This is a genomic window from Methanosarcina sp. (assembly GCF_049706645.1).
Lineage (GTDB): Archaea > Halobacteriota > Methanosarcinia > Methanosarcinales > Methanosarcinaceae > Methanosarcina.
In genome coordinates this window covers 115,344-170,363 of sequence record NZ_JBNAKP010000005.1, presented here as the reverse complement: position 1 = coordinate 170,363, position 55,020 = coordinate 115,344, and the positions used below count along the sequence as shown (strand labels likewise).

Sequence of the window (55,020 nt, the reverse complement as noted above, 5' to 3'; positions counted from 1 at the left end):
TTCTTTTTAGATTTGAACTTAGGAAAGCCGTTCTTCTCTCTGAAAAATCTGACAAAAGCAGCATCTACATGTTTTGTCATACCTTGAAGGGATTGAGAATTAGTTTCTTTCAGAAAAGGTTTTTCAGTTTTCAGTGCTGGAAGAAGCTTATCTAAGCCCATATGATTTATAGATCTACCAGTCTGCTCATAAGTCTTAATTTTCTGTTCCAAAGCCCAATTATAGACAAGTCTACAGCTGCCGATATGTTTATTGATTAAGGACTCTTGTTTATTAGTAGGTTTAAGTCTATACTTATAGGCTTTTAACATTAGTAGTTATATTAACTTTACCCGCATTATAAGTAACGAATAAACTTTAAAAACGTAATACGGTTAAGTTGACGGCATTCATCCCAACCCTAAAGGGAGAGGGCTTTCTGCCTTCTTACTGTAAAGCCACTTTCACGAAGGTAAATATTTTCATTTACTCGTGCCTGAGCGAGTCCACAGGTTTCATTCTTGCGGCTTTTCTTGCCGGGTAGACTCCTGAGACAAAGCCTACGAATACAGCCACAAAGAATCCGGCTGCTATGAGGCTGGAAGGAAATACTACAGGCAGTTTAAGGAGGGTTTCAACGCTGTAGGCGCCTGCAATTCCTACTGTACTTCCGAGAATGCCTCCGAAAACTCCGAGCAGGATTGACTCGATCATGAAAAGGAAAAGAATATCAAAGCCTGTGAATCCGAGGGATTTGAGCACTCCGATCTCTCTTGTCCTTTCAGTCACGCTTACGAGCATAATATTCATTATCCCGATCGAGCCGACCAGCAGGGAGATCAGCGCAACGGTCGTCAGGAAAGAGCTGAGAGCTGCCGCCATCATATCCGTTTGTTTTAAAATCTCAGCCTGATTGATGAGGACATAAGGGCGGGCCTCTTTATCTGCAAGCGCCCTCTCGGAAATTCCGAAGCTTCGGGCAAGGCGCTCGTCTACTTCATCCGAGGTCTTCTGAATTGCTGCGGGGTCTTCAGCCATTGCAAAAACCCCGCCGTAGTCTTTTTCGCCGAGAATCTCGTTCATAACGTCGATCGGGATAAGCACGGCCTCGTTATCATCGTACGCCTGGACAACAGTATTTTCCGGGTTCTGGATTATTGACTTGACTTTAAAGGTCTTTGTAATTTTTTCGTCTTCCCCTACCCTGAAGGTTATGTTTATGGAGTTCCGGGCCGAAATATTCCGGTCGAACTTCTCGTTTGCGACTTTGTGCCCGATAATTGCCACGTACCCGTCATTGTCATTGATAAAGGTCCCCTTTTGAAGCTTTGTATTTGCCACCTCATCATAAGATTTCCCGACGCCGCTAACCATGATATTTTTGGTTTCGGACATGTACGTGACTTCCGCCGTTTGTGACTTCAAAGGTGAAACTCCCGAGATTCCGGGAGTGTTCTCAACGAGCTTCAGCTCATTGTCGTAAAAAAGTTTGGGCTGCATTCCCTGAATGAAGATGAAGTTCGACCCCAAATTGGTCACTTCATTCGTAAAATGCTGGTTGAAACTTGCCCCGAGGGATACATTTGCGATTACGGCTGCAACTCCTATGACGATTCCAAGTATGGTAAGGGTTGAACGCAGCTTTGCACTTCTAATGCTTCCAAGCGCGATTTTTCCTGCACTGAAAAGGGGGATCATAACTGGGCTCCGTTTTACAGATTTTATAGGGAAAGGCTGGGGGAAGGATAGAATTAAGAATTAAGAGAATTGATTTTTCTTAAACTTTCTTTAAATGAATACATTAGACATATAAATTCTGCGAGGAGGAGAATATCGCTCCCTAACTAGACAAAAGATTTTCAGAATTGTTTAGAGTTTTTTAGAGTCTTAGATTAAGATACTTCTTGCTGTAGAACAAAAAATATCCGTTTTTTTAGATAGATAAAAATATCCATATTTTTTAGGTAGATAAAAGGAATAAATAAATGGTTGATCATAAGAAATTACAGGAAGAAAAGCTTGCTTAAAAAATACGCAGGAAGATATATAGATGGTCCTTAAAATTCGCCCCGAAAACCCTTCAGACTACCTGGCCATAACCGAAGTAAATGACCTTGCCTTCGGGCAGCCTGCCGAAGGAAAACTTGTTGAAAGCCTCAGGAAAAACCCGAAGTTTATTCCCGAACTTTCGCTTGTGGCTGAACTTGACGGGAGAATAGCTGGCCATATTCTCTTTTTCCCTGTAGTAATCAAATCAGGAAATGGAGAAGAAAAAGAAACGATTTCACTTGCCCCGGTTGCAGTTTTGCCTGAGTTCCAGAAGCAGGGTATAGGAGGCGAACTTATAAAGGAAGGGCTCAAAGCCTGCCAGCAGCTGGGATACGATTCTGTTATTGTCCTCGGGCACCCTGAATATTATCCGAAATTCGGGTTTAAGCCGGCAAATAAGTGGGGAATAAGAGATCCTTTCGGCGCACCTGTTGAAGCGTTTATGGCGCTGGAGTTAAAGAAAGGGGCGCTTGAGGGAACAGGCGGAATTGTAGAATACCCGGATGAATTTAATGACGTGTAAATTCAAGATGGTCGTGATCCCTGGATTCGAAAAAGATTAGAGTTTTTTCCCGAGCTCTTTTGCTCTTTCGAATATTTCGGAATGATGGTAGATATCATCGAGGGCTGTTGTGCCCGAAACCCAGATGCTTTCCTGAACATCGAAGCCTAAGAAGCTGAAGAGGCCTTCCATATACTTGAAGTAATGGTCAAAGTTGTTGGGGTTTGGGTTCCCGTATGTGTAAGCAAGGACGAGTTTAGTCTTTACTTTCAGGAGACGGGAAAATTCGGGCTTTGCACAGGGCTGCCAGCAGGTTAATGCTATAAGGCGGTCAACAATTGTTTTAGTCTGGGCAGTCATCTGCCACATGTAGATCGGAGAGCCTATTACAATGGCATCAGAGGACATTATTTCCTTATAGAGTTCCTGCATATCGTCATCAATGATGCATTTTCCGTCAAGACTGCAGGACATGCAGCCTTTACAGGGTTTCAAGTCCATTCTGGCAAGATGATAGACTTTTGTCTTAGCACCGTTTTCAGCGGCACCTTCAAGGATTGTATTCACAAGTGTAGCAGTATTCCCGTTTTCACGCGGGCTTCCGATCAGTCCGAGTATTTTCATGCAAAGACCTTCCTGGTAATAAATATCTCATCGTCGAAATATAATAGCTTATTAAAAAATGAGCATAAAGCTAATAAGTATTTGTAAGAATAAAATATGTGTTTTTATATATTTTTGATGTTAATAAATATAATTTAGATTTAGTATTTTTCATCGAACATCTCCTATTTCTCGAATAATAAGTAAAAAAGGTAACTTCTCAGCCTGGGGAAACAGTATCAATAGCTGTTTTTGGTAAGAATTAACGAGCAAATTTCATTTAATTTATTATCTCTAATTGTTAGCTATTCATCATGTTTTTTCTTTTCTCATCAGCTAATATTCAGAAGTATCTATTAAGTCAAAAGTAAGTCAATATTAGAAGTAAGTCAATATTAGAAGTCAATATTAAGGCAAGAGAAAAACAGGAAAAATGTTTAGAAAAACTATAAGTGTTAAAAAATTAGAAGATGAAAGAAAAAGATGAAAGGAAAAAAAGAAAATTTAGAGCGATGGCGTCAGGCTTGACTCGGCTCTTCCGAACTCAGGGCTAGACAGATTAGGAGTCGAGACCAATTTTCCGAGCTCTCTTGCTTTTTCAAGCAGACTGGGCCTGAAGGAAACTTCAAGCTTATCCGTGCCTGCCGCAATGACGGTTTCCAGAACATCAAAGCCGAGATAGTAGAGAAGGCCGGCTGTATATTCAAAGTACGGCTTGAAGGCATCCCTGTCCGAACTGCCCTGGGAAAAGACAAGGATCAGTTTCTTATTATCAAGCCTGCTCGAAAAATCAGGTTTTAAGAAGGCTGTCAGGCGGTCAATTAAGAGTTTAGTCTGGGCAGTCATCTGCCACATATAAACAGGAGAGCCGAGTACAACAGTGTCTGCAGCCTGGATTTCCTCGTAAAGTTCCTGCATATCATCGTCTATAAGACAGCAGCCTGATTCCTGGCATCTGCAGCATGCATCGCAGCCTTTAATATTTAAAGAATCCAGATTATAAATTACGTTTTCTGCGCCGTTTTCGGCAGCTCCGTCAAGAATTGCATTTACAAGCTTTGCAGTATTTCCATCGATATTAGGACTACCCACCAATCCAAGAATTTTAATGCTAGAACCCCCGTTAAAACGTTTAAAAATTTAGAATTTCAAACAAAAGTAAACAAAAGTATAAACGAGCAATCAGCATAAAAATGTTTCTCTTATTCAAGAAATTAACCAAGTTTGCCCAAGAAGTTCGAACGTGAAAGGAAAAAACAGGAAGAAAAAAGAGAAAGGGAGAGGGGAGGGAAAAAAGAAAAGGGAAAGAAAAGGAAAAGGGAAATAGAGGATTATTCTTTTTTCAGCTTTCCCACGTTCTTTTTCTCAGCTTTGATTTATTCCTATTCAATTTATTTCTCTTTTTTCTTTCTGTTAATTCAATTTCTTTCTAATTTAATTTCTATTTAATTTCTTTCTAATTTGATTTCTATTTAATTTACTTCTTTTCTAATTTAATTTTTCTTTACTTTCAAAAGGGCGAAGGCTCCAAGCCCTACAAGAAGTACCGGGAGAGCCTTGAATCCGGAGATCGGAGATCCCTTCTCGTCGGGCTCTGTTCGAGGCAATGCCATATAAGTATCGTAATTGAAAATCGAGACTCCCAGGAAAGCCGAATCACCTGAATAATAATCTGCAAGGCCGGCAAAAAGTTCCTGTACTGAAAATTTATCTTTAAAACCCTCTTCCACAGAGATTTCGATTATTCCTTTTGAACCTGCGCCTCTTATCTCCCCCATCTCAAGGGCAACGGCATCAACAATGCCTGGCACAGAGTTAAGCCCTTCAGTTCCCGATGGGTAAGCCCTGATAATGAAGGAATCGATAAAAGGAGCAATTTCTTCGATTTCCGATGCGGTATAATTAAGTGGGAGGCTTGCTGAGACGGATACGTTTTCTTCGGCCTCTTTATTAGCCGTTTCAAACAACGTTCTGTAATCGATTGCACTTTTCTCAGAGCCTTCCCTGGCAGAGGAGTTTACGTAGATAGCGATGCCGTCAAAGGGGGCAAGAGATTTTTCGTTATAACCAAGTACCGTATTGAGGGAATCCTGGCAGGTGTCTTCAGCTCCTTTTTCTGTGCAGTTTACGTCTTCCAGGAGCACGGCATGCACCGAAATTCCTTCTTCATGGGCCATTTTTACAAAACGCTCGTATTGCCATACGTCCCTGCTGTCCACTGTGAGGAAAATCGTATCCGTACCAGAGGATTTAAGCTCCTTTACAATGTCAGGGAAATCAAAGTTGTATGGGGAAGAAAGCCTGATTCCGGAAATCCCGACATCGTACTCAGGGAATGAGATTTCCGGGGCACCTGTGTCATTCTGGCTAAGGTTTTCCTGCGCCTGTGCAGCTTCCTCTGGGGTGGAAGTTTCGGAACTCAGCTCCGATCCGGGCATAGTTTGAGGCTCAGAAAGAGCTCCCGATTGAGAATTAGTCCCGGACCCGGAAAGATTTCCAGAATTATTTTCAGAGACGCTTTCTGGAGAAACTTTATTTTCCCCCTGAGCCGAAACAATCCTGACCGTGGGTTCGGTTCCGACAAACTTCCGAACCAGTACGTAATCGACTGACATATAGCCTGTATTCTTCGAGGAGTCCTTATAGGAAGCGGCATAGAGATAAACATGCATTGGGAAATTGGTAATGTAATCATTTGAGGCGAAATCCATTTTCAAGTCCTTCACACCGTTTTTAAACCAGGACACTTTGCGAGTATCGTTCTCCTCATACCAGGCAATTCCTGAGACATACCATTCCCCTTCAGGAACATTAACGTCAGTGAGATCATAGAGATTATTCTTTTGCTTCCTGTAAGTTGTTTCCAGGCCTACACGGCTTTCATTGGCAAGCTCGGTCTCATGCTTGATTTCGTTTTTTCTGCTGTCTATCTGGTCTACGAAACCCTGCCGCAGCACAGGCCCTCTGCTGTCCGCACCTGTGGTTACTTTCATCCTTTTGACCACAAACATAGAATTGATTTCAAAACGGTCTTTGCTGTAGATCGTAGAGGAGTCGTAAGCATGAACCTTTGGAGCTGCAACATTACAGATCCCGTTTTTAACCTCAACCAGTCCTCCTCCTGCACTCTCAGCATTCCAATCAAGCTCGTTGAGGTTACTGCCCTCGAAGTTATCGAAAAAGTCAAATGTTCTTTCTCCACTGCTCACGGCTTCAACCCCGGGGTTCCCGTACCTCATGAGGATTTTGCCGGTCTTGTTCGCAGGGAGGGCTGGAAGCCTGACCCAGATAAGGGCTTCCTCATTTTCAGGGTCCCAGGTCTCAATCCAGTAATTGAGGGTTCTATCGCCTGAGGAGAATCGAATGTCTGAGCCATCACTTTTTGCTTCTGAAAAATTAAAATTAGAAGAGTTCAGACCCACAGGGACAGGGTATCCTTGCAGGGTCTTGCCGGCGTTCTCAGTAACTAAGATTTCCTGGGAGCAATTCCATGAATTCTCTTTTGTGGATAGATCCCACGTGTTGCCCGTGGCAGCCAGGGCACAGCCTGTTAACAGAAATATGAAAAACACAGAGACAATCCCGCATACGGTAGATCTTTTTGCCATCATTAGAAGCCTCTCGTAAGCCCTTTATTAAATACAATTGAGAATTAATACGAAAATCTTGACAGGTAATGGTTACTTACCTGAAAACAATAAACCTTTTCATAAATACTTGTCTAAAATAATAAAGATAATGATATTAGAAGTTGTAATAAAAAGGAAGGTCAAAAAATGATTAAGTCCGGGGAATGGAATCCGAAACTGTAATAAAGAATCTTTGCAATTACAGTTTCAATGACGCTTTTATCCAGCACTGAACTGAGAAAACTTATACAGGCAAAGCCTCCTTTGCTTGAAAATGCCGTTGATATAGAAACCCAGATCCAGCCTAACGGGCTTGAACTCACCCTGAAAGAGATAAAAACAATAGAAGGTCCTGGAGCTGTGGATTTTGATAATTCGGAGAGAAAGCTCCCGAACGGGAAAAATCTTGAATTCGGGAGTGATGGCTGGATACACCTGCCAGAGGGAATTTATAAGGTACTTTTCAATGAGATCGTAAATATTCCGATGAACCTGGCTGCAATCGCAAAGCCGCGGTCAACCCTTATTCGTTGTGGAGCTACCCTTGAAACCGCAGTATGGGATGCCGGATACAGGGGACGCAGCGAGTCAATGCTGGTAGTTTACAATGCGTCAGGCTTTAGACTGAAAAAAGATGCACGAATTATGCAGCTTTTGTTTTACACCCTGGACGCAGAAGTAGAAAAAGGGTATTCAGGGGTATATCAGAATGAAAATACAAAGTGAGTTCTTAAAAAAGCTTTTTTAAGCTTTTTCTAAATTCTTTTAAATTATTTAAATTTTTCTAACTGTTTTAAACTCTTTTTAAGCTTTTTAGCTGCCGGTTCACGAAAACCGGATTCCTTCGGAACAAATAAAACACTGATCAGGTGTCCTCAGGAAAATATACCGATAAAGTATATATCATCTAATTTGCAATATGACAGCCTATGAACACTATAGGTAAATCCATAAGGATGGAGCGGATTTTCAATCGAAATACAGGTAATGCGATTATTATTCCTATGGACCACGGAGTTGGTGCAGGTCCGATTGATGGGCTTAAAAACCTTCAGGAGGCTGTAAACAGGGTCGCGGAAGGTGGGGCAAACGCTGTGCTCGGACATATGGGGCTTGCCAAACACGGACACCGGGGATACGGGCATGATGTGGGTCTTATAATCCACCTGTCAGCTTCAACTTCCCTTTCCGTTGATCCGAATCATAAAGTTCTGGTAACAACCGTGGAAGAAGCTATAAAAGTCGGAGCCGATGCAGTATCAGTTCATATAAATATCGGGGCTGAAGACGAGTACGAGATGTTGCAGGGGCTGGGCTATGTTGCAGGAAAGTGCGACGAATGGGGAATGCCACTTCTTGCCATGATGTACCCGCGAGGAAAAAAAGTTCGCTCTGAATATGACGTGGATGTTGTAAAACATGCAGCCCGAATCGGAGCCGAACTTGGGGCCGATATAATCAAGACAAACTATACCGGAAGCCCTGAAACATTTAAAGAAGTAGTTGACGGATGCCCTGTTCCTGTAATCATAGCAGGCGGCCCGAAAATGGAGTCCGAACAGGAACTGCTGGAAATGATCGAAGGATCTCTCGAATGCGGAGGACGGGGCGTTGCCATAGGAAGAAATGTTTTCCAGGCTCAAGATCCCATAGGCCTTGTCCGGAGAATTTCAAAGGTAGTTCACGAAGGCATAAGTGCGGAAGAATTGTTGAAATTAGGCAGGTAAGCTTTAAGGTTAAAAAGCCTGATATGAAAAATTAAAAACGAAATTTGAAATCGGGCGAAAAAAGCCGGGTTTAAAGCCGGATAGAAAAAATAAGGCCAGAGATAGTCGATTTAAGTTTTTCCAGTGGAAACGAAATGGTTGGAATTTTTTTAGATTGACAGGATATTTAATAAATATAAAGAAGGAATAAGAAGCATAAAGAATAAGATACTGGCCTGAGTAAATCTTAAGTTTCAGAAAAAAGAAACAGCTTCAGGCCAAAAGCCTTAAATTCAAGGTTCCGAATTCGCTCAGATTCATTTAAAATCTCTTATTCTGTCAATATTTTTCAGAATTCTACTTTCATCTCTGATTTGTTTTCCTTATTATTTTTTACTGAATTTTTTTCTTTATATTCTTTACTGAATTTTTTTCTTTATATTTTTTATTATCTTATTTCTTTATATTCTTTATTTTCTTTTTTTTCTTTGTTTCCTTGTTTTGAAACTGTTAACCTTGGAGTATCTCATAATTTATTCTTCTTTTCTAAAATCAATATCTTTACAGTTTCCGTTTAAAGTCTTTAAGGATCAGTCTTACTTTTGGAGTTATCTTTCTTAATTCGCAGTTCATATTTTATTCTTTAATCATACGGCTTTAAAAGCCGTAATTTCAATAAAGAGCCTTCAAAAAGCATTACTTTAAGGGGAAGTCACTTCAAAAACCCTTGAGGCACGATATGCAGATGTATGAGAGAAAGAAGATAAAAGAATAAGAGAATAAAATAAAGAAAATGAAGAAAATGAAGAAAACAGAGAGAATAAAAAAATATAGAAAATGAAGAAAACAAAGAAAATATAGAAAACATAGAATCGGAGTAAGTGTTTTCTTAAACAACATGAACCTTTTTTGAAATATTTTCGGTATTTGCTGGAAAAACCTTGGGTAAAACTGAGATTTATGTATATATTCCATGGAAAACAGACTGTTAACCCGTAGATTCCAGTGGAAATAAGGGGGTACTGAAGCTCTCAGGGAAGAAAATAAAAAGATGAGAGTGAAATGCGACTAAGAGAACAAATATTGAGTACAGTTAGAGGGTTATAAGCAAACAATAAACAGATTATAAGCAGACAATGAACAATTTAGAAGTAGATTGCAGAACGTATAATTGGTGTGAAAAAATACTTGAGAAACTATAACAATAGCATCAAAACGGGAAAGAGAAAACTCCTGGCATAAAGATAAAAATTTAAGAAATAAATTGAAGGATAATTGAAGAATAGTTGATCAATTGCTGATCGGCAATTGATAAAGAGTTAAAGGTTAGATGAAGATTAAGTGAAGAGTATATAGAAAGGAAGCAAAGAAAAGAGAAAGGAAAGAAACACCAATAGTAAAAAAAATTAATCCGAAGAAGTTTCCAGTGGAAATAAAGGGGTCCCTCTTCGGGGAAAATCAAACGGATTCAAAAAATGAAAAGAAATATTAGAAGCTTCTGAGAAAGATGATGTACGTAAAATAGTCCCACATAAATAATTCTATACAATAATTTAGTATGAACAAACCAACTTTTTGAATTAAAGTTAAAAATCAAAAATTAAAAAGTACCCTCGAAATAGCGAAAACTGAAGCTAAAAATGGGGAAATCTTTAAAGAAAATAAAGTTTTATAAGAAAAATAAGATGAAAGTTCGGAGTTAGAAGTCAATAAAGGGAACAAGATCACAGCCCGTACATTTTATGCACATGGTTTTTGCAAGCCCCGGATCGAGCCCGTACTCCTTGAGGATACTGGCTTCAAGCTTTGCGAGCTTCAAGAGGCGCTCAGGAGACGGACGTTCCGTAAAACAGTCTCCAGCCCTGAGAGGGTGCGGGTTTACCGGCCGCAGGACAGGAATTACCCCTATTTTTGCAAGAGTTTCGATTCCATCCCTGACAGAATCGTCACTTTCTCCAAGCCCTATTATAAAATTACTGAAAACCCGGTTTTTTCCGAAAACATCCACAGCTTCCTTCAGTCTATCCAGAATAAAGTCAATAGAAAGATCCCCGCAAACTTTTTTGAAGATTTCCCTGTCCATAGTTTCGACATTGTACTTGACTTCGGAAACCCCGGCTTCATAAAATATTCTGGAACAGCCTTCGGTAGGATAAACCGAAACTCCAACAGGAACATCGTACTTTTTGAGAGCGGGAAGCAATTTGAGCACACGCTCCACCTCTCCTTCGATTGAGGTTTCAACACCTGAGGTAAGAGAAATAGCTTTTAGATTTCCTGTCCGCAAAACCTCATCAATTATTTCCAGGACTTCCTCCTCACTCTTAACGTGCCCCTGCAATTTGGGCACAGGACAGTATTTGCAGTCGAATATGCACCTCTCGCAAAGAGTTATAAAAGCCTGGTCAGGGCAGTGGGCAGGGGCAGGCTCAAGTTTCCCCCGCACAAGTTCTTCTCCCTCATAGAAAAGCGCAACATTTCCTTCGCCTTCAACCTTCAGAACTGAAAGCGGAGAGTCTTTTTTTATGCTGAGCCTTACCCGCCTTTCTCCCGACCTGAAGAAAACCGAACCTGTACCTGCCCCAGGACCCGCAGTGGAACCCCGAGCCTGCGGGATAAGTGAAGGATCTATGGAAACTGAACCTATGGAAATAAGGAAAGCTTTCATTTCCGGCGTTATTGGTTTACTTTGCATGCAAATGCTCCTGAGAGTGATTACAAAGTGACTATCACTTGACTATTAAGGGATATATAAATTATTCTGTTGATATAATTTAGGTTGTTCACCAATTCAGAACCGGAAGAAAAAGTTTCCCTGCCTCGCCTTAAATTTGTCCCCTCAAGCCTGGAAAGATAAAAAGGGAGCAAGAGCCCGGCTTATACAGGTATGAGATAATGTTATAGCAATGATATAATGTTAAAATAGTGGACTAATGTTGTAATGATATGTTAACATACTGAAGATAAAATAACATTAGCTGTTGAAAATATTATATACTGTGAGTGCGTAGTATGAATTGCGTTCTCATCCCTTTAACACCCCACTAGTTAATATCTACTCCATAATAAAGGGATAAAACGGAAAGAGAAAAATCAAAACTCGCAACCCGTGAGTCCTGTACCTCAGTATCTCTTCCCAGATAAATAAAATCTCTTAAAGCCGTTCGGAACTTCCAGGTTCTTGGATGAGAACGCAATCTATTTTCAGAAGTTTTACCGAAAAAAAGAGTTTTTTTTGGTCGCGTTCTGGCTAATTATCAGTATTTTTCAAAATTACTGCAAAAGTTATTTTCCTTTTTTCCATACCCGGAGCTACACTTGAACGTACCTGCTTATAGTAGAATAAAAAATGAAATCTCCAAAGGCAAAAATTATTTCCCTGATTACCGATTAAAAGGATCGCCTTTAAAAAATTCCGTGTATTTAAACCGGGAGTTCTAAAACAAAAACAAAATAATTATATATTTACCCCTCCGAATTTCAAAGAATAGTTTTTACGGCACAGGAAGTTACTAACGATGGAAGAAATAGATGAAATTGACCTTTTTCTGGATTCACAGGTAAAAACCGAAAAAGAACTGATGCAGAAAAAATGTGAAAAGACTTACTATGCAGCATCCAGTCAGATTCGCAGGGATATAATGCGAACGGTTTGCTTTCTCGGAAAAAGGAAAGAAGAACTTCTCAAAGAGACCGACCTTGAGGAAGCTACTTTAAAGTTCCACACTGAAATTCTGACAGATGCTGATTTTCTTTTCCAGGATGAAAACGGTGTTTACAGGCTGACTGAAATCGGGCTACAGGTGCTTCCCAAACTGTGAAAGTTTTCAGCCTGCATATAAATTACTTCAGGATTTATTCTGGATGTTATCGGTTTTCACCTTTTCAAGAAAAATCTCTGTTCAGAGCTTCCTTTTCAGCACTGGAAATACATTTTTCCCTGCTGCAGTTCCCTGGAAAGCCTTGTAAGAAATATCGAAGCTTCCCCCCATAAGGGAAAATTTTTTCAGGAAAGCCCCATAAAGTAATACCCGGATAGATGGCTTTGCCAATTTTATATATATAAGTAGATATATTATATTTATCAGCCCTACTGAGAATCTTTTTTCAGGACAATGAGGACAGGAAAAAACATGAAAGTGATGATCATAGGAGGTTTTCTCGGAAGCGGGAAAACAACCACTATACTGAGAATCAGCAGGCGGCTCAGTAATGCAGGAAAAAGGACTGCGATTATCGTAAATGAGATAGGGGAAATCGGGCTTGATGGGGATATTCTTACAAGCCCTGGCATTGTAACTGAGGAACTTACAAGCGGCTGCATCTGCTGCACACTCAGGATAAGCATGCAATATACCCTTCAGACTCTTGAGGAAGAGTTTGCACCTGATATTGTTATTATCGAGCCGACAGGAATCGCCTTCCCGGGGCAGATACGGGAAGAAATAGAAACAATGGGACTCTCCGAGCTATCCTTTGCCCCTGTAGTAACGCTTGTAGATCCTGGCCGTTTCGGGACCGAAGCAAAAGAGATTCCAAGGTTTATTGAGAATCAGATCAAGGAAGCCGAAATCCTCTGCATAAACAAAATCGACATAACGCCTGCAGAAACTGTTCTGGCCGCTGAGAAAATGCTCCATGAGATAAATCCTGAAGCCCGGATCCTGAAATTCTCGGCAAAACATGAAGATGAACAGTTTGAAAGGCTGCTTCTGCATCTCGCTGTGCCAGGGTTTAAAAAGCCTTCCAAAGAAAAGAAAAATTCCATTGAACTTTCTGAAGTTTCGGCTTACTCAGCTCTCTATACCCTCGGACTGCGGAATCTCAGTCCTGAAGAAAGCGTACACTTTGTAGAAGAGAGCCTCCAGACCATTCAGGGCAGGGTTCGGGAAATTAATCCTGAATTTATAGGGCACGTGAAGCTTTCCATAAAACTCCCGGAATTTACGGTCAAAGGCAGTGTGACTTCTTCTAAAGAAATGCCTCAGGCAGAGCTTATTCCGGGCCGCAACAGTGAGAAAGCCGAACTCAGGCTGCTTTCCGCAATTACAAAGGTTCCGAAAAATAAGCTTATAGAAATCGTTGAGAGTACTGTTGAAGAGAACCTCTGGAACTCAGGAATAACTTTTGAAAAAGAAGTTCACGAGCATGGGCATGATACTGAAAATCATAGTGAACACGAAAACGAGCAAATATGCAGGGTTAATATATACAGGGAAAACGAATGAAAATAACATAAAATTCGATCTAAAGTAAGTCAAAGAGCATTTGCGCGGATCAAACGAGCGAACGTTTGCAGTGTAAAACTTAACTTAAAGCTGAAACGAAAACCTGAGACTTAACTGAAAGAGTTACAATCACACTTATCCTTTTCGGAACTATATAAAAAAGGGTAGATTTCAACCAATAAAAAAGGAAAGGAGTTTTGATATGAACGAGGAAATAGATGAACTTGATGCTTACTTCGACAAAAAAGGTGAACCTACCGAAGGCGAAGCTGTCAAACTGGAACATATGATGATGGAAAAAGTTTCCATAAATCCTGCAAGAAGAAAGCTTCTCCGGACTGTTGGAATCTTTGGGAAGACTGAAAACCAGCTAAAGGAAGATTCCGGATTAAGCGATTTCTTCTTTAAGTTCAATATGGATTTCCTCCTAAAGGAAGGCTTCCTGAAATTTGAAGAAGGAATGTACCGCTTGACGGATGCCGGAATTGCTATGCATGACTCGGTGTGTTGAATAAACTTTTTTAATAAACTTTTTTAATTTCCCTTTTATTTATAAATTTTAATATAATATTTAGTCACCGGCTGGTTAACTCCATCCTGATTTTTGGAGGCTGCCTTTTGCTAAAAAGCGATAAGTTTTTATGGTTATCTTGTTAATGGCGTTATGACCAAACTTTTCGATAACCTATGGAAGTTTCAAAAACGCCCTATCTAATTTCCAGGTATATATCGAGCAATAAAAAGGAGTGTGAAAAAATATGCCAGCAATAGTTAATGTAGATGAATGTTCAGGATGCGGAAGCTGTGTCGATGAGTGCCCCTCTGAAGCAATTACCCTTGACGAAGAAAAGGGTTGCGCAGTAGTCGACCAGGACGAATGCGTAGAGTGCGGCGCATGTGAAGAAGCATGCCCGAACCAGGCAATTAAAGTAGAAGAGTAAAACAGCAATCAGTTGGAATAATTTCTTTATTCCACTTTTCTTTTTCCTTTTTATCAATCATTTTTTCTCTCCGGAGGTAGCTTTTTAGATGGTAGCAATTAAAGCGGGTATTTTAGGCGCCACAGGCGCTGTAGGGCAGAGATTTGTAGAAGCACTTGCAAACCACCCCTGGTTTGAGATTACAGCCCTTGCAGCATCCGAGAGAAGCGCCGGCAAAACGTATAAAGAAGCCGCAGGCTGGAGATTAGACACAGCTATGCCGGAAAGCGTCGAAAACATCGAAGTTGTCCCGGTAGACCCAAAAGCCGTAGATGCTGACGTGGTTTTCTCAGCCCTTCCTGCAGACCTTGCCCTGACAGTAGAACCCGAATTTGCGAAAGCCGGATTTGCAGTGGCAAGCAATGCCTCATCTTACAGGATGGAAAAGGATATTCCTCTCGTAATCCCCGAGGTAAATCCAGAACATCTCGGGCTTCTCGAAGTCCAGCAGGATGCAAGGGGATGGGGCGGATATATCATTACAAACCCCAATTGCTCCACAATTGTCATGACCCTTACCTTAAAGCCTCTTATGCAGTTTGGGCTCGAAACCATACAGGTAGCTACAATGCAGGCGATCTCAGGGGCAGGATTTTCCGGAGTTGCCGCAATGGCAATCTATGACAATGTAATTCCGTACATCGGAAGCGAAGAAAAGAAGATGGAGACTGAAACTTTAAAGCTCCTTGGAGAGTTCAACGGCTCTGAAATCGTACCTGCGGATATGAGAGTCAGTGCTTCCTGCCACAGAGTGCCTGTTATCGACGGGCATACCGAAGCCATCTGGGCCGGAATGAGGGATAAGCCGACGCCTGAAGAAGTAAGGGAAGCCTTTCTGAAATTCGACCCCAAGCTGGGAGAACTTCCTTCCGAACCTGCGAGAGCCCTGATAGTAAGAGACGAAATCGACAGGCCCCAGCCACGCCTTGACCGCAATATGGGGAAAGGCATGAGCGTCTCAGTGGGACGTATAAGAGAAGGAATCCGCTACATCGCAATGGGACATAACACCATTCGTGGGGCAGCCGGGGCAAGTGTACTGAATGCAGAACTCCTGCATTCCATGGGTAAACTCTGATCTGAATACAGAATAATGGAAAATAGAAGTAAAAGCCTCAGAGATTCAGGCTTTTGCTTTCCAGCTTTATTCTCAATTTTACTTCTCCAATTTGCGTTTTGACTCTACATTCCCGTTTCATTTTTACTATCACTTTTGTTTTTCAGTTTTACTGTCCTTCTCAATAGAATCCTTTTCAATTCTCCGGCACTTTACAGGGATATAAAGCCGTGCAATTCTTCGGTTTCTACTTATCTCACGTTCTTTTGAGAATTTCAGGAGAAAAGCTTTCTTGCGGCTTCCTCTGCCCTTCTCATAACCTCCTTTACAGGAATGCCGCTCGTTTTTGCGATTTTTTTGCAGTCCTCAAACTCGGCAGAGATATTGAGCAGAACACCTTCAGAGTCCCTGGCAATCTTGACCGCAGTTTCATATACCTGCCCTTCGACCTCAAATTTAACTGGCTCAATTCGCCTGGCAGCCATTAATCTGTGTCGGGTAGGAATAACTCTTACTCCCAGGGACCCGGTCTCGATAATTATTTTTCGGGCGAGCTTTGCGGTGTCTTCGGGTTTTGCAATTACTTTGATAATATGAGCCGGACGGCCTTTTTTCATTGTTGCCGGGAGAATTGCAACATCCCTTGCCCCCATAGCAAGCAATTCCTCGAACAGGTTGCCCAGGACTTCTCCGCTCACGTCGTCAGCGTTCGTTTCGAGCACCTCAATAATATCAGGAATGAGGCAGGAATCAAGTTCGGACAACACCCCCTGGAGCACATTGGGCCCGGCAAGCTCGGAATCTCCGGCCCCGTAACCTATCGAAATTACCCTCCCTTGAGGAAAAGTTTCCAGAGGTCTTGCAAAATGGGCAAGAATAGCAGCCCCTGTAGGAGTAAGAAGCTCCTTTTGTTCAGTACCTCCCCTGAAATAGAATTTTCCTTTCCTGAGAAGCTCAAGGGTAGCAGGCGCTGGCACAGGCAGAACTCCATGTGCGCATGCTATTGTTCCACTGCCCACGTTTACAGGAGTACAGTAAACGGAATCACAGTTAAGGGAATGGATAGCTGCTGAAGAACCGATTATGTCGGCAAGGGCATCACTCTGCCCAACCTCATGGAAATGCAGTTTCTCAAGGTCAGACTGCCCATGAACTGAAGCTTCGGCCTCAGCCAGCTTCAAAAAAATATCAAGAACACTTGCTTTCACATTGTGAGGCAATCCTGCAGCTTTTACCACATCCACAAGTTCCGGATATGTGCGGACTGGCTCTTTTTCAGGCACATTTATCCGGACGTCCAGGGCTTTTATTCCCTTTTTTATAACTTCTTTTATCTCCACGGATACGTTGACAGAAGCTTCTATTAATTCTTTAACCGTTTTCCGATCAGCCCCGAGATCAAGAGTGCATCCAAGGATCATATCTCCTGCTGCGCCTGAAAAAGGATTGAATACAAGTGCTTTCATAAAACTCCTTCCTCCATTTCGGTTTATTCCCTTTTTATTCCCCTGTTACTCCCCTTCCGGGTCTGTCCTTTCTTCCTTGCCGAAGGTGTAGGCAGCAGCAATCATATTTGCGATCCTGGCCGCATACGCTCCCGCAACAAAACCTGCGTCAATATTTACAACTGCGAGTGTAGAACAGGATTGGAGCATTGCCAGCAGGGCAGCTTTTCCTCCGCCGCCTGCTCCGTAGCCTGTCGAAACCGGAAGCCCGATTACGGGCACGTCAACTAATCCTGAGACTATTGTGGGAAGCGTTCCTTCCCTCCCGGCTGCAACTACGATTGCTCCGGGCTTTGTAGCTTTTAATTTATGCAGGGCCGGAATCAGCCTGTGAATACCTGCAACCCCCACATCATAAACCGTAACCGTTTCACAGCCCATTTCGGAGGCTACAACCCTGGCTTCTTCCGCAGCCGGAATGTCGGCCGTGCCTGCCGAAACGATTCCCACGACCCCGCCGGTTCTGGGGGCAGGCGTGCCGTCATGGATAACAACTGTACGGGCCCTGCTGTTCCATTCAAGTTTATCCTGGCCGAAAGCCTGCTTTAAGGCTTCAACATGCCGTGGCGAGACCCGCGTAATAAGGGCTCTTTTGCTCTCCGCAACCATGACCCTGGCAATCTCCACAACGTCTTCAGGGTCCTTACAATCGGCAAGAACAGCTTCGATTACTCCTGTCCTGCTTTTCCTGTGAGAATCAAGTTTTGCTATATCCGTATAGGAGACAAAACCCAGGCCTCGGGCCTGCTGCTCCGCAGTCTCAAGATCCATTTTTCCGTCTTTGACAGCCCTAAGTATATCAGTAAGATCCATGTACCACCCTTCGCCTAGAAGAATTAGATACTTTATCAATAAACAGTTTAAATACCAAGTTGTTGGATAACAATTTATTCGTTTGGAGGCTCTTTAGAGTTTCGCGCATACTCATACAGTTTGATTTTCAGAATTATTTGGTTATTGCTTTTCAATTTGGGGTAAAAATTCAAAATTCTAAAGCTGGATGAGTATAGTCTGAACTTGAGGATAAGCAGTGGAAGAATGGAGATATTGTTTAATCTTTCAATAAAGTCAGCTTAAACAATATCTTCATTTGTCTTTTCGGGAATAAAAATAATTCTCGCTTTTAAGTCCGCTTGAACATCTCCCTTGCCATGGCAACTCTCTGCTCAAAGTCGGGTCCTTCAAGTTCTTCCACAACGGATTCGAGAACCGCAGGTATGTCAATGTGCTGGGGACATTTCTCAACGCACTGTCCGCACTTGACGCACAGGGATGCAAACTCGGGTTCCCCGAGAGCGACAGCCCCACCCAGCCGTGCCGCATACATGAACCGTTCCTCGTCGGGATTGTCGACCAGGTACAGGTTGTTATACTCCTCGAAACAGAGTGGAATATTCACACCCGCAGGGCAGGGCATGCAGTACTGGCAGCCGGTACAGCCCACTTTCATCAGTTCACGATACTTGCTCTCCACTCTTTTTACCAGCTGCAGTTCCGCTTCTGTCAGCGAATCCGGGTATGCCTGCTCTGCAATCCTGAGGTTTTCCTGAATATGCTCCTCCTCATTCATGCCGGAAAGGACGACCGTGACCTCGGGGTGGTTCCATACCCAGCGGAGTGCCCATTCCGCAGAGGACCTCTTTATCGGGGCTTCCTCCCAGATCTCTTTCACGGCTTGAGGCACGGTTTTTGTCAGGTTCCCTCCGCGAAGGGGCTCCATGATGATAACGCCAAGCCCTCTGGAGGCAGCGTATTTTAGACCGGCGGTACCTGCCTGATTCTTTTCGTCCAGGAAGTTATACTGGATCTGGCAAAAGTCCCAGTCATAAGCGTCCACTATCCGGTTGAAATCCTCCCCCGAACCGTGGAAGGAAAAACCTGCGTTAATTATGCGGCCGTCAGCTTTGGCTTTGTCAAGGAAATCAGCTACACCCAGCTTTTCAATATTGTCCCACAGATCACCAACGAGAGCGTGGATGAGGTAATAATCGATGTGGCCTGTTTTGAGTTTCTCCAGCTGAGCATTCAGAAACTTATCCATATCCTCCCGGCTCTCTATAAGCCAGGAAGGAAGTTTTGTTGCGAGTTTCACTTTTTCGCGGTACCCGTCGGCAAGGGCACGACCTAAGAAAGGCTCGCTCTGTCCCATGTGATAGGGCCAGGCCGTATCAACATAGTTTACTCCCTGGTCAATTGCATAGCGTACCTGCCTGGTGGCTCTTTCTTCATCTATACTACCGTCTTCTTTTACCGGAAGGCGCATGCATCCGAATCCAAGTATCGAAAGCTCGTCTCCGTTCTTTGGAACTTTTCTGTACAGCATTTTTCTTTCTCCTGATTTTTTGAATTATTTAGCCGCATTGTGATTGACTAATCACTCGAGAGAGGGGTCAAAAATAAGTCTCCTGCCTGCAATCTCCATAATTGTTCAAATTTCGGTTCGTAGAATACTGCTCTGATCATTTTTTTAACTTAAATATTTTGCAAAGAATGATTCTAATTTGTCAAACGGGATCATGTCGGTCCTGTCGTACAGATCAATATGTCTTGCTCCCGGAACAATGTAGAGTTCTTTAGGTTGAGCAGCCATTTCATAGGCCTCTTCACTGAAATACCTGGAGTGAGCATTTTCACCTATGATGAACAAAACTGGTCGTGGTGAAATGGTATCAATATAGTTCATCAATGGGAAATTCATAAATGGCATGTCACTTGTTATTGTAAATGCGCCTATGGAATTTGGGTGGTGTCCGCGCGGAGCTACGTAATATTCCATGAATTCACTTGAGACGGGGTCAATATCTTCTTCGGGGATTTCATCAGGGAAAGAAGGAGTCATCTCTGGATAGCCGTCTTCAAAATCTTTCCAGCGCTGCTCGCCAAGATGGTCGAGGTATTCGTTACGCTGTTCATCGGTCATTCCATCTTCCCATCCTTTGCGTTTTACACGGCTCATATCGTACATACTTACAGTGGCAACGGCTTTGATACGGCGGTCTACCTGTGCTGCAGTAACGGCAAATCCACCACTCCCACAGATGCCGATAGCGCCGATTCTATTTCTGTCCACAAAAGGGCGTGTTCCCAAAAAGTCTACTCCTGCACTAAAATCTTCAACAAATATGTCTGGAGAAGAAACATGTCTTGGTTCACCACTGCTTTCGCCATTAAAAGATTCATCGAACGCAATGGCAACGAATCCTCGTTCTGCCATATTCTGTGCGTAAATACCAGCACCTTGCTCTTTTACACCTCCATAAGGTGTTCCTATAACAATTGCTGGATATTTTTTGGACTTATCTATGTCCTTTGACAGGTACATGTCTGCTACAACGGTAATTCCGTACCTGTTATTATAGGATACTTTTTCTACAGTTACTTTTTCACTGAGTTCAAAAGTTTTCATACTTGATTCATTTTTAGATTCCATATTTCCCGACATTTTTAGTTCTCCTTTTATATTATAACTCATATCAAATTCTCAATTTTCCTTTTCTGAAAAGATTATATAGTCAACAGGCACACCTGGTTGAGTAATCAGTCACCTGCCCGGCAAATTTTTAACTAATTAATAGTAATTCATGAGTGACTAATCAGTCAATCATATGATACCTATAATAGTATATAAGGCTAAGCATTACAAGGGTCTGATAACTTTTGCTGGTACACCTGCCACGACAGTGTTAGAAGGAACATCTTTTGTAACAACTGCACCTGCTGCTATCACTGCATTGTCTCCAATAGTAACTCCCGGAACTACTATAGAACCAGAGCCAATCCATACATTCTTACCAATAATGATGGGCTTAGGATACGTGATATTTCTTTTATCTGGACTCATTCCATGATTTAAAGTTGCGAGAATTACATTCTGCCCAATCTGCGTTCCATCTCCAATAGTAATACCGCCTCTGTCCTGAAAAGAACAGCCTGTGTTAAAAAACACATTTTTTCCAATAGAAATATTCTTACCAAAATCCGTATAAAAGGGTGGAAAGCAGAAAAAAGAATCATCTACTTTCTTTCCAGTTAATTCAGAAAACAGTCTTCTTACTTCTTCCGGTTCGTGATAATGGTTGTTCAGTTCGAAAGTAATTTTCATAGCTTCATTACTGTACATTACAAGTATTTCATGTTCTTTTGTACCCGCTGCTATGGGTTCACCACGTGTTACCAGTTCCATAAATTCATCCATTATTTTTTCCTCCGGCACAGATTTTAAACATTTTTCCCCATTTCATAAGCCTTATTCAGTTTCTCAGTAAGATTTCTAATTTCGCCCTTTTTATCCGCTCCTGCACCTAGTATCGTTCCAACAGACTCCTTATTTCATCCTTATCATAAAATGAAGAATTTAATTTGGAGGTTAGTTCCACAGCACGATGAATCTTTTTCTCTAATTTGGGATATTCAGGGTCATCTATAAAAATCGGTTCTCCGGATTTATCACGTTCAAAAATGTCTCTCTTGTTTCAAGGGCTTCTCATCTTGGTTATTTGATTTTCCATGACAATCTATTTATTCTGCCTCATATTTTCTATTTATATAATCTTTTATTTTCTAAATCTCTCAGTCTATTTCAAAGAGGCCTCCACAAATGTTTTCGTGGATTTGATTGGCAATTACGCACGTGTTGCCGAAATATGATAAATAAGCCACAAGAATTTTTTGCGCTTTCACTGGGCGTGTTGGATTGCGTCAATACTTTTTTTACTCATTTAAACTACCCTGCATATTCGGAGTTATCTTAACTTATCAAAATAATTTTTTGATTCCAGCATTCTGCCACGGATATCAACATGGAACGGGCAGTTCTCTTCGCAAACACCGCATTCAATGCAGTCCTTTGCGTTTTTGCTTAATTTCATATAATGGTCTTTTGCGAGTTCGTCACCCGCTTTTGCCAGATCCAGATATTTGTTTACGGAACCGATATCGATTCCGGACGGGCATGGCTGACAGTGGTTGCAGTAAATGCAGGTACCCTGTATATCTCGTTGCGGTAAGCTGCCGATAAATGAATAGTCCCGTTCTTCTCCGGAAGCGGAGTAATATTTGAGTACATCCTCCAAATCGGCTCTTGAGCGTACTCCCGGCAGACATGAGAGAACAGCCGGGCGGTCCAGCGCATACTGTATGCACTGAGGGATCGTCATGTTACGGCGGAAAGGAGATGTCTTTGCGTTCAGCAGCTGTCCGCCGCCATAAGGCTTCATGACCGTGATGCCAATACCGCGTTTTTCACATTCCCGATAAAGGTTCATGCGTTCGTGTGATAAAGCCAGTTTGCCCCGTGAAGGTTCAAAATCATAGGCGGCGTTGAGGCTGAACATGAAGATGTCGATCTCTCCGGTCTCGATAAATAGTCTGCAAATATCCGCAGAATGTGAGGAAAAACCGAGATAGCGAATGGTTCCTTCCTGCTTTAGCTTCCGGACATAGTCGAAAATGCCGTCGGACATAATCTTTTCAAAATCACGAACTTCGTCAACACAATGGATAATGCCGATGTCAGCATAGTCCGTCCCGTATTTTTTCAGCTCCTGATCAAACCCTCTCTGAAGTTTTGAAAGAACCCTTGTCCTCGAATATGTTTCCTTGGGGTAGACAGCACCCAGATGCATCTGCATGATCATTTCGTCCCGCTGTCCTTTCAACGCCTGTGCAATGGATTCCGCTGCACTGGTATCAGACATGACCGTATCGATCAGATTTATGTCCTGTTCCATGCCACAACTGATGATGTCTTTGATTTCTTGCGATGTGGCTTCCTTCAGGCTTCCAGCTCCAATGCCAATAGTGCTGATCTTGCCACCACCACGCGGTAAACTTCTGTACTCCATAGATTCCCCTCACTTTCCAGGGCTACTTCATTGCTTCATAAAAAAACTGAATTACAAATAATTCTGCTATTCATCCAGTTTTTGTTCTGAAGCAGATATTCTTAACTTGTGGGCATCACCAACAATTTTTTGGATTTATAGCTGGTGAAAAAATAAGATCTTTAAACTACACCTCAAGCTATAGTTCATTATTTTAACTTGTCATATTCCTCATCCGTTAAAGGTTCCAGCCATTCTGCTGGGCCTGCGTTAGCATTTGTCTCCACGGAAAGGTGTACAAACCAGCTGTCGGGTGCCGCTCCATGCCAGTGTTTCACGTTAGGATGAATTTTCACTACGTCGCCTGGATTAAGCTCCTGTGCTGGTTTTCCTTCCTCTTGATAGTAACCACGTCCACCTGTTACTAACAGAATCTGTCCGCCCGGATGCTTATGCCAGTTATTCCTACAGCCTGGTTCAAAAGTTACATTGCCTATTGGACAATTAAATTCATTATCACGTGGCACAAGCATATTAAGCCATGCGTTACCTGAAAAATACTTACTGAATTGTTCCGGAAGTTTCTCTCCTTTTGGAAAAATTACGCTTTCACTTAAATTGTTTGATTTGTCCATATTTTGCTTCCCCTTGAGATTTTTCATGATTTACTTTCTTAATCGATTATTCGACCAGGGAGTATTGTTGACTGATTAGTCAGTCTGTAAGATTTAATGTTATATAAAAGTAATCCCTACAAAGATAGAATGCAAAAAATTGAAAAATAATTTTCCAATATGCCTATTATTCTTCTCCTTCGATAAAACAGCTTTTCGCATTTCATATACCATTTCCATAACTTTGCTTCCTCTGATATCTCCTGTATTCCAGCCACAATCTCAATATACAATACACTTTCAAAAATCCCACCACGAAGTCGGAGGCATGTGCAGGTCTGAATCTAATAGAACAGCTTCACCAATTTTTGGCACAATTATATTTACTTTTCTTATTTTTGCCTCTTTTAGTGCTCTTTCTATTGGTTCATTCCAACCATGATTAGCTAATGTGAATGCTCCCCAATGCATCAACATCATAGTCTTACCATTTACATCCAAATTGGCCTGGACAGATTGTTCCGGTACCATATGAATATCCGGCCAACTCTGGTCATATTGGGCACCTTCAATTAAGGTGAGATCAAAAGGTCCGTATTTCTTCCCAATTTCCTTAAAATGGCTGTCATATCCGGTATCTCCGCTAGCATATAAGCGAGTTTTAGTTCCCATAATGACCCATCCACCCCATAGTGTTGTATCGATATTAAATGGCTCTCTTCCAGAATAATGTCTGGCTGGCGTCAAAGCAACGGTTAAGCCCTGATACTTCGTTTTTTCCCACCAATTGAGTTCCGTGATTTTTTCTTTTGGAATACCCCACCGAATTAAATGAGCACTAACCCCAAGAGGAACAAAGAAATGTGATACTTTGCTGTTTAGTTTTATAATTGATTGATAATCCAGGTGGTCATAGTGGTCATGTGTGATAAAAACTGCATCAATAGGCGGCATTTCATCAATAAGATGCAGCATAATATCTTCACGATAGTTATATCTTTTAATTCCCACAAATGAAACCGGTGAGGCAATAGGACTCAGCATAGGGTATACCAATAACTTTTTATTATCAATGCTAAGCAGAAAAGCAGAGTGTCCAAACCAGGTCAAACTATCATTTTCACTTTTAATTTTGTTCCAGTCAATGGCAGAAACAGGAATTAGACCATCTGAATTGCGGTATTTAGCCTCTGAAGCAGAATCCTCATTCTTTGATGAAGCGTCTGAGGAATTTATAACCAACTCTGTAGGATCCTCATTAATAAATTTCCCATCAACATAATTATTTAAATGTTGATACATTTCTTTTTGTTCTTTTGTTGGATTCCCACCGAAAGCTGGGTCTATGATTATAAACAAGAATAACAACGCCCAATAGAAGCAAAAAACTGAATAAATATAACACCATCTTTTTAAGTTTCTTCATATTTTCACTTCTGTAATTCCAATTTTATGTAGTCACCCGCATACCTCATTCTGCTCATTTCTTACATCTCTACCCCAGATTGCACGACCGTTCAGAATAGAGTCGGACAACCCTGAGTTACTGTATGCACTAAGGAATCATCATGGTACGCCGGAAAGGAGATGCCTTTGATTTCCTGTTTATTTTTTAGGTAGTGAATACCTTAATTGGTATGTGACTGACTAATCACTCGTAGATTAATGAAAAAATATTATTTAGATAAACCTTTCCAGAGAATCTGAAATCCTTCCTCTAAAACCTTATTTTGATCCTGTGACGAATCTGAATCAAGGATAAAATTCACTATCGTCCTGCTACCCTGATAAAACATTGCAATGATCAGCTCCGCAGAAAAATCTCTGATCTCTCCCGTTTTTATCCCTTCATTTACAAGATTATGGAGGAAAACATACTCTTTCATTACTTCTTCACGCGTAAATTTAGTTATATAAGGAGAAGAGCAGAACTGCCCGACAAAAAGAAATTCGTCCTGATTGTCAACACCCCAATTGATTAAATTTGACCAGAGTTTTTTCAACTTTTCCTGGAAAGTGCTTTCTGTCTCGATCCCTTTTCCCATACTGCGGCTTAACCTGCCCTTGACCTCAAAATACAGGCTATTGATAAGATCTTCTTTCGTAGGAAAGTAGTTGAAAAGGGTGCCTGTGGCTACACCTGCTTCTTTCGAAATCTGAGCAGTGGATGTACCGTGGAAGCCTCTTTCAGTGAAAAGCTTCAGGGCTGCTTCCAGAATGGCTGCTCTTTTGTCTTTGACCTGTTCTTTCATGTATTATCTCTACAATTGACTGATTAGTCAGTTATACTGCAATATTACCTTGTTAGATAAATACTTTATGATGCTTTTTTATGACTTTCAGCTAAATATTGTATATTATATAAGGATTTATGGTGACTTAAGGAAAAAATACTCAGCGATACATTTAAAAATCCGAATTGTTAATGTGTAGAGATCATCATGCTCATAGTACTCTCATTAGGCGGTTCAATTCTCGCAAAAAACCTTGACCCGGATCGTTTTTTAAAATATGCGGATATTCTCCGGAAGCTCTCGAAAAAGCATACCCTGCTTGTGGTAGCCGGAGGAGGGGAAGCGGCACGCAATTATATTGAAGCTGCAAGGGCAGTCGGTGCCGATGAAGTGACCTGCGATTATATAGGTATTGAAATTACTCGCCTCAATGCACGATTGCTTGCCGCAGCCCTCGGGCCCGATGCCTCTCCTGAAATCCCGACAAATTATCTGGAAGCTGCAAAGGCCATACGTCCCGGAAAGGTAGTTGTGATGGGAGGAGTTACCCCTGGCCAGACCACGGATGCTGTCGCTGCAATTCTTGCGGAATTCCTGCGGGCAGACCTGCTGACAATTGCAACTTCGATTGACGGAGTTTATTCCGCAGACCCCAATTGTGACCCCTCTGCAGTAAAATATGACAGAATCTCTCCTGAGAAACTCATAAACATAGTCATGGCGATCGAGATGAAGGCAGGCTCCAAATCCCCTGTTGACCCTGTAGCCGCAAAAATTATCGAACGCTGCAAACTCGATGCCCTTGTTATGGATGCCAGGGACCCTGCCCTGCTCGGGGAAGTTCTCGACGGAGAAGCCGTCAAAAAATCTCCGATATCCTGCGGAACCTGGGTTACAACAAAAATATAAGACTTAAGGCTCACACCAGTTTTTCGCTCAAGCACAACCGTTGCGCCGGTTGATCACGCCGTAACCAGGGGTTTTTCGATCAAACCTTTTCAAAAAAGGCTTGCGTTGAGCCGCTTGATCACGCCGAATAGGGTTGGGAATAAGGCTCCAAACTCAAACGTGAGCGGCAAGCCTTGAGCCGCTAAACCATGCCACAGATAAGGGTTTTCGCTCAAGCATTTTTTTAAAAGGCTTGCTTTACGAAAGACGAAAACTTAAACATAGGGGTTCCGCCATACATTCTAATTACAGGGAACAGACCGGAATGTCGGTTTCGGTTTTTTGAAGATTTTTCAGAAAGTTTCTGAAAAGGAGGAGGATAGGGGTTTGAACCTGCCTGAAAAAAAGATTTCTTTTAAACAGAAAGGGGTCATTTTGCGCTTTTTTTTAATGCTCCTATTCCTGACCATGGTTTGCTCTGAACTCAGTCCTGCTTTCGCAGCGGCAGATGGGACAGCTCCTCAAGAGGAAAGGCAGGAAGATGCGGTCATCGCGGATTTTTTCTCAGACCATGCGCTCTCGGACGCTACAGTCCGGTTTGAACAGCCTCTTGAAAATATCTCTCTTGTTTTCACTTTGAGTTCGGGAAATAAATTGCTGAAATCGGAAACTTTCTTCCTGGGCCCTGTGGAGAGAGGGAAGGAAGTTACAAAAGTCCTGTTCTGGGGAATTGAAGAGGATTTCGGAAAAGATAGGGACTCTTATAAAGCGCAGGTTTCTGTGGAAAACGGTAGCTTAAACCTTGATTCGAGAGAAGTTTCGTTTTCTTACCGAAATCCCACCCTCTCAAAGCTTAAACTTGTGGACTTTTCGGCAGATTCCGAGAAAGCTTCCGTTTTGATGAGTCTTACCAGCCCTACCGGCTTTGGGAGTGTACAGCTGCCTGAACCCGGTGTGGTAGACCTTGACCTGAAGCTTCTCTCGGGCACTAAGGTTGTGTATTCCGAAAAGCAGAAAAATATCCCTGTTACAAACACCTATTATAACGCAAGCTACTGGCCTTTCCTCCTCGAGAAGGATAAGAACTACACCGCCCTTCTGAAGGTCCATTCCCATTCTCCTGACATTACTACAGCCTACAGGTCGGATTTCAAAGCCGAGGAAGATATAGAAATTCTCGACCATGATGTCGATGTGGATGAATACGGAGCAAGTGTCACTGTGATTGGAAAATCCCAGGTGCCTTTTGACGGTTTTGTAAGGGTCGTGCTGACACCTGAAGAAGGAGAAGTGCAAGTTTTTGAAGAGACCGCAGATATCCTGACCGCGGGAAAAGAAGATACGGTAGGAATAATCTGGCAGGGGGTCCCGAAGGGGGATTACAACGTAAAGATCTATGTCCTGAACCTTGAAGGAGAAATACTGGACAGCCATGAGACAGTTCTCAGGGTCTTTGAGCCCGTAGCCGAAGAAAGCCCTGTCGAAGAATCCCCCTCAATTGCCTTTTTCGCAGTCCTTGGGATTTTGCTCTGCGCCGGAATCCTGTCCGGAAGGAAGCTAAAGTAAAAGTTTCTGAAAGCCTTGAAAGCCCTGAAAGCCTTGAAAGTCTTGAAAGTTTTAAAAGTTTTAAAGTTTTAAACCCGTGTAAAATTCAAACGCAGGATCATCATGTTTGACCTCATCATCCGGAATATAATGAACAGGAAGGTCAGGAGCGGACTGACAGTCTGCGGAATAGCTCTCGGGATTTTTGCAGTTATAGTTATGGGGGCGATGTCCGAAAATTTCCACCAGACCTTTGAGCGTTCCATGAGCGTGACCAGCGACAAAATCCGTGTTTTTGCCGAAAGCGGAGTCTTTGGAGGCGGACTCACGGACGATAAGGTGAGCGATGTACTCCGGGTGGCAGGGGTAAAGGATGCATACGGGCTTCTAATGACCACTTTTGATGAGGACAAAATGGGAATGACCGGAAAGCAGATCCTTGGTGTCCCTCCGGAAAAATCCAGTGTTGCTCTTAATCCTGTGGAACTGAAAGCAGGCCGCTTTCTCAATCCAGGGGATTCCTATAGTGTTGTTGTCGGAAGCAACATACAAAGGGAATATAAACTCCAGATAGGGAGCAAGTTTGAGATCCATGACAAATATTTTACCGTTGTAGGAATTCTGGACTATACCGGCTCGATTTTTGATAATGCGGTAATTATACCTCTTGAAACTGCACAGGACCTTTATAATGTGGGCGATTCGGTTTCCTATATCTTTGCAGTGCCTGACGAGCGGGTGGATGCAGAAATACTTTCCAAGCGCATAGAATTCAGCGTTAAAGGCACAAGCACCCTTTCTCCGGGAGAGCTTGAAGTGCAGGCAAAACAGTCCTTTATGATTTTCAGCGTAATTACTATCAGCTCAGGCCTCCTTGCAGCAATCATAGGCGGGCTTTGCGTGATGAATACAATGCTCATGTCCGTTGCCGAGAGGACAAGGGAATTTGGGATTTTAAAAGCCATTGGGGCCGAAACCAGGGATATTCTGCTCCTGACCCTTGGGGAAGCCTCTGTTATGGGTCTTTTCGGTGGAATTCTGGGAATTCTTATAGGTACCGGGGCTGTTTATATTATGAATGCCTGGCTTGCAAATACAAGGATAGTGCTTTTTCTGATAACTCCCAGGCTTCTTGTAATTGCCATGCTCTTCGCCTTATTGATAGGGGCTCTTTCAGGGCTTTATCCTGCGTACAGGGCTTCGAAAATGAGCCCGATGGAGGCTTTGAAGCATGCGTGAATCAACAGATCAATAAATATTAAATAACCATGTCTATCTGAAAAATTGGATTCGGACCGTCTCACGGTTCATCACATGATACCATACTCTAGGATATTCTATTCTAAGTCGACGTGACATCTCGCAACATATAACGCTTTGTCTTCCATTGGTCAAAAGTAGACTTGAACTCATTTTTTATAGGTTTTTCCTATTGCCATAGCAATTTGGCTAAAAGCTGCGTCAGTTGCTGTTAGGATTTTATAGGCTTTTAATTATACAATTTTTATTATCGAAAAGCATTGTAATCTATAAATTTATAATGGCTTTTTTAGTATCAAACTAAGGCTTGGTCGCTGAAGCGATCAAATGAAATTAACCGGGATCTTGGTCTTGTTCAAGATCTGCGAAGCTGCAATCCGATGATTTCCCTGTATTACCTTAAAGTGTATGCCGTCAGCCTCCATTCTGACTTCAATGGGACGCGTGGGATGTCCGGTGGCCTCATCTTTGATAATGGCCATAACCCGATCGTCGATCATATCGAGATCAGTGCGGAGGTTTGTTGCAAGTCTGATGACATCCAAAATGTTCATGACATGCCCGGTTAGCTTGGCCGGGTCATAGGAATAGGACTGTCCACCCGCATTCACCGTGCCTATCACATAGCGGTTGATATAAGCTAATGTACTACATATAGGGTCACTGAAATACTTTCCCTCGTCCCAGTAGAGTGTTAGTTCACCATCCAAGGTACTGTACACGTTCCACCCTAACTCCTCATGTTTAACTAGCGTAAAGCCGGGGATTTCTGTGTCGATACACAACGGAGAGTCCTCAGAAACAAGCTGCGGAAAACGTTGTATTGGAGTACCCATTGAAGAAGTGTTACTAACTTGTACATTTCCGAGAGCCACGGCCCTCAGGTCAGGCACATGGAGATCCGTATCCTGTGCATACGCCGACGCTTTTAACTGGGTAGGTTTGGAAGAATAATGGAGTAAGTTCATATTATCTGAAGAGTGTTCCAATCCAGTTATTGGATTATCAGGCAAGCAGTCTTTTTTCTCTTTTTGCTTCTCTACTCGCGCACACTGCTTTAGTGCCTTATGACCCATTACATCCGCCTCGTGCTCTAGACTCACGTCATCATTAATCGCCACGCCCTTAGCCTGCATAGTGGGCTTCACGCGCCCTTGAGCCTGTTGCACTACATGCCACGCCTCATGAGGCAAATGCCTCTCCTGCCCTGGAGCTACATGAATATTTGCCCCCTGTGTATACGCTAAAGCCCCTACCTCAGAAGGTTTTGACGAATTATAATGCACCCTCACATCGCCCATATCAATTCCAGATAAGTTCTCCACGCCAGCCTTGAGGTTATCAGGCATTCCTGTATTATTTTCACTCTTTTTCTGAAGCTGTTTTTCTTCTTCTGGGATTTCCTGACGCTGGATACTTTCAAACTTGCCTTGCAACGGTTCCTCTTCTTCTTCAGGAATCTCTTGGCGTTGGATGGTTTCAATCATTTTGCCTTGTAAAGGCTCTTCTTCCTCCGGTATCTCTTGTCGTTGGGCTGGTGGTGCCTGTTTAGCGTTGGAAGGAATCAGCCCGATTTCAGAGAACAACCTAACAACTGCCCTGTTTCCAATAGTACGCTGGAGCTGCATGACATCAGCGTGAGTGAGGGATTTCGGATTTATTCTGGCACGCTGGATGATAGCCATTGGATGTGAGCTAGGTGCCTGGATTCGGGGAGTTGCTTGCCTTTGAGAAGTAGTTTTTGATTCTGTGGATTGCTGCGTTTGCTGATGCTCTGGCATGATTAGACATCCCTGTGGAAGGTGACTGTATAATTCTTCAAAAAAATTGATAATATGAATTGTGTCATAGCATAAAATACTCTATATTTTAACTAAATTTCTTTGAATAGAATATCGAACTCGTGAAATAAAAGGAACGTATATATTCCGATGAAGCTTTAAAATTAATTACACTAAATAAAAGGGAAAAGGCATTAAACATTGAATTTTATCGTCGAAATTACATAAACTCGATAACCGCCAACATAGTTCTGAAAATGAGCCCTAAGGAGGCTTTGAAGCATGCCTGAAGAAAAAATGGAGGGCCTGATGTCGGCAGAAAAACCCGAAAATGACGGACATAATGACGGACAAAAAATCATCATGGGGGTTGAAAATCTCTCCAAAACCTATATGCAGGGCAAAATTCCTGTCCATGCTCTTCGCTGCGCCTGCATAACCGTAAGAAAAGGGGAATTGCTTGCAATCATGGGACCTTCGGGTTCCGGAAAATCGACTCTTCTCGCCCTGATTGGCTCACTTGAAAAAGCCACGGACGGAAAAATCATCCTTGATGGGACAGACCTCACTTCAGTGCCTGAAAAACTGCTTCCCCGCGTGAGAAGGGAGAAAATAGGTTTCATCTTCCAGCATTATAACCTTATTCCGACCCTTTCCGCCCTTGAGAATGTAGAACTTGCCATGCGCTTTTCCAGGGTGCCAAAAACGGAGAGGAAAGAAAGGGCAACCGCGCTGCTAGAAGAACTTGGCCTTGGTGACCGGCTTTCCCATAAGCCTTCTGAACTATCAGGAGGGGAACAGCAAAGAGTTTCTATTGCAAGGGCGCTTGCAAATAAACCTGCCGTTATCCTGGCTGACGAGCCTACAGGTGAAGTGGACAGCAAAACCAGGGATTCGATTGTGAGGGTCTTCAAAGAATTGAGTGGAAAAGGGCAGACGATTCTTGTTGTGACACATGATCCCGAGGTTGCAAAAGAATGTTCGAGGGTACTCAGGATTACGGACGGGGTTATTAAAGATTATTAAAAGATAGACTGTCAAATTCAGGGTTGAATAAAACTGCTAAAAATCGAAATACTAAAATAATGAAACGGAGAAACCACAATTAGGATTATTAAGCTAGCTATTTAATCGCCTTTAAGATTAATTCATAGCATCACTATTGAATACACCAAATGATAAACTACTCATAAATTTTGTGGTTTTACGAATGCAAGAATCTATAGAAATAATTCAAAAATTTGCTGCCAAATTAGAGAAACTCGAACAAGATGAGAAATATCTGTTTGAGCATTTGAATAATCTTGATATTGAAACTATCGAGAGGCTAATAAATGAATATAAATCAGAAGACTTTAAGCCTGTAAATTTTTTGCGTCTTGAAGTACTCAACAAGATAAAAGAAAAAAATACAGTAACATCTGAGTTAATTGAAGAAATTAAGAAGAAAATAATTGTAAAGGACGAAGAATATTTTTCGAAATCTAGTAAAAATCTAGTAGAAGGGCTAATAAACTATCAAACGGAGTCTTCTTTTAAAAGCTGGAAGAAGAATTTCAGCATATTCTATCGTTTTTTCTACCTCCCAGAAGACAGAAGGGAATCAGATACTGCCCTCGGCACAATAGCAAAAGAGCTGATAAAAGAATTACAATTAGGCGGATACAAGAATCATAATGTTTCGTTCGATGGATCTGCAAATTTTGGGAAATCATTTTGCTGGATCGCAATATTTCCCAAAAATGTTGGCTCTCACAAAGAATCTTATCAATTATTTTTACGTATCTATGCAAACAAAATAATGGCAGGGATTAAAGCAGGTTTTAATATAAAGGACAAATCAGCTGTAAAGTATAAATCAGACAAATATCTTGAAGACTGTCATACTGTTGAAGAAGTAATTGAAAAACTGAAAAGTTCAAAAGAGATAGTAGAAAGAAAAAACAATGAATTAAGTAAGCTACCACCAGAAACTTCAATAATCAAAGAAATATCACCTAAAATAACTACCGAGGAAGAAGAGAAAACGTCTCTTGGAGCGGAATACTCGATATATACTGATCCCGAAAAACCTTTCATTGATAAGTCTGAGATAAATGAAATAGTAGATTCTCTGAAAATTAAAAAAAATATTATATTGCAAGGGCCTCCGGGAGTTGGGAAAACTTTTGTTGCTAAAAAAATAGCTTATGAAATGATGAAGCAAACAGATGATACAAAAATCGGAATGGTACAGTTTCATCAATCTTATTCATATGAAGATTTTATTCAAGGAATTAGACCTTCGGAAGGATCATTTAAAGTAAAAAATGGCATATTTTACGACTTCTGCAAAAAGGCTGAAAATGACCCTGAAAGCAAGTATTTTTTCATAATTGACGAGATAAACAGGGGAAACCTCAGTAAAATATTTGGTGAGCTTATGATGCTTATTGAAACCGATAAACGGGGAAAATATAAAGTTCACTTAACCTATTCTGAAAAAGACGATGCCCCATTTTTTGTTCCCGAGAATCTCTATATAATTGGCACTATGAACACGGCTGATCGTTCATTAAGTATAGTTGATTACGCCTTACGTAGACGATTCAGATTTATTTCATTAAAACCCGAGTTTAATCAAAGATTTATCGAGTTTCTTGATTCACAGGGGTTCTCTTCAAGGTTTTTAGATGAGATTATCTCAAAAATTACCGATTTAAACGAAACTATAAAATTGGATAAAAATCTTGGTGAAGGTTTTGAAATAGGTCACAGTTTTTTCTGTAATCATAAAAATAACAAATCCGAAAAAGAATGGTTTACAGATATTATAAAACATGAGATCAAACCTCTTTTAGATGAATATTGGTTTGATGACAGAGATAAATGTGAGACCCAAGTAAACCTTTTATTAAACTGATGAAATATGCAACAAATTCCAATTCAAAACATATATTATCTTCTGTGCTATGCTTGGGACAAGCTTGACGAAAGCGACATTGTTGACGTTAAAGCTATCGGTACTACCGAGCTTATTGATTTATTTGCTAAAATCCTGATAAATTGTACATCCCGTTTATTAAAGCGGGGATTAGATCGCGATTATATTGAAAATGAGTACATTATAAATGGAGTAAAAGGGAAGTTAGATCTTTCTGCGTCGGTTAAAAAAAATACTTTTCCTTCAAATAAAACAATTTGCCAATATGATGAATTCGATTACGATATTCTACATAACCAGATTTTAAAAATGACTATTTCTAAACTTTTAAGGGCAAAAAACCTTGATAAAGAGTTAAAAGACGAATTGCACAGGCTTTTTATAAAAATGCCTCCAATTTCAGAAATTCAAATCCGAAACTCCCATTTTAAACAAGTTCGATTGCATAGAAATAATTACAACTACGAGTTTGTATTAAAGGTATGTCAAATAATTAATGAAAATCTGTTTATTGACGAATCATCGGGAAAATATAAGTTCAAAGATTTTCTTCAAGAAGAGAAAGCAATGGCAAGATTGTTTGAGTCGTTTGTAAGAAACTTTTACAAAATTGAGCAATCGGAATTTTTAGTAAAGAAGGAAAATATAAAATGGAAACTTGTATCCGAAAAAGAAACAGATTTGCTAATGTTGCCTATAATGCCGACTGATATATCACTGATCTCTTCTTCACGCAAAATAATAATTGATACAAAGTATTATAAAGAAGCATTTAAGGCTAGATATTCACAATCGCAGGATAAAATTAACTCAAATCATCTGTATCAGCTGTTTTCGTATTTAATGAATCAGGAGTCAAATATAGAAACAACAAAAAATTGCGAAGGGATTTTGTTATATCCTGCTGTTGGGGGCGACTTCAGGTTTTCTTACACCTATGAAAATCACAGAATTAGAGTATTATCGATAAATTTAGACCAGGACTGGTTTAATATAAAAAGAGATTTGTTAGAAATAATATCTGGTGAGTGAATCAAGATCTCACTGGCGCAACCTCTTTAAACTGCGAGACGGGTCATTAAGGATTCACTCTTATACATTACTAATCTTCTCAAATTTCTCCAAGCTCCCAGCCCAGGTGCTCTTTTATAACGGTATATGCCATTGCGGGCGGGATGATCCCGATATCGGTTACGATCATGTCGATGTATTCGGCAGGGGTGAAGTCAAAAGCCGGATTTCTTACCTGCACGTGAGAAAGCTCTTTCAGGATTGCAGGGTCTACAACTTCATCTATAGATCTTTCTTCGATTTCTATGGGATTTCCGACAATCGTGCTCGGGCTAAACTTGAAGGTCTCGGCAGCGACCATGAAACTTTTTCGGGCTTCATGGGCGGCAAGCGCAAGCTGGGAGGTCCCGATCTTATTTACCAAGGCGCCGTTAGCTGCAATAGCGTCAGCCCCGACGACGACCTTATCCACCTCTTTCATGTAGTAGCGTACCGCAGAATCCACGATCAGGGTTGTGGGAATCCCGAAATCATTAAGGTGGCGGATTGTCAATAAGCCCTGGCACCTGGGGCGGCTTTCGGTGGAAATTACCGAGATGTCTTTTCCGTCTTCAAAGGCTGTGGTGATTATAGAAAGAGCAGCATGGGAGTTGCAGTGAGTCATAATGACGTCCCCGTCCTGGATTCTTCTTGACCCGATTTTCCCGATTTTTCCAAGGGCCCGGTCGGCTCTCTCAATAAAAAGGTTAGCGTTTTCAATGATTTCCTGCCTTGCTTCCTCCACGTCTCCTGAAGAGTATCTTGAAGAGAGTTTTACGGCATTCGGAAGGGAAACGGCTGTCGGGCGGGTGCTGATTAGAAAATTCGAAACTTCTCTTATTCTGGCACTGAATTCTTCCATTGAAGCTGTATCAAGCCCTGCTGCATAATCCCTGATAGCTTCAGCAGCAGCTTTTGCAATCCTGCCTGCACCCCGGATTTCCATTGTCCGGATTTTTTCTGCGGTTTCCTGAACTTTTTGCATGGTATAAGGGATAGTGAGGGTGCAATTTATAACTATCTTCCGGCTGTTCCGGGGTCTGCCCTGACAGGAACTAAATTTCGGTTATTCTGTCAGAAATGTTCCTGTAGTAGGCAAAAAGGTCTTCTCCCCACTGGAGGGCAACCGGATCAAAGCACAGGACATCTTCTTTATGGTCGAAAGTGCCGTCCGAAAAAGGCAGGGTAAGAGAAAGGAACCTGTCAGTAACTACGTGAGAGAGTTCTATTTTGCCATTGCAGACGTAGAAACTGGCGTTTTCGAATTTAAGAAACTCGCCTAGCTCAGCTCCGTACTCTTCTTTTGTTCTTTCATAAACCGGGCGAGTTACAAGGATAGAAATTTCAGCTCCTTTTTTTGCAAAAGCAAGGAAAAGAGAAGGATAAAGAGGGTGAAAAATCGAGGCAATGCCTTTTATTTTATTTGATTTCATAAGGTTTTCCACAAATTCCCTGTGTGGCTCAAAGAGGCGCGTCCTGTCAGGAGGTTCGGAAAACGTGCAGTTTGCCAGTTCTCCTATCCTCTTCCGCAAAGGATCGGGTATGGACTCAACTGCGTGGTTTGCCCAGTATTCATATTTACTTCCGAAAACATTCAGGACATCTATTATTGGCTGCATTCTGCCAGCTACCGCTATCCCAAGAGGAGACAGGCTGTAAACGTCGCCGGTCTTTAAGATCAGGGAGTTTTCTCTCAGCTTTTTTAGTTGAGGAAGAATTGCCACCAGACCTACGTTCAAGCTTTCTCTAATCTCTGAGATCGATTTTGGTCCTTCCCTCAAAAATAAAAGAAGATCTTTCCTTTTTTCGGAGAGAAAAATCAATTCGAGAAGCTGGCTGTTCATGTTTTTGTAATATATGCAGCTACTTGATAAATATCTTCCTCATTTTGCAGCTTCATTTATTCTGAAAGCTTTAACAATTCGCAGGAACCTGGTAAAAGCTTAAAATAAATATTTAGCTATCGCTAAATATAAGTCCCTGACATGAGATCAAATCTTATGGGAGGTATAAAAGAAAATCAGAATGTTCAGGATGGCGATTCAGTCCAATGAATCGGATTTTGAGGCGGCTAAATAATTTAATGCGAAGCAAATTTCAAAGTCGTATAGGTTATATACGTCTATAACATAAAGAGGAAGTCAACGATTAAGAGTTAAGGGGTTTTTCTCTTAATCGTAGGGGTTGAATCACGCGATTGGGAGCCTATCAGAGGTGGCAAAAGGCTCCCAATTATTAATAATCATTTTTAAGGAATTTTGCGTATAGTAAGCTTTAGTTTAAAATCATTTTTACACTACATCGTTTTTACACTAACACATAAGGACAGGATGGATTATTCTTAATTTCTAATATATAAAGTGCACTGAATTAGGTTTGAGGATCTTAGTTAAGTAGTTGCAGATCTGATCTGCGTTTTTCCAGCAGCATCTGAACAGATATAAAAACTCTTAAGTAAGATTTGGACCAGGATTTGATTAGAATTTTAAATTAAGGTTCGGTTAGAGTTTTAAATTAAGATACTCAACCTAATTCAGTAAAGTTTTAAATTAAGATCCTTAAATTAAGACTCGGTTTTTTAAATTAGTGTTTGATGAAAATTGTTAAACCAGGTTTAATTAAACTCTTTAAACTAGAGCCTGATCAAAAATCTAAAACCAGGACTCGACCTTTCTGTGGCTTCAAAAGTGAAATTGTGATGCGGCAGAGATGGTGAACATCCGGAAATCTTACATCCCGAAGGCGAGCCTGCCCTTATTACGAGAGAACTTTTTTGTAACATTAATTGAATAAAAAATCTATAAATAGTATCCAGATAATATGGAATTATTTCGTCAAAGTTAACTACTTCTAACACGAGTCTAAAAAGAAAATTAATAGAAATAAGAGCCAAAAGATCAGGAGTTAAAAATTTGGATTTCGATACTGCAGTACAATTTCATGGACATGTCTGCCCAGGACTTTCCATTGGCTACAGGATAGCAGCACTTGCCGCCAACCACTTCAAAGACCGCAGCAAAGACGAGGAGCTTGTCGCAATTGTAGAAAACCGGTCCTGTGCCGTGGATGCAATTCAGGCAATAAACGGCTGCACCTGTGGGAAAGGAAACCTTATTTTCAAGGACCACGGGAAACACATTTATACGTACTTTAAAAGAGGCGAAAATAAAGCCCTGAGGATTTCCCTGAAACCCGATGCTCTTCCTCAGGACGAAAGGCACACCGCACTTTTTGCAAAATTGAGGGCAGGCACTGCAAGCCCTGACGAGGCACAGGAGTTTCGGGCTTCACACGAAGCAAAAAGCCGGAGAATCCTGGAAATGCCAGAAGAAGAGCTTTTCTGGGTTAAGGAAGTGGAAATTGAGCCGCCTGAAAAAGCCATAATTTACCCCACCCTGATCTGCAGTGAATGCGGGGAAGGTTTTATGGAGCCCCTAGGCAGGGTAAGAAATGGAAAAATTGTTTGCATTCCCTGCTTTGAGGCAAAAGATGAATAAAGATCCTGAGAAATTTCCCGAGAAGATCGAGTTTACCCCTATAGGTTATGTGGAGAATGACTACCTTGAACCGGAGTATAATGAAGAGATCTACGAGAAAGTTTCGAAAATCACCTTGAAAAACGAGCTGACAGATGGGCTTTACAGAATAGAAGAGCTTGAAAAACTCTACATACTTTTTTACTTTAGCCGGTCGAAAGGATATAAACTGATTAACCGTCGTCGTTATGACGGAGAAATAGCAGGAGTTTTTGCAAGCCGGAGTCCGTTCCGCCCTAACGGAATAGGGCTTACCCTTGTAGAGCTTGTGAAAGTAGAAGGTAACGTGCTTTATGTAAAAGGCCTCGACGCAATCAACGGGACACCTGTACTGGATATCAAGCCCTACTTAAAAGAGATTGAGGAAGAAACTAAAAACTAAGAAATTATTTTTTAAACCTTGCCAAAACCCCAAGGTGATCTTCATGATAGGGCATCAGGTCCTTTGCATTAAGAATCTCGAATCCTGGCTCAAAAGCCTGTTCGAGTTTTCTTACTTCTTCCTTAAACACCTCTCTGGGGTTTGCTGCAGTATCAATACTCCGCGCTTTTATGGAGAGCAGAAGGTATCCGTCCTTTTTCAAAAAGCGGACAGCGTTCCTTGCAGCTATTTCAGCCTGGTTGGGCTGTGCAACGTCCTGGAAAATAATGTCCACAGGCTCAACGAGATGAGAGTAACTGTCCGGTTTTCCCGCATCAGCCAGAATCGGGTGGATGTTTTTTCGCCTTGATGCGAGTCCTATAAGGTCTCTCATGCTTCTCGGGGCAAACTCAACGGCATAAACTGCACCTTCCGAAACGATATCAGAGACATGGCTGACCGTTGTGCCTGAAGCCGCCCCCAGGTAAAGCACCTTCGAATTCTCCGTAAGGGGAATATTGAATTTTTTCAGGATCATGGCTCCGAGTTTGCTCCTGCGAGGGTCCCATGTCCTGTACTCAATCCCTTCAACCGGGATCAGCTTTTCTCCATAAACGGTTTTGCCGGGATCAAAATTCTTTGTAGCAAGCTGTTTTTTATCTTTTATAACTTCAAAGATCCCATCTGACAGCTTTTTGACTTCAGGCATTCATTTCCTCCTCTTTTTCTTTGTCTTTGCCCCGCTTTCCTGTCTTTTTTGAGGAGGCCTCGGATTCAAAGTCCTGATCTGCAGGACCTTTGTTTCAAGTTTTTCCGTAAGAGAGGGATCTTTTTTCCCTGAATAGAAATCAATGCGCACAGCAAGGGAAAGCTTGGATGCAACGGCTCTTGCTATTTTTCCCCTTACCCACCAGGGAGCGGTATTTATTAAAGGATGGCTGTAGATGACCCCATGTTTCGGAGATGGGGCCCGAGCCCTGAGATGCTTGAAAAGAGCTTTGCTGGCTCCTATAACCTGAACGGTGCTTGAGGGAAATTCAGCAAGTTTTTCCAGGCTTCCTGCCAGGCTTATCAATCTTGCCCCGAGCATTGGGCCTGCAATAAGTTTCAGGTTGGGTGCGACCAGCTCCATGCTGTTCTCAATATAAGCTTCGGTCTGCCGCCTCCGCTCATAGAGGCTGCGTACGCTTTCTGCGAAACCTTTAAGAAGTACTTCATCTGCAGGTTCAAGCTTTGCACCCATTGAATTTCTGGCTTTTGAATAAAGCGGGCTTTCAGAACCGACATTTTCACGGGAACCGTATTTTACAATAAAAAGTGCAAGGTCTTCTCCGCCTAACCCGCTTTCCGGGAAATAGCCTCCATACCATTCAGAAAGCCTTTCCGAGAGGGAATTTGTTGTTTCATTGATATCGTCCAGGGCTTCTACAGCCTGAATAATTCGCTGGTCAGGAGTGAGAGCGCCTGAGACCTGAAGTTTTGCAGCCTCCAGAGTAACTTCGTGTAAAAGAGAGTAATATTCGGCAGGGGATTCTGTAAAACCACACTCTATAGCCGCGGCTTTGAGGTCAAAGCCTTCAGGAGGAAGGTTCGACCTGCTGTCCCTTAGAGAAAGAGAATTCAGGGCAAGTTCCCGAACGTCTTTTGAAAAAAGCCTGGATTCCAGAATTTCTCCGGCCCTGCCTGTCTCAAGAACGCCAAACCAGGTATTGATTTTCAATCCGGGCCCCCGAAGATCTCCGCACCCCGGTTCCTTGCCTTTGTGAGCAGGGCTTTCCCGCCAAGGGACTCATCAAGCATGCGCTGGACTTCTTGCTGGAGTTTTTTGCCTTCTCTGGCACTTCCGACAATTCCGTAAACTACCGGCCCGAAAGAACTGATACCTGAGCCGCTTGCGCCGTTGTCGCGCATGTAATTCATGATATCCAGAACCGGCTGCGATTGAAGTTCGACTTCCCTTCTCTTAAAGCCTACAGTCTGAAAGTGGTTAATCGCCCTGCCGAAACTTTCAAGGTCTTCCTCCACAAGTGCAGGGAGCAACTGCATAAGGATTACATGGCAAATTTCCTGAACTTCGGCAAGGGGAATTGGGCAAAACTTTTTAAAAAGATCTACTTCTTCAGCATCATGAGCCCCTTTACCGTTAGGAATTGCAAGGACAATAGGCCAATCAGGGAAGTTTTTTCTGAAAAGAACAGGGCCTGGAGGTACATGGCTGGCCGCAGAAGGGGAAAATGCACCTTTATCCTTGAATTTATGCCCCGCATCCAGAATAAAACCACCGTTTTCAAAAGCCGCAACTCCGATTCCGGAAGTGCCGCCCCTGCCGACCGCAACTGCAAGTTCCCGAACACTTTTTCCAAGTCCGTAGATTCTGTTTACGGCTGCTGCTGCTGACAGCGCAGCCTGAGTCCCGGAACCGAGCCCTACATGATCGGGAAGGCTATCATCTATATGGAGCTTTATTCCTTTTCCTGCCGGGAGAAGAGCCTGTGCAGCTTTTCGCATTTTGCCTGCGAGAAGAGGATCACCGATGACTTCGATAGTATCAGCTTCAGTTGCAGAAATTTCCAGGCCGGGAGATTCCAGGGTTATCCCTGCTCCCCCATCGACCCTGCCTAGCTCTGCATTGAGGTCTATCAGGGTAAGATGCAGTCTGGATGGAGACACTACTTTAATCATGTTTATCTGTATCCTCATTACCTATTCATAAAGCTTAGGAGTGAAACTTCCATTTCCCCCAAACTTTTTCCTTAATGATCGAATAAGTAAAAGATAAAGTTTTCCTGTTAAACATGAATTTAAGCATTGGAAAAACCAGAGAATATATCCTTACCCGGATCTCCATCTTCCCCCGGAAATCCAGAATCGGATTCATGAATACAGGGTTAATGGAAAAACTGCAGCGACTGCACCGGCTGTAGGCCAGTCCCGCAACCGAATGTATAAACCCACAAAGCACGCCCGTGTCTGCCGGATCGGAAAGGCCGAAAGTCACGCAGGATTCCAGACGCTTAATTTTGATTCCTTTCAGCAAATCGGAAAATAGACGATACAAAGGTTTTCTGAGGGATCGGTATGCTTCCAGACCCCAGTGAAGTTTTTCTCTGGTGGTCATCCCGGTTTCCGGAGCTTTTTCAGTTTCAGGCTCCTTTTTTCCCCTTATCCTTTCAATTATGCCTCTTTTTTCTTTACTCTCACTTATTTCTATTTCTTTTTCTTCTAGCCTTCTTTCTTCAATCTCTCTTTTTCTTTTCGCTTCAGCCCTATTCTGTACCTCTGCAGTGGTTCGTGTCTTTTCAGTTTCCTCCAGACCGATTTCACTTTGCTCTTCTTTTATTGTTTCACCCTTTTTCGGTTCCTCAGGTCCTTCAAGAGGGCTCTCTCCTTCCCCGGATCCCTCGACTGAAAAGGTATGGGAGAAGAGCAGCCATTTTACAGTGAATAGGCCTCTGAATTCTTTCTTATCTTCCAGACTTAGAGCCTTAAGCTTGAAAGTGAGGCCTATTGCTGTAGAAAGCAGAAATAAAATAAACAGAAAAACCAGCAGGAGAAGAGAGATTACCAACATATTAAACAGGTTTGGGAGAAAAGGATAGTCCTGACTATCCTGAAAGCCCAGATTTGTTAGTTCCGGTCCCTGGAAAAAATCCCTTGAAAGGGTTTAAATTCCAGAAAGTTTAGTGGAAGCATCCCCCTTCTTCAATCTTGACTTCGGTTCCTTCTACGGTTTCCTTTTCCGGAACTTCTTTTTCTTTAACTACCGTTTCCTGGAATTTTTCTTCTTTTTTCTTGCCTCTCATGCCTTTGAGCTTGTCCATAATTTCCGGCACAAGATCAGGAATCGCATTAAGGATTGATCCGGCATCGCCTCGCTCAGAGATTCGGAAGATTCTGGCTTCTTCTTCGGAAAGCATAATGAATGCCACAGGCTCTATCTTCGCACCTGCGCCGCCGCCGCCTCCGTATCCGGATTCAGTATCTTTCTTGCCCTCCCCTCCACCTGCTCCGAAACCCAAACTAATTCTTGAAATTGGAATAATTGTTTTCCCGGCAGCAGTAATAGGGTCTCCTACTACGGTTTTGGTAGTCGCGATTCTCTCAAGTTCGCATGCAATTTCTTTAATAGTGTCTTCTACACCCAACGTTCCATCCCCTTTTTTTGTATATTGTTTGTCTATAAGGATAATAAAGGTTTTCTATAATTTTTTATTTCCAATCTAATTTAAACAAATACTAGATAAATTAAGTTCGGAGTTAATCATATTTAACTAATCCTGCATCGACGGATTTAAAGGCAGTTTCAATTTCAGGAACGTATCTAATTCCTTTTAAAAGCTACTTTTTCTTTTTGAGGTCTGATTTTTCATTTTATTTGTGTACTCGGAGACTTTAAAGATATTTCAGAGAAATTTCATTTCTTGATCTTATATTTTATACTCGGTTTTTCTCATTATTTTCTTCCTTTTCCAATTGTCAGTTCAATTTCCGGAAACATAATGGAAATCGCTTTCCATCTATGCAGGCAGTTACTGCTGATTTTAAAGACGATCAGCAGTTAATTAACTAAGACGATTTCAGAAGTTGAAAAGGAAAGAAAGGAGTTAAATCAAGTTAATAACCTGAATTATCTGTTTACAGGCAAAATAACTTAAGAAATCAGTACATAATAATCGTGAGATTTGAGTATTATTTAAAATCAGCACATTTATATTGTTTTATATTTTAATTCTCAGTTCATTAAATTGATTTAGCTAAAGAATTTTACTACCTGCAAATAAATTCTTTGAATAAGCACATATCCTTACATTTGTGCATTCATATGGGCATCCGGTATAGGTTTTATTTAATAATAGTAGAAGTCTCGCCCAAAACTTCTTTTAATGGAGGAGGAATTTGAATAAATAAATTAACCACTTTACTAGTAGCTTTTCTCATTTTAGTATTAATATCGGGTATCGGAATGGCGGCTGAGATTATTGTCCAGCCAGGAAATTCGATACAAAACGCTGTTAATAATTCGGGTTCAGGCGACGTGATAACCGTAAAACCCGGAACATATACCGAAAGTCTCAAAGTAAGCAAAAGTAATCTTACAATCCGTTCAGAATCTGGAAACCCTGATGATACGATAATTAAAGCCAGGAGTAAAGGCACTAATGTGCTCCTTCTGCAAGGAAGTAATATAAAAATCAATGGATTCAAGATTATTGGAGCAAGCAGCAGCTATGCAGGAATTAATCTGTCCTCATGCAGTAACTGTATAATTGAGAACAATAAACTTTTGAATAACTCGCGTGGGATTTATCTCCTTAAGTCCAGTGGGATCACAATATCAAGGAATAATGCTGCCAATAGTGGAGAATACGGGATTGCGCTTCAAGGTTCCACAGGCAATACCATCTCTGGAAACACGGCTTCGGATAATCAGAGGGGAGTTTACTTAGGCACATCTGACGAGAACACTATCTCAAGTAACACTGTTCAAAGTAACAGTGTTTTCGGTTTCTTTATTTGCGGCCTGAGCGACAAAAACCGCATTTACGATAATTACTTCAATAACGTTAATATGACCATTCGAAGCGGGCAAGGAAACTCCTACAGCACTGCAAAAACAGCAGGTACTAATATTGTTGGTGGGCCATATATCGGAGGCAACTTCTGGGGAAAACCTGATGGCACAGGATTTTCACAAACTGCAGTGGACAGAGATGGAGACGGAATTTCCGATTCCGCTTATACTAGTATAACAGGCAGCATCTACTCGGATTACCTGCCTCTTGTAACTCCTGGATCTGCTCCAATACTCCCTGTTACAGACTTCAGCAGTAATGTCACCTCAGGAATTGCACCTTTGAATGCCGGTTTTACTGATAAAAGTACAGGCGCACCAACTTCATGGGTATGGAGTTTTGGAGACGGAACAAATTCTACACAACAGAATCCTGTACACACTTATTCAAGTGCAGGAAATTACACCGTGACCCTTACGGCAACGAATGCTCAGGGAAGTAACACGACAACAAAAGCCGAGTATATAAAAGTCCAGGGAACAACTTCGCAGGTCCCGGTTGCTGAGTTTTCGGCATCCCCTACTTCGGGAAACGTACCCCTAAGTGTGAGTTTTACTGATGCGAGTACAAACACACCTGCAGTATGGAACTGGAATTTCGGGGATGGGACTAGTTCAGCCGTCCAGAACCCTGCCCACACCTATTCGACAGCCGGGGATTACACTGTAGCGCTTACGGTAAGCAACTCTGCAGGTAATAACACGATAACGAAATCCGGGTACATAAAAGTGACAGCGAACAGTACAACGAATGCAACTATACCTGTTGTAAGCTTCTGGGGGTCACGAACCTCAGGAACGGCTCCTCTAACCATCACGTTTACCGACGCAAGTACAAACACACCTACTGCATGGAATTGGAACTTTGGGGACGGAACGTATTCAACAGTACAGAAACCAAGGCACACTTATTCAAATGCAGGAACCTATTCGGTAACACTTAGTGCAAGTAATGCGGCCGGCACTGCTACGAAGACAAGAGCCAATTATATAAAAGTGACAGCAGCGTCTTTGCAGACACCGACTGCTGCGTTTTCGGCATCCCCGACTTCTGGAAATACGCCTCTTAGTGTGACCTTTACTGACAGCAGTACAGGAACACCTAATGCGTGGAACTGGAATTTTGGAGACGGAACTAGTTCAGCCGTCCAGAACCCTGTCCATACTTATTCGACAGCCGGGGATTACACTGTAGCGCTTACGGTAAGCAACTCTGCAGGTAATAACACGACAACGAAATCCGGTTACATAAAAGTGACAGCAAACAGTACAACGAATGCAACTATACCTGTTGTAAGCTTCTGGGGGTCACGAACCTCAGGAACGGCTCCTCTAACCATCACTTTTACAGACGCAAGTACAAACACACCTACTGAATGGAACTGGAATTTTGGGGATGGAACGTATTCAACAGTACAGAAACCAAGACACACATATTCAAAAGCAGGAACCTATTCGGTAACGCTTAGTGCAAGTAATGCGGCCGGCACTGCTATGAAAACAAGAGCCAATTATATAAAAATAACATAAGTAAAAGCTTTATAAAACAAGGTTGCAAAAAATCTGTTTAATAAACAATTTAATGCCTGAAGTTCAAATATGAACGACAGGCAACTCTTTTTTATCCGATAACAATGTCAGTTTCCAGATTAACAGTCTACGTTTTAGAATATTCAGCTCAAAGGGTTTCAAAGCTTTTCAGCAAGGCTCCCGAGATCCACCCGACTTGAAGCCGGGGACTCAGGCTCCGTTTTTTCCGGATTACCTGTTACCTGTGCAAAAAACTCCTCCACGAGACTTCCCACATCCCTGGGCGCAATATCAATGAACTCTCTCTTTTCTTCAGGCGGGAAATAGTCAAAAACCGAAAATTTGCCGAGTCTACGCACCTGGGAACCCTGATAACGGGAATCGAGGAGAATCCTCACCCCAAAATCTTCCGGAGAACGTACTACCCTGCCCATTGCCTGTCTGACCTTCCGGATTGTCGGCACCTGAACCGCAAACTCCCAGCCTTCGCCACAGCCGAAAATCGTATCATATGCAGACTCGACAGCTTTGATACGGTCGTTTAGGGCCGGATATCCCACTCCAACCACAATTACTGTCCTGCCTCTCGAATCCCTGAAGTCAACGCCTTCACTCAATGTCCCCCAGATATAGGTTATAAGTACGGCTTTTCCTCCCTGCTCCCCTATTCTGAAAAACTCCTCCCGGATTTCCTGGGCTGAAACCCCTGTCTCATCAAGAAAAATAGGAATAGAAAGCTCAGGCTCAAGGAGTTTGGTATAGCGGAGCGCTTCAGCATAGCTCTGGAAATAGATAATTACGTTTCCGGCTGATGCTACAGTAGCTGCAAGCAGGGCTTCTTTCAGGTTCTCAAGCGTCTCGTGGCTGTCCCGATTTTTTGCAAAAAGGGGCGGGACCGAAACCGCAAGTGTAAGCCTTCTTTCCCTGGGAAAGGTCGTGCCGTAGGAAATTTCTTCCACTTCCCTTGAAACGCCAAGTGTGGATTTTATCATTTCAAAGGGCCGGAGTGTAGCCGACATAAGCACTGCCGTATAAACAGAATCAAGCAAAGGCTGGGTCACGTTTTTAGGGATGCACGTGAAGAGTTCAATCCTGCCGGCTACCCTATCGCTTTTGAAATCCCTGCGCACGTTGACGATCGGGTAATAATTCTGCCTGTCCGAAAGCACAAGGTAAGAGGATAGAAAATCGGCAACGTACCGGATCTGGGAACGTTTCGGAACGGAAAGAAGCCCTTTCTTGTAATTTTCCGCATAAATCTCTTCCAGCCTTCCTCCGAACTCGCCAATATCCCGCAGCCGGGTCAGCACCTTTTCCTCATCCCCAAAACCTTCCTTTATTGCGTCCCGCAAGAAGCGGGCTTTCAGGATGTCAAGGCGCTCATAAGGGTCACTTATCTGAATATCCTGCCAGTTCTTTCCAAGCCTGTTCTTTTCCCCGAATTTCAATTTTGAGTCATATGTATCCCTCAGGGAGCCCAGGAGGCAGGTAAACAGCTTTTTCGCATATAGCCGGGCCGCATAGTCCTGGTCAAGAGGAATGCCCCCTCCTGAGCTAGCTCCTGCCCTGAAGAGAGGGGAATTTTCAGGTTCGGGAGTCTCGCCTACTTCCGAAAGGGCTTTTTCAATAGTAAGTTCCGAGAGCATTATTGAAGAATGGGAACGGGCAGATGCTTCAATATTATGTGCCTCGTCAAAAATCAGGATAATATCTTCAGGGTCGCGTTCAAGCCATTTAAGCAGAGTCATGAAAATTTCGGCACTGAGTACGTGATGAAAATTGCAGATTAGAAGTTCGGTATTTTTGAGTTCTTTTTTAAGCAACTCATACCCGCACATATCCCGGTCTTCTGCATATTCCAGTACGTCTTCCGGACTTCTCACATCGGAAAAGAGCCAGGTGGAAAATTCATTTCCTTCAAACTTCAGGACTTCATAAAGCTTTGGGCAGGAATTGTTTCTCAAAGCCTGAGTTTTTTTCCTGGCTTCATTGAGTTCTTTTTCAAGCTCGTTTCTCAGGCCGTACAGGGAAGGATCTTTTGTCCTTTTGTATTTTTCATAGGCATCCTTGAGCTCTTTTTCTTTTGAAGAAACTTCCCGCTCAAGGTCAAGGAGATCGTAGGTGTTTTCCCCTTTGAGCTTGCATTCTTCGTAATCGAGGTTTTCAGGACACATCGACGTTTTGCCCTTAAATACGATTGTTTTTATATCGTTGCCCTGGGAGATTTCTCTTGCCTCGGTTATAAACTGAACCATCTGCTGATGGACATTGGTGACTATAATAACGACCTTATTGAGTTTTTTCCCCACACTCAATGCCGGAGCAAGTGCACTCAAAGTCTTGCCTGTCCCGCAAGCCCCCTCAAAGAGCACGATTTTCTCCTGCAGGAGAGCCGAATGAATTTTCTCCATGGCTTCTGCCTGGTTAGGATAGCAACTTTGTTTTGTAAAATACCGCATATATCCGTTCTTCTGCGTCATACGTTTAACCTGGTACTCTCCGATTTTCGATGTTCTCGGTGACTTTCTTACCTGTCCATCATTCAGGGATTGGACTGTCAAAATTTTTAAATGTTTCTGGATATTATCAAAGAAGTAATGTTAGAGAAGTGTTGTAAATATTCTAAATTCGCTTAGTGTGAGTATATTCGAATTTGTTATATATTCCGGATAAAAGCAGAATCCTATACTAACCTTGAGATACAGAAACAGGATTTACTTTTACTTGTTGCGTGGGCGTTTGTCACTTTAAAACTTTTCGGAGATTACCCCGAAAACCCACATGAACCCGGAGCAGAAAACTACCTGTTGAATAACTGGTGTTTATCGGGATCTACTCTTAATTATTAATCTACCTTTATTCTCAGTCTATTCTTATTCATGGATTATTTTTCTAATCGTTATTCATTTTCTGCCAGGGAGTTATAGCTTATCCAGTGCACATTCTCTTCCAAGGTACTCATTTCCCCATTTGCAAAGAGCGTCCAGGACCGGAAGCACGGTCTTTCCGAATTCGGTTAGAGAGTATTCAACTTTAGGTGGAATCTCGGGATAGACCTCCCTGAGAATAAGCCCATCTTCCTCAAGTTCCCTGAGCTGTTTCGTAAGCATTTTGGGGGAAATACCCTGCATGCTTTGCTGCAACCCTGAAAAACGCAGTTTTTCTGTCCTCAACTGCCAGAGGATAATAGGTTTCCATTTGCCTCCGATTACCTCCAGGGTTGCTTCCACAGGACACTGGTAGTGCTTATTGTTCCGTATCTCACTTGCCATATGCTCACATAGTATCCATTTTGTTAGTTAGTATCCGGATTGTATGTATAGTATATAAGTATAGTTGCTGCAAATTAGATATTAAATAAATACGTCTACTTAAAAAAGAAGAATCCGGCATAAGTTCAAAAATTAATCCGGTGTAAGTTCAAGAGAAACTAAACTCAGGTAAGATTCATTTTAAGAAATTAGAGGATGAATAAAATGAAAGTTATAGGTATTGTTGGAAGTCCCCGAAAGAATGGAAATACGAATATTCTTGTTCAGCAGGTCCTGGAAGGCGCAGCCGAAGCGGGTGCCGAAACCCGGACATTTATTCTCAACGAGATGAACTATAGAGGCTGCCAGGCCTGCGACTATTGTAAGAGCCACGACAGATGCAAGCTTGAAGATGACCTTATGGAAGTATTCGATGAGCTTGCATTAGCGGACGGAGTTATTTTCGGTTCTCCGATTTACTTTGGGCAGTTTACAGGCCAGATGCGGCTCTTCCTTGACCGCTGTTATTCCCTTATAAACGCGGACTTCTCACCCCGCCTCCCTGCCGGGAAGAAAGCCGTGATTATAGGAACTCAGGGAGCTCCTGATCCGGCAGCTTTCAAAGGGGTCTATGAGGAGTTCAAAGGGCAAATTTCCAGCTTCATGTGTATGGACGTAAAGGATACCCTTGTAGGGGTTGGCTATCACGCTCCTGGAGAAGTAAAAGAGAATATTGAGCTTATGGAAAAAGCGAAAAACACAGGCTTTAATCTGTTCACGTAAGGAAGAATAAAGAAAGAAATCCTGAAAGAAATACTGAGAACGAAGTCCACGGACTTCTACACCCATCTTTTTTCTAAAAAGAAGAAAGGAGGCACTCGTATGGATACTCTTGAAGCAATTCACACTCGGAGAAGCATTCGAAAATACACAGACCGGCCGGTTCCGCAAGAGCTTGTTACCGAAATGCTCCAGGCTGCCATGAGCGCTCCGTCTGCAGTCAATGCCCAGCCCTGGGTCTTCATTGTTATCGATGATAGGAGACTCCTTGATGAGATTCCCACGTTCAGTCCCTACGCGGGCATGTGCAGGGAAGCTCCTCTTGCAATCCTGGTCTGTGGAGATATAACGCTTGAAAAGGCTCCCGGATACTGGGTTCAGGACTGCTCAGCAGCTACCCAGAACCTCCTGCTTGCAGCTCATGCTGCCGGGCTTGGGGCAGTTTGGACCGGAATTTATCCTGTAAAGGACCGGGTTGAAGGTTTTCAAAAAGCCCTGGGACTGCCTGAACATGTAATTCCTCTGGCTTTTGTACCGGTAGGTTATCCTGACCAGAAACCCGAACCTGAGAACCGGTACAGAGAAGAGAAAGTTTATCACAACAGGTACGGCCTGAAGGGAGAATGAAGCCATATTTTGTTAAGAAGCTGGTGATTTATTGACAATAAGAGTGGTTGCAAAAAATTACGTCAAACCTGCGAAGGCTCAGGAATTCATGGGGTTGTGTAAAAACCTTATTGAAGCAACATTAAAAGAAGAAGGCTGCATAGAATATGGGCTATATCAGGAAATGGAGGATTCAGGAGTCCTGACGTTCTTAGAAGAGTGGAAAGATGAAAAAAGCTTGGACCAACACTTAAACTCCAATCATTTTAAGGAAATCTTTCCTTTGTTTTCAGAATATCTTGAAAAAGAAACTGAGGTTAATATATACAGAAAAACACTGTGATTTACCTGGTTTATCTAGCTATGATTTTCCAGTATGATTTATTCAGCTGTGGTTATTCAACTGTGAATTACAGATTGCGCTTTACCTGGCTCTGAGTTATCTGGCTACAATTTATCCGGGTGTGGTTTATCTGTTTCATTCCTTGAATTCTACTCCCGAGCACTTTTCAGAAAGAGCAGTATCAGGCTCGATACAATAGTGAATACGTAAGTCGGAAGGGGGAAAGTAGCCACGACAGAGAAAATCAAGATTAATAACAACATATTCGTCTATCCCATGCCAGTAACCCTTCTAGGGGCTAACGTTAAAGGAAAAGCTAATTTTATGGCCCTTGGCTGGGTCAGCCGCGTAAATGCAAACCCTCCCATGATTGGAGTGGGAGTCCACAAATCCCATTATACGCCGCATGGTATAAAGGAAAACAGGAGTTTCAGCCTCAATTTTCCCTGTGCTGAAATGGTTCGGGAAACCGATTACTGTGGGCTTGTTTCCGGAGAGAAGATTGACAAGTCAGAGCTGTTTGGGGTATTCTACGGGGAATTAGAAACAGCGCCTATGATCAAAGAGTGCACCCTGAACCTTGAGTGCAGGCTGGCCGAAAGCCTGGAATTTCCAACAAATTACTTTTTCGTGGGGGAAATTGTTGCCGCTTATTCCGAAGAAAGTTATCTCACCCAGGGGAAGCCCGACATCAAGAAAATGGAACCCCTGCTCCTTACCATGCCTGACAACAGTTATTGGACTGTGGGAGACTATGCCGGAGCTGCCTGGAATATAGGAAAAAGCCTGAAAGGGAATGAATGAGAAGAAATAAAAATAGTGCACGTGAGGAGTGTAGAAATGAAAGTTGTTGCGTTTAATGGAAGTCCTAGAAAGGAAGGGAATACGGCTGCTCTTATAAAGCACGTTCTCGCAGAACTTGAAAAGGAAGGAATAGAGACCGAAACCGTGCAGGTTGGAGGAAAGAGCATTCACGGCTGCATAGCCTGCGGGAAATGTCATGAGAGCAAAGACAAAAAATGCGTAATTGACAAAGATATAGTCAACGAATGCATTGAAAAGATGCTCGAAGCCGATGGGATAATCCTGGCTTCACCCACCTATTTTGCAGACCTGACTCCCGAACTTAAAGCCCTGATCGACAGGGCAGGTTTCGTTGCTAAAGCCAACAGTGAAATGTTCAGGTATAAAGTAGGAGCAGCAGTCGTTGCAGTAAGAAGGGCGGGATCGATTCATGTTTTTGACTCCATCAACCATTTTTTCACAATTTCCCAGATGATAATCCCGGGATCAAGCTACTGGAATATGGGAATCGGGCTTGTCGAAGGGGATGTTGAAAAAGACGAAGAAGGCATTCGGACAATGCAGACCCTGGGTCAGAATATGGCCTGGTTACTGAAGAAGCTAAACGCATAAGTTAGAGCCAGCCGCCCGAATCCCGTCTCGGGAGACGGGACCCTTCTTAAAAAGAGTTGGGATTTTCGGTCAAGCCTTTTTTGAAAAGGGTTGTGACCCGCCACTCGCTGGCGAAGATGAGCATTGATTCTTTTCTAAGCTGGCCTATAAGGCATATATTTGCTTTTTTTGCGGCTTCAACGCCTGAGTCGAAGGGCATGGCTTTGGTGGCGATAAGAGGTATTCCTGCCCTTGCTGCTTTTGTGACCATATAGGCGGGCTGCCTGCCTGTGGAGAGCATATAATGTTGTGAGAGGTCGAAGCCCTTGAGAAGGGCAGCTCCTATGGCTTTGTCTATGGCGTTGTGCCTCCCGATATCGACAATCTGGATTGCGAGTTTTCCTTTTCTGTCTATCAGGGCTGCCAGGTGGGTCCCTCTGGTTAGTTTGTAGGTTTCAGATTCAAGGTATTCTATACCTGCAAAGACGGCTTGCGACTCAAAAACGGAGCCAGAATCAACAAAAATTCCTCTGCTGGCCTTTTCTTCTTTTTCAGCTTCTCCGGCTTCCTCGGCGGTTCTGGTGCTGAGGGCCGGTTTATCCTTTCGGGTCAGGATATGAACTTCGCCGCCTTCTATCTCAACGTTTTCAATTTCCCTGAAACTTACAACTCCTTCTGTGATAAGGTGGCCGACTGCAAGCTCTTTCAGTTCGAGTGGAGAGGCGAAAAGGGTCGTAAAGAAATTTCCGTCGAGAAAAAGTTTAACAGGGCATTCCCTTGCGAGCAGCACTTTAACATCTTCGGCCCTGCCGTCAGAATGGATTCTTTTCGCAGGGTAAGAAATTGTGTATTTTTCAGGCATATGGATCTGTTTTCTCGCTTTTTCAGTGTATGGCGAACATATGTACCCATATGCCTTTTTCTTTTCCGTCAGCTAAGGTAGACTGCAAGGTAGTCGATGTTTATGTTTTTTCCATTTCCACTTGCCGAGTTAATTTTTAGATTGAATGTAAGGTTTGATGGATCGCTTATTGATATATTGGTAGTCTGGTTGTATAAATACCAGGTATTTTGACTATTACCGGTCATTATTGGAAGCGCTTTACCTGCGATAGTCATACTCTGATATGATGGACTATTAAATGTAGGTTGATAAATCATTATCAATGTAACTGAATTAGGTGGGTAAGGTTCGAGTTTTGTGGAGTTATTAAATCCAAATGTTAAGTTTAGTGGACTGTTAAGATTGTAGGGATAATAGTTAGAGAACGAATATGTACCAAAAGGTTCTCCTGTGCTTTGTGTTGAAATATTCACTCCTGAGCCATAGTCCATCAGTGCAGATAAGTTTACTCCTGTAACAGAAACTGTATTAAAATAATATAATTTCTTCATATTTCCAATCACATCTGTGCTGTGATCATAACTGAAATAGGACTTACGCACTTGAAGTACAATATCAAGCAACTTCGGGGTTGTGACTGGTTTAGTGTTTTAAACAGCTGGAGGTTTAATGCTATTGATTTCTCAGTTCAACTGCGTAAGTCCTGTGAAATTACTTACGGTTCCAAGTTCGGCACCTATTGTGGCTTTACTTATATAGAACCTTTCAAGGGTCTTGGTGCTATTGGGCAGGAAAGAGAATCGCACATGGCCGGAACCATTCAGATATTGGACAGTATAATCTTCTCCATCTGTGAGGTTTTTATCTTGCGCAATTTTATTGAAATATGCAATCCACGCGCCCGGATACCTTGTAGCAATTGTCAGGTTAAAGGCGTTGATACTTATACTTGAATTATTGCTATCGTACACAGATTCTGTTGTGTATCCTGTTAGTTTAAGTGGAATGATAGTATTTGAGGAAATAGAATCACGCTTGCCTGAAAGTTGAACTGCCTGAATTATGACTGTGCAATTGTTGTTAGTTTCGTTTTTTATTATAGTGAATGTAGGCGGCTGCCTTATCACCGAGCCTTTATCGTTAGCAAGAATCAAGGCTCCGTTTTCATACCTGAAGATCTGATCCGGATACTGCCTGTTTTCAGAGTAGCAGGTGACTCCTCCACACTCAAGAGTATAAGGCTTTATCGTTTGGGAAGGACTGCGCGGTACTATTGTCATTGCATACCTTTCGGTATTCACTTCAAATTTTCCATCCGATTTCGAAGGCTCTAAAAAAGGGATTTGCCCTCCCCCCATATCAACTGGCACATTTACCGAAATATTATGACTCGAATAATTGTTTAATTTCGTGAGCCTGGAAAGTATATCGATATTTGTTTTCACTC

51 protein-coding genes (1 of these 51 cut by a window edge) are annotated in these 55,020 nt (G+C 42.3%); 22 read left to right on the top strand and 29 right to left on the bottom strand.

Going from position 1 to position 55,020, the window contains the following annotated elements; all coding sequences use genetic code 11:
* Together ACPK8D_RS01965 and ACPK8D_RS01960 are read right to left on the bottom strand one after the other, a co-directional pair.
* The coding region (locus ACPK8D_RS01965) for a helix-turn-helix domain-containing protein (RefSeq protein WP_424716158.1) at window positions 1–311 on the bottom strand (311 nt) is incomplete at its 3' end.
* A 154-nt stretch (window positions 312–465) separates the two neighbouring features.
* Entirely contained in the window at window positions 466–1,677 is a 1,212-nt protein-coding gene (locus tag ACPK8D_RS01960) for an ABC transporter permease (protein ID WP_424716157.1), read from the bottom strand.
* Window positions 1,678–2,029: 352 nt separating this feature from the next.
* Between ACPK8D_RS01960 and ACPK8D_RS01955 the strand changes: the two genes are divergently transcribed.
* Window positions 2,030–2,551, top strand: coding sequence for a GNAT family N-acetyltransferase (locus ACPK8D_RS01955; protein ID WP_424716156.1), 522 nt, complete (start codon window positions 2,030–2,032; stop codon window positions 2,549–2,551).
* Window positions 2,552–2,587: 36 nt separating this feature from the next.
* Here the strand turns inward: ACPK8D_RS01955 and ACPK8D_RS01950 are convergent, their stop codons facing one another.
* From ACPK8D_RS01950 to ACPK8D_RS01940, 3 genes are all read right to left on the bottom strand, one after another.
* Entirely contained in the window at window positions 2,588–3,154 is a 567-nt protein-coding gene (locus ACPK8D_RS01950; protein WP_424716155.1) for a flavodoxin family protein, read from the bottom strand.
* A 483-nt stretch (window positions 3,155–3,637) separates the two neighbouring features.
* A complete protein-coding gene (locus tag ACPK8D_RS01945; protein WP_424716164.1) occupies window positions 3,638–4,243 on the bottom strand; it encodes a flavodoxin family protein in 606 nt (201 codons plus the stop codon).
* Window positions 4,244–4,626: 383 nt separating this feature from the next.
* On the bottom strand, window positions 4,627–6,741 hold the full coding sequence (locus ACPK8D_RS01940) for a DUF2341 domain-containing protein (RefSeq protein WP_424716154.1): 2,115 nt from the start codon (window positions 6,739–6,741) through the stop codon (window positions 4,627–4,629).
* A 231-nt stretch (window positions 6,742–6,972) separates the two neighbouring features.
* Between ACPK8D_RS01940 and ACPK8D_RS01935 the strand changes: the two genes are divergently transcribed.
* Both ACPK8D_RS01935 and ACPK8D_RS01930 read left to right on the top strand, forming a co-directional pair.
* Complete coding sequence (locus ACPK8D_RS01935) at window positions 6,973–7,488, top strand: deoxyuridine 5'-triphosphate nucleotidohydrolase (protein ID WP_424716153.1); 516 nt, start codon at window positions 6,973–6,975, stop codon at window positions 7,486–7,488.
* A 203-nt stretch (window positions 7,489–7,691) separates the two neighbouring features.
* Complete coding sequence (locus ACPK8D_RS01930) at window positions 7,692–8,489, top strand: 2-amino-3,7-dideoxy-D-threo-hept-6-ulosonate synthase (RefSeq protein WP_424716152.1); 798 nt, start codon at window positions 7,692–7,694, stop codon at window positions 8,487–8,489.
* A gap of 1,678 nt (window positions 8,490–10,167) precedes the next feature.
* Here ACPK8D_RS01930 and ACPK8D_RS01925 read toward each other — a convergent pair.
* Entirely contained in the window at window positions 10,168–11,163 is a 996-nt protein-coding gene (locus ACPK8D_RS01925; protein ID WP_424716151.1) for a radical SAM protein, read from the bottom strand.
* An 823-nt stretch (window positions 11,164–11,986) separates the two neighbouring features.
* Between ACPK8D_RS01925 and ACPK8D_RS01920 the strand changes: the two genes are divergently transcribed.
* A complete protein-coding gene (locus tag ACPK8D_RS01920; RefSeq protein ID WP_424716150.1) occupies window positions 11,987–12,289 on the top strand; it encodes a hypothetical protein in 303 nt (100 codons plus the stop codon).
* An 81-nt stretch (window positions 12,290–12,370) separates the two neighbouring features.
* On the opposite strand, the gene ACPK8D_RS01915 is transcribed toward ACPK8D_RS01920, so the two are convergent.
* The gene (locus ACPK8D_RS01915) at window positions 12,371–12,520 is read right to left on the bottom strand and encodes a hypothetical protein (protein ID WP_424716149.1); all 150 of its coding nucleotides are present in this window, start codon (window positions 12,518–12,520) and stop codon (window positions 12,371–12,373) included.
* A gap of 81 nt (window positions 12,521–12,601) precedes the next feature.
* Here ACPK8D_RS01915 and ACPK8D_RS01910 point away from each other — a divergent pair, with 81 nt between their 5' ends.
* The 4 genes from ACPK8D_RS01910 (at window position 12,602) to asd (ending at window position 15,754) form a co-directional block, all read left to right on the top strand.
* Window positions 12,602–13,696 carry a CobW family GTP-binding protein gene (locus ACPK8D_RS01910; RefSeq protein ID WP_424716148.1) on the top strand — a complete coding sequence of 365 codons (1,095 nt, stop codon included), beginning with the start codon at window positions 12,602–12,604 and terminating at the stop codon, window positions 13,694–13,696.
* A gap of 202 nt (window positions 13,697–13,898) precedes the next feature.
* Window positions 13,899–14,207, top strand: coding sequence for a hypothetical protein (locus ACPK8D_RS01905; RefSeq protein WP_424716147.1), 309 nt, complete (start codon window positions 13,899–13,901; stop codon window positions 14,205–14,207).
* A 247-nt stretch (window positions 14,208–14,454) separates the two neighbouring features.
* Entirely contained in the window at window positions 14,455–14,637 is a 183-nt protein-coding gene (locus ACPK8D_RS01900; protein ID WP_424716146.1) for an indolepyruvate ferredoxin oxidoreductase subunit alpha, read from the top strand.
* A gap of 88 nt (window positions 14,638–14,725) precedes the next feature.
* Window positions 14,726–15,754 carry an aspartate-semialdehyde dehydrogenase gene (gene asd / locus ACPK8D_RS01895; protein WP_424716145.1) on the top strand — a complete coding sequence of 343 codons (1,029 nt, stop codon included), beginning with the start codon at window positions 14,726–14,728 and terminating at the stop codon, window positions 15,752–15,754.
* Between the two features lie 254 nt (window positions 15,755–16,008).
* Here asd and larC read toward each other — a convergent pair whose 3' ends face one another.
* The 9 genes from larC to ACPK8D_RS01850 all read right to left on the bottom strand — a co-directional run bounded on the left by larC (window position 16,009) and on the right by ACPK8D_RS01850 (window position 25,926).
* Window positions 16,009–17,199: a nickel pincer cofactor biosynthesis protein LarC gene (gene larC / locus ACPK8D_RS01890; RefSeq protein ID WP_424716144.1), complete on the bottom strand. Its 1,191-nt coding sequence runs from the start codon at window positions 17,197–17,199 to the stop codon at window positions 16,009–16,011.
* 45 nt (window positions 17,200–17,244) lie between these two features.
* The gene (larB, locus tag ACPK8D_RS01885) at window positions 17,245–18,051 is read right to left on the bottom strand and encodes a nickel pincer cofactor biosynthesis protein LarB (protein ID WP_424716143.1); all 807 of its coding nucleotides are present in this window, start codon (window positions 18,049–18,051) and stop codon (window positions 17,245–17,247) included.
* Window positions 18,052–18,361: 310 nt separating this feature from the next.
* On the bottom strand, window positions 18,362–19,561 hold the full coding sequence (locus tag ACPK8D_RS01880; RefSeq protein ID WP_424716142.1) for an aldo/keto reductase: 1,200 nt from the start codon (window positions 19,559–19,561) through the stop codon (window positions 18,362–18,364).
* A 144-nt stretch (window positions 19,562–19,705) separates the two neighbouring features.
* Complete coding sequence (locus ACPK8D_RS01875) at window positions 19,706–20,710, bottom strand: alpha/beta hydrolase (protein ID WP_424716141.1); 1,005 nt, start codon at window positions 20,708–20,710, stop codon at window positions 19,706–19,708.
* Window positions 20,711–20,875: 165 nt separating this feature from the next.
* Window positions 20,876–21,433 (bottom strand): sugar O-acetyltransferase, encoded by a 558-nt coding sequence (locus ACPK8D_RS01870; protein WP_424716140.1) that lies wholly within the window; start codon window positions 21,431–21,433, stop codon window positions 20,876–20,878.
* A gap of 547 nt (window positions 21,434–21,980) precedes the next feature.
* Window positions 21,981–23,081, bottom strand: a complete 1,101-nt coding sequence (locus ACPK8D_RS01865; protein ID WP_424716139.1) for an aldo/keto reductase — start codon at window positions 23,079–23,081, stop codon at window positions 21,981–21,983.
* 188 nt (window positions 23,082–23,269) lie between these two features.
* The gene (locus ACPK8D_RS01860; protein ID WP_424716138.1) at window positions 23,270–23,695 is read right to left on the bottom strand and encodes a cupin domain-containing protein; all 426 of its coding nucleotides are present in this window, start codon (window positions 23,693–23,695) and stop codon (window positions 23,270–23,272) included.
* A 279-nt stretch (window positions 23,696–23,974) separates the two neighbouring features.
* Window positions 23,975–25,033, bottom strand: coding sequence for an MBL fold metallo-hydrolase (locus ACPK8D_RS01855; protein ID WP_424716137.1), 1,059 nt, complete (start codon window positions 25,031–25,033; stop codon window positions 23,975–23,977).
* A 317-nt stretch (window positions 25,034–25,350) separates the two neighbouring features.
* The gene (locus ACPK8D_RS01850; protein ID WP_424716136.1) at window positions 25,351–25,926 is read right to left on the bottom strand and encodes a TetR/AcrR family transcriptional regulator; all 576 of its coding nucleotides are present in this window, start codon (window positions 25,924–25,926) and stop codon (window positions 25,351–25,353) included.
* A gap of 189 nt (window positions 25,927–26,115) precedes the next feature.
* On the opposite strand from ACPK8D_RS01850, the gene pyrH reads away from it, so the two are divergent.
* The 3 genes from pyrH to ACPK8D_RS01835 all read left to right on the top strand — a co-directional run bounded on the left by pyrH (window position 26,116) and on the right by ACPK8D_RS01835 (window position 29,580).
* Entirely contained in the window at window positions 26,116–26,817 is a 702-nt protein-coding gene (gene pyrH / locus ACPK8D_RS01845) for a UMP kinase (RefSeq protein ID WP_424716135.1), read from the top strand.
* Window positions 26,818–27,183: 366 nt separating this feature from the next.
* Window positions 27,184–28,362, top strand: coding sequence for a hypothetical protein (locus ACPK8D_RS01840; protein WP_424716134.1), 1,179 nt, complete (start codon window positions 27,184–27,186; stop codon window positions 28,360–28,362).
* Window positions 28,363–28,464: 102 nt separating this feature from the next.
* Window positions 28,465–29,580 (top strand): ABC transporter permease, encoded by a 1,116-nt coding sequence (locus ACPK8D_RS01835; RefSeq protein WP_424716133.1) that lies wholly within the window; start codon window positions 28,465–28,467, stop codon window positions 29,578–29,580.
* A gap of 344 nt (window positions 29,581–29,924) precedes the next feature.
* Here ACPK8D_RS01835 and ACPK8D_RS01830 read toward each other — a convergent pair whose 3' ends face one another.
* Entirely contained in the window at window positions 29,925–31,382 is a 1,458-nt protein-coding gene (locus ACPK8D_RS01830; RefSeq protein ID WP_424716132.1) for an eCIS core domain-containing protein, read from the bottom strand.
* 282 nt (window positions 31,383–31,664) lie between these two features.
* Between ACPK8D_RS01830 and ACPK8D_RS01825 the strand changes: the two genes are divergently transcribed.
* From ACPK8D_RS01825 to mcrC, 3 genes are all read left to right on the top strand, one after another.
* Window positions 31,665–32,408 (top strand): ABC transporter ATP-binding protein, encoded by a 744-nt coding sequence (locus ACPK8D_RS01825; RefSeq protein WP_424716131.1) that lies wholly within the window; start codon window positions 31,665–31,667, stop codon window positions 32,406–32,408.
* 184 nt (window positions 32,409–32,592) lie between these two features.
* Window positions 32,593–34,284, top strand: coding sequence for an AAA family ATPase (locus ACPK8D_RS01820; protein ID WP_424716130.1), 1,692 nt, complete (start codon window positions 32,593–32,595; stop codon window positions 34,282–34,284).
* Window positions 34,285–34,290: 6 nt separating this feature from the next.
* Window positions 34,291–35,337 (top strand): 5-methylcytosine-specific restriction endonuclease system specificity protein McrC, encoded by a 1,047-nt coding sequence (gene mcrC / locus ACPK8D_RS01815; protein WP_424716129.1) that lies wholly within the window; start codon window positions 34,291–34,293, stop codon window positions 35,335–35,337.
* Between the two features lie 79 nt (window positions 35,338–35,416).
* Here the strand turns inward: mcrC and ACPK8D_RS01810 are convergent, their stop codons facing one another.
* Together ACPK8D_RS01810 and ACPK8D_RS01805 are read right to left on the bottom strand one after the other, a co-directional pair.
* Entirely contained in the window at window positions 35,417–36,340 is a 924-nt protein-coding gene (locus ACPK8D_RS01810) for a ribose 1,5-bisphosphate isomerase (protein WP_424716128.1), read from the bottom strand.
* Between the two features lie 70 nt (window positions 36,341–36,410).
* Window positions 36,411–37,199, bottom strand: a complete 789-nt coding sequence (locus ACPK8D_RS01805) for a helix-turn-helix transcriptional regulator (RefSeq protein WP_424716127.1) — start codon at window positions 37,197–37,199, stop codon at window positions 36,411–36,413.
* 1,068 nt (window positions 37,200–38,267) lie between these two features.
* On the opposite strand from ACPK8D_RS01805, the gene ACPK8D_RS01800 reads away from it, so the two are divergent.
* Together ACPK8D_RS01800 and tsaA are read left to right on the top strand one after the other, a co-directional pair.
* Window positions 38,268–38,852 (top strand): FmdE family protein, encoded by a 585-nt coding sequence (locus tag ACPK8D_RS01800; RefSeq protein WP_424716126.1) that lies wholly within the window; start codon window positions 38,268–38,270, stop codon window positions 38,850–38,852.
* Window positions 38,845–39,273, top strand: coding sequence for a tRNA (N6-threonylcarbamoyladenosine(37)-N6)-methyltransferase TrmO (tsaA, locus tag ACPK8D_RS01795; RefSeq protein WP_424716125.1), 429 nt, complete (start codon window positions 38,845–38,847; stop codon window positions 39,271–39,273). Before ACPK8D_RS01800 ends, tsaA begins: the two co-directional genes overlap by 8 nt.
* A 4-nt stretch (window positions 39,274–39,277) precedes the next feature.
* On the opposite strand, the gene ACPK8D_RS01790 is transcribed toward tsaA, so the two are convergent.
* The 5 genes from ACPK8D_RS01790 to ACPK8D_RS01770 all read right to left on the bottom strand — a co-directional run bounded on the left by ACPK8D_RS01790 (window position 39,278) and on the right by ACPK8D_RS01770 (window position 43,397).
* Window positions 39,278–39,961, bottom strand: coding sequence for a fibrillarin-like rRNA/tRNA 2'-O-methyltransferase (locus ACPK8D_RS01790; protein ID WP_424716124.1), 684 nt, complete (start codon window positions 39,959–39,961; stop codon window positions 39,278–39,280).
* Window positions 39,962–40,972 carry an NOP5/NOP56 family protein gene (locus ACPK8D_RS01785; protein WP_424716123.1) on the bottom strand — a complete coding sequence of 337 codons (1,011 nt, stop codon included), beginning with the start codon at window positions 40,970–40,972 and terminating at the stop codon, window positions 39,962–39,964.
* Entirely contained in the window at window positions 40,969–41,934 is a 966-nt protein-coding gene (locus ACPK8D_RS01780; protein WP_424716122.1) for a beta-ribofuranosylaminobenzene 5'-phosphate synthase, read from the bottom strand. Before ACPK8D_RS01780 ends, ACPK8D_RS01785 begins: the two co-directional genes overlap by 4 nt.
* A gap of 34 nt (window positions 41,935–41,968) precedes the next feature.
* Window positions 41,969–42,823, bottom strand: a complete 855-nt coding sequence (locus ACPK8D_RS01775; protein ID WP_424716121.1) for a DUF2953 domain-containing protein — start codon at window positions 42,821–42,823, stop codon at window positions 41,969–41,971.
* 109 nt (window positions 42,824–42,932) lie between these two features.
* Complete coding sequence (locus ACPK8D_RS01770; RefSeq protein ID WP_424716120.1) at window positions 42,933–43,397, bottom strand: GerW family sporulation protein; 465 nt, start codon at window positions 43,395–43,397, stop codon at window positions 42,933–42,935.
* An 818-nt stretch (window positions 43,398–44,215) separates the two neighbouring features.
* Here ACPK8D_RS01770 and ACPK8D_RS01765 point away from each other — a divergent pair.
* Window positions 44,216–46,354 (top strand): PKD domain-containing protein, encoded by a 2,139-nt coding sequence (locus tag ACPK8D_RS01765; protein ID WP_424716119.1) that lies wholly within the window; start codon window positions 44,216–44,218, stop codon window positions 46,352–46,354.
* A 158-nt stretch (window positions 46,355–46,512) separates the two neighbouring features.
* On the opposite strand, the gene ACPK8D_RS01760 is transcribed toward ACPK8D_RS01765, so the two are convergent.
* Both ACPK8D_RS01760 and ACPK8D_RS01755 read right to left on the bottom strand, forming a co-directional pair.
* Window positions 46,513–48,834, bottom strand: coding sequence for an ATP-dependent DNA helicase (locus ACPK8D_RS01760; RefSeq protein WP_424716163.1), 2,322 nt, complete (start codon window positions 48,832–48,834; stop codon window positions 46,513–46,515).
* Window positions 48,835–49,275: 441 nt separating this feature from the next.
* Complete coding sequence (locus ACPK8D_RS01755) at window positions 49,276–49,626, bottom strand: winged helix-turn-helix transcriptional regulator (protein WP_424716118.1); 351 nt, start codon at window positions 49,624–49,626, stop codon at window positions 49,276–49,278.
* A 204-nt stretch (window positions 49,627–49,830) separates the two neighbouring features.
* Between ACPK8D_RS01755 and ACPK8D_RS01750 the strand changes: the two genes are divergently transcribed.
* From ACPK8D_RS01750 to ACPK8D_RS01730, 5 genes are all read left to right on the top strand, one after another.
* A complete protein-coding gene (locus ACPK8D_RS01750; protein ID WP_424716117.1) occupies window positions 49,831–50,388 on the top strand; it encodes a flavodoxin family protein in 558 nt (185 codons plus the stop codon).
* A 99-nt stretch (window positions 50,389–50,487) separates the two neighbouring features.
* A complete protein-coding gene (locus tag ACPK8D_RS01745; protein WP_424716116.1) occupies window positions 50,488–51,012 on the top strand; it encodes a nitroreductase family protein in 525 nt (174 codons plus the stop codon).
* 31 nt (window positions 51,013–51,043) lie between these two features.
* Window positions 51,044–51,334 (top strand): putative quinol monooxygenase, encoded by a 291-nt coding sequence (locus ACPK8D_RS01740; RefSeq protein WP_424716115.1) that lies wholly within the window; start codon window positions 51,044–51,046, stop codon window positions 51,332–51,334.
* A 276-nt stretch (window positions 51,335–51,610) separates the two neighbouring features.
* The gene (locus tag ACPK8D_RS01735; protein WP_424716114.1) at window positions 51,611–52,138 is read left to right on the top strand and encodes a flavin reductase family protein; all 528 of its coding nucleotides are present in this window, start codon (window positions 51,611–51,613) and stop codon (window positions 52,136–52,138) included.
* A 36-nt stretch (window positions 52,139–52,174) separates the two neighbouring features.
* Window positions 52,175–52,750 (top strand): flavodoxin family protein, encoded by a 576-nt coding sequence (locus tag ACPK8D_RS01730; RefSeq protein WP_424716113.1) that lies wholly within the window; start codon window positions 52,175–52,177, stop codon window positions 52,748–52,750.
* A gap of 46 nt (window positions 52,751–52,796) precedes the next feature.
* On the opposite strand, the gene fdhD is transcribed toward ACPK8D_RS01730, so the two are convergent.
* The 3 genes from fdhD to ACPK8D_RS01715 all read right to left on the bottom strand — a co-directional run.
* Window positions 52,797–53,591: a formate dehydrogenase accessory sulfurtransferase FdhD gene (gene fdhD, locus ACPK8D_RS01725; protein ID WP_424716112.1), complete on the bottom strand. Its 795-nt coding sequence runs from the start codon at window positions 53,589–53,591 to the stop codon at window positions 52,797–52,799.
* A gap of 68 nt (window positions 53,592–53,659) precedes the next feature.
* Window positions 53,660–54,136, bottom strand: a complete 477-nt coding sequence (locus ACPK8D_RS01720) for a hypothetical protein (protein ID WP_424716111.1) — start codon at window positions 54,134–54,136, stop codon at window positions 53,660–53,662.
* Window positions 54,137–54,256: 120 nt separating this feature from the next.
* Window positions 54,257–55,020, bottom strand: the 3' portion of a protein-coding gene (locus ACPK8D_RS01715; RefSeq protein ID WP_424716110.1) for a DUF7289 family protein. Its footprint extends 226 nt past the window's final position; only the last 764 of its 990 coding nucleotides appear in the window; its start codon lies off the right edge, out of view; its stop codon occupies window positions 54,257–54,259.

Excerpts from the sequence above, each read along its gene's own strand:
- ACPK8D_RS01755 (WP_424716118.1), bottom strand. The coding sequence starts at position 49,626 with ATGGCAAGTGAGATACGGAACAATAAGCACTACCAGTGTCCTGTGGAA.
- ACPK8D_RS01820 (WP_424716130.1), top strand. The coding sequence starts at position 32,593 with ATGCAAGAATCTATAGAAATAATTCAAAAATTTGCTGCCAAATTAGAG.
- fdhD (WP_424716112.1), bottom strand. The coding sequence starts at position 53,591 with ATGCCTGAAAAATACACAATTTCTTACCCTGCGAAAAGAATCCATTCT.
- ACPK8D_RS01875 (WP_424716141.1), bottom strand. The coding sequence starts at position 20,710 with ATGAGTTATAATATAAAAGGAGAACTAAAAATGTCGGGAAATATGGAA.
- ACPK8D_RS01775 (WP_424716121.1), bottom strand. The coding sequence starts at position 42,823 with ATGTTGGTAATCTCTCTTCTCCTGCTGGTTTTTCTGTTTATTTTATTT.
- ACPK8D_RS01950 (WP_424716155.1), bottom strand. The coding sequence starts at position 3,154 with ATGAAAATACTCGGACTGATCGGAAGCCCGCGTGAAAACGGGAATACT.
- ACPK8D_RS01860 (WP_424716138.1), bottom strand. The coding sequence starts at position 23,695 with ATGGACAAATCAAACAATTTAAGTGAAAGCGTAATTTTTCCAAAAGGA.
- ACPK8D_RS01935 (WP_424716153.1), top strand. The coding sequence starts at position 6,973 with ATGACGCTTTTATCCAGCACTGAACTGAGAAAACTTATACAGGCAAAG.
- ACPK8D_RS01865 (WP_424716139.1), bottom strand. The coding sequence starts at position 23,081 with ATGGAGTACAGAAGTTTACCGCGTGGTGGTGGCAAGATCAGCACTATT.
- ACPK8D_RS01870 (WP_424716140.1), bottom strand. The coding sequence starts at position 21,433 with ATGGATGAATTTATGGAACTGGTAACACGTGGTGAACCCATAGCAGCG.
- larB (WP_424716143.1), bottom strand. The coding sequence starts at position 18,051 with ATGGATCTTACTGATATACTTAGGGCTGTCAAAGACGGAAAAATGGAT.
- ACPK8D_RS01765 (WP_424716119.1), top strand. The coding sequence starts at position 44,216 with ATGGCGGCTGAGATTATTGTCCAGCCAGGAAATTCGATACAAAACGCT.
- ACPK8D_RS01850 (WP_424716136.1), bottom strand. The coding sequence starts at position 25,926 with ATGAAAGAACAGGTCAAAGACAAAAGAGCAGCCATTCTGGAAGCAGCC.
- ACPK8D_RS01930 (WP_424716152.1), top strand. The coding sequence starts at position 7,692 with ATGAACACTATAGGTAAATCCATAAGGATGGAGCGGATTTTCAATCGA.
- pyrH (WP_424716135.1), top strand. The coding sequence starts at position 26,116 with ATGCTCATAGTACTCTCATTAGGCGGTTCAATTCTCGCAAAAAACCTT.
- ACPK8D_RS01910 (WP_424716148.1), top strand. The coding sequence starts at position 12,602 with ATGAAAGTGATGATCATAGGAGGTTTTCTCGGAAGCGGGAAAACAACC.
- tsaA (WP_424716125.1), top strand. The coding sequence starts at position 38,845 with ATGAATAAAGATCCTGAGAAATTTCCCGAGAAGATCGAGTTTACCCCT.
- ACPK8D_RS01940 (WP_424716154.1), bottom strand. The coding sequence starts at position 6,741 with ATGGCAAAAAGATCTACCGTATGCGGGATTGTCTCTGTGTTTTTCATA.
- ACPK8D_RS01745 (WP_424716116.1), top strand. The coding sequence starts at position 50,488 with ATGGATACTCTTGAAGCAATTCACACTCGGAGAAGCATTCGAAAATAC.
- ACPK8D_RS01780 (WP_424716122.1), bottom strand. The coding sequence starts at position 41,934 with ATGATTAAAGTAGTGTCTCCATCCAGACTGCATCTTACCCTGATAGAC.
- ACPK8D_RS01790 (WP_424716124.1), bottom strand. The coding sequence starts at position 39,961 with ATGCCTGAAGTCAAAAAGCTGTCAGATGGGATCTTTGAAGTTATAAAA.
- ACPK8D_RS01750 (WP_424716117.1), top strand. The coding sequence starts at position 49,831 with ATGAAAGTTATAGGTATTGTTGGAAGTCCCCGAAAGAATGGAAATACG.
- ACPK8D_RS01900 (WP_424716146.1), top strand. The coding sequence starts at position 14,455 with ATGCCAGCAATAGTTAATGTAGATGAATGTTCAGGATGCGGAAGCTGT.
- mcrC (WP_424716129.1), top strand. The coding sequence starts at position 34,291 with ATGCAACAAATTCCAATTCAAAACATATATTATCTTCTGTGCTATGCT.
- ACPK8D_RS01920 (WP_424716150.1), top strand. The coding sequence starts at position 11,987 with ATGGAAGAAATAGATGAAATTGACCTTTTTCTGGATTCACAGGTAAAA.
- ACPK8D_RS01960 (WP_424716157.1), bottom strand. The coding sequence starts at position 1,677 with ATGATCCCCCTTTTCAGTGCAGGAAAAATCGCGCTTGGAAGCATTAGA.
- ACPK8D_RS01805 (WP_424716127.1), bottom strand. The coding sequence starts at position 37,199 with ATGAACAGCCAGCTTCTCGAATTGATTTTTCTCTCCGAAAAAAGGAAA.
- ACPK8D_RS01880 (WP_424716142.1), bottom strand. The coding sequence starts at position 19,561 with ATGCTGTACAGAAAAGTTCCAAAGAACGGAGACGAGCTTTCGATACTT.
- ACPK8D_RS01730 (WP_424716113.1), top strand. The coding sequence starts at position 52,175 with ATGAAAGTTGTTGCGTTTAATGGAAGTCCTAGAAAGGAAGGGAATACG.
- ACPK8D_RS01735 (WP_424716114.1), top strand. The coding sequence starts at position 51,611 with ATGCCAGTAACCCTTCTAGGGGCTAACGTTAAAGGAAAAGCTAATTTT.
- ACPK8D_RS01760 (WP_424716163.1), bottom strand. The coding sequence starts at position 48,834 with ATGACGCAGAAGAACGGATATATGCGGTATTTTACAAAACAAAGTTGC.
- ACPK8D_RS01830 (WP_424716132.1), bottom strand. The coding sequence starts at position 31,382 with ATGCCAGAGCATCAGCAAACGCAGCAATCCACAGAATCAAAAACTACT.
- ACPK8D_RS01835 (WP_424716133.1), top strand. The coding sequence starts at position 28,465 with ATGTTTGACCTCATCATCCGGAATATAATGAACAGGAAGGTCAGGAGC.
- ACPK8D_RS01905 (WP_424716147.1), top strand. The coding sequence starts at position 13,899 with ATGAACGAGGAAATAGATGAACTTGATGCTTACTTCGACAAAAAAGGT.
- ACPK8D_RS01955 (WP_424716156.1), top strand. The coding sequence starts at position 2,030 with ATGGTCCTTAAAATTCGCCCCGAAAACCCTTCAGACTACCTGGCCATA.
- ACPK8D_RS01925 (WP_424716151.1), bottom strand. The coding sequence starts at position 11,163 with ATGCAAAGTAAACCAATAACGCCGGAAATGAAAGCTTTCCTTATTTCC.
- larC (WP_424716144.1), bottom strand. The coding sequence starts at position 17,199 with ATGAAAGCACTTGTATTCAATCCTTTTTCAGGCGCAGCAGGAGATATG.
- asd (WP_424716145.1), top strand. The coding sequence starts at position 14,726 with ATGGTAGCAATTAAAGCGGGTATTTTAGGCGCCACAGGCGCTGTAGGG.
- ACPK8D_RS01810 (WP_424716128.1), bottom strand. The coding sequence starts at position 36,340 with ATGCAAAAAGTTCAGGAAACCGCAGAAAAAATCCGGACAATGGAAATC.
- ACPK8D_RS01825 (WP_424716131.1), top strand. The coding sequence starts at position 31,665 with ATGCCTGAAGAAAAAATGGAGGGCCTGATGTCGGCAGAAAAACCCGAA.